At 55.2% G+C, this 56,801-nt stretch carries 55 protein-coding genes (2 of these 55 running past the window's edge); 19 read left to right on the top strand and 36 right to left on the bottom strand.

What is annotated here, in order from left to right; genetic code table 11:
- The 4 genes from QMG93_RS08540 to QMG93_RS08525 form a co-directional block, all read left to right on the top strand.
- Positions 1-906, top strand: the 3' end of a protein-coding gene (locus tag QMG93_RS08540; RefSeq protein WP_281935387.1) for a helix-turn-helix domain-containing protein. Its footprint begins 1,377 nt before the window's first position; the window shows 906 of its 2,283 coding nt (coding positions 1,378-2,283); its start codon lies off the left edge, out of view; it ends in the stop codon at positions 904-906.
- 281 nt (positions 907-1,187) lie between these two features.
- On the top strand, positions 1,188-2,168 hold the full coding sequence (locus QMG93_RS08535; RefSeq protein ID WP_413789275.1) for an ABC transporter permease: 981 nt from the start codon (positions 1,188-1,190) through the stop codon (positions 2,166-2,168).
- A 29-nt stretch (positions 2,169-2,197) separates the two neighbouring features.
- Positions 2,198-3,073 carry a carbohydrate ABC transporter permease gene (locus QMG93_RS08530; RefSeq protein WP_281935386.1) on the top strand — a complete coding sequence of 292 codons (876 nt, stop codon included), beginning with the start codon at positions 2,198-2,200 and terminating at the stop codon, positions 3,071-3,073.
- Between the two features lie 81 nt (positions 3,074-3,154).
- Positions 3,155-4,741: an extracellular solute-binding protein gene (locus tag QMG93_RS08525; RefSeq protein WP_281935384.1), complete on the top strand. Its 1,587-nt coding sequence runs from the start codon at positions 3,155-3,157 to the stop codon at positions 4,739-4,741.
- Positions 4,742-4,797: 56 nt separating this feature from the next.
- Here QMG93_RS08525 and QMG93_RS08520 read toward each other — a convergent pair whose 3' ends face one another.
- From QMG93_RS08520 to QMG93_RS08480, 9 genes are all read right to left on the bottom strand, one after another.
- Positions 4,798-5,949: a cation:proton antiporter gene (locus QMG93_RS08520; protein WP_281935382.1), complete on the bottom strand. Its 1,152-nt coding sequence runs from the start codon at positions 5,947-5,949 to the stop codon at positions 4,798-4,800.
- Between the two features lie 351 nt (positions 5,950-6,300).
- Positions 6,301-7,101 (bottom strand): Gfo/Idh/MocA family oxidoreductase, encoded by an 801-nt coding sequence (locus QMG93_RS08515; RefSeq protein WP_413789274.1) that lies wholly within the window; start codon positions 7,099-7,101, stop codon positions 6,301-6,303.
- Positions 7,102-7,104: 3 nt separating this feature from the next.
- Entirely contained in the window at positions 7,105-7,989 is an 885-nt protein-coding gene (locus QMG93_RS08510; RefSeq protein WP_281935380.1) for a sugar phosphate isomerase/epimerase family protein, read from the bottom strand.
- 15 nt (positions 7,990-8,004) lie between these two features.
- Positions 8,005-9,063 (bottom strand): Gfo/Idh/MocA family protein, encoded by a 1,059-nt coding sequence (locus tag QMG93_RS08505; protein ID WP_281935378.1) that lies wholly within the window; start codon positions 9,061-9,063, stop codon positions 8,005-8,007.
- Positions 9,064-9,103: 40 nt separating this feature from the next.
- Positions 9,104-9,973, bottom strand: coding sequence for a sugar phosphate isomerase/epimerase family protein (locus QMG93_RS08500; RefSeq protein WP_281935376.1), 870 nt, complete (start codon positions 9,971-9,973; stop codon positions 9,104-9,106).
- A 48-nt stretch (positions 9,974-10,021) separates the two neighbouring features.
- Positions 10,022-11,374 carry a hypothetical protein gene (locus QMG93_RS08495; RefSeq protein WP_281935374.1) on the bottom strand — a complete coding sequence of 451 codons (1,353 nt, stop codon included), beginning with the start codon at positions 11,372-11,374 and terminating at the stop codon, positions 10,022-10,024.
- Between the two features lie 105 nt (positions 11,375-11,479).
- Positions 11,480-12,682: a M20 metallopeptidase family protein gene (locus QMG93_RS08490; RefSeq protein WP_281935372.1), complete on the bottom strand. Its 1,203-nt coding sequence runs from the start codon at positions 12,680-12,682 to the stop codon at positions 11,480-11,482.
- A 24-nt stretch (positions 12,683-12,706) separates the two neighbouring features.
- Positions 12,707-13,774 (bottom strand): dihydrodipicolinate synthase family protein, encoded by a 1,068-nt coding sequence (locus tag QMG93_RS08485; protein ID WP_281935370.1) that lies wholly within the window; start codon positions 13,772-13,774, stop codon positions 12,707-12,709.
- A gap of 3 nt (positions 13,775-13,777) precedes the next feature.
- Positions 13,778-14,794 (bottom strand): NAD-dependent epimerase/dehydratase family protein, encoded by a 1,017-nt coding sequence (locus tag QMG93_RS08480; RefSeq protein WP_281935368.1) that lies wholly within the window; start codon positions 14,792-14,794, stop codon positions 13,778-13,780.
- A 229-nt stretch (positions 14,795-15,023) separates the two neighbouring features.
- On the opposite strand from QMG93_RS08480, the gene QMG93_RS08475 reads away from it, so the two are divergent.
- On the top strand, positions 15,024-15,662 hold the full coding sequence (locus tag QMG93_RS08475) for a hypothetical protein (protein WP_281935365.1): 639 nt from the start codon (positions 15,024-15,026) through the stop codon (positions 15,660-15,662).
- A 111-nt stretch (positions 15,663-15,773) separates the two neighbouring features.
- Here the strand turns inward: QMG93_RS08475 and QMG93_RS08470 are convergent, their stop codons facing one another.
- The 4 genes from QMG93_RS08470 to QMG93_RS08455 all read right to left on the bottom strand — a co-directional run bounded on the left by QMG93_RS08470 (position 15,774) and on the right by QMG93_RS08455 (position 19,120).
- Positions 15,774-16,220 (bottom strand): hypothetical protein, encoded by a 447-nt coding sequence (locus QMG93_RS08470; RefSeq protein WP_281935363.1) that lies wholly within the window; start codon positions 16,218-16,220, stop codon positions 15,774-15,776.
- A 41-nt stretch (positions 16,221-16,261) separates the two neighbouring features.
- The gene (locus tag QMG93_RS08465) at positions 16,262-17,098 is read right to left on the bottom strand and encodes a putative protein N(5)-glutamine methyltransferase (protein ID WP_281935361.1); all 837 of its coding nucleotides are present in this window, start codon (positions 17,096-17,098) and stop codon (positions 16,262-16,264) included.
- Positions 17,099-17,199: 101 nt separating this feature from the next.
- Entirely contained in the window at positions 17,200-18,051 is an 852-nt protein-coding gene (locus QMG93_RS08460) for a nucleotidyltransferase family protein (RefSeq protein ID WP_281935359.1), read from the bottom strand.
- A 196-nt stretch (positions 18,052-18,247) separates the two neighbouring features.
- Positions 18,248-19,120: an MBL fold metallo-hydrolase gene (locus QMG93_RS08455; protein ID WP_281935357.1), complete on the bottom strand. Its 873-nt coding sequence runs from the start codon at positions 19,118-19,120 to the stop codon at positions 18,248-18,250.
- Positions 19,121-19,269: 149 nt separating this feature from the next.
- On the opposite strand from QMG93_RS08455, the gene QMG93_RS08450 reads away from it, so the two are divergent.
- Positions 19,270-19,722, top strand: a complete 453-nt coding sequence (locus QMG93_RS08450; protein ID WP_281935354.1) for a GNAT family N-acetyltransferase — start codon at positions 19,270-19,272, stop codon at positions 19,720-19,722.
- A 271-nt stretch (positions 19,723-19,993) separates the two neighbouring features.
- On the opposite strand, the gene QMG93_RS08445 is transcribed toward QMG93_RS08450, so the two are convergent.
- The gene (locus QMG93_RS08445; protein ID WP_281935352.1) at positions 19,994-21,313 is read right to left on the bottom strand and encodes a Na+/H+ antiporter NhaC family protein; all 1,320 of its coding nucleotides are present in this window, start codon (positions 21,311-21,313) and stop codon (positions 19,994-19,996) included.
- 160 nt (positions 21,314-21,473) lie between these two features.
- Between QMG93_RS08445 and QMG93_RS08440 the strand changes: the two genes are divergently transcribed.
- Complete coding sequence (locus tag QMG93_RS08440; protein ID WP_281935350.1) at positions 21,474-22,706, top strand: PucR family transcriptional regulator; 1,233 nt, start codon at positions 21,474-21,476, stop codon at positions 22,704-22,706.
- A gap of 19 nt (positions 22,707-22,725) precedes the next feature.
- Here QMG93_RS08440 and QMG93_RS08435 read toward each other — a convergent pair whose 3' ends face one another.
- On the bottom strand, positions 22,726-24,138 hold the full coding sequence (locus QMG93_RS08435; RefSeq protein ID WP_331488638.1) for an amino acid permease: 1,413 nt from the start codon (positions 24,136-24,138) through the stop codon (positions 22,726-22,728).
- Positions 24,139-24,588: 450 nt separating this feature from the next.
- On the opposite strand from QMG93_RS08435, the gene ald reads away from it, so the two are divergent.
- Both ald and alr read left to right on the top strand, forming a co-directional pair.
- The gene (gene ald / locus QMG93_RS08430) at positions 24,589-25,719 is read left to right on the top strand and encodes an alanine dehydrogenase (protein WP_281935349.1); all 1,131 of its coding nucleotides are present in this window, start codon (positions 24,589-24,591) and stop codon (positions 25,717-25,719) included.
- A gap of 190 nt (positions 25,720-25,909) precedes the next feature.
- The gene (alr, locus tag QMG93_RS08425; protein ID WP_281935348.1) at positions 25,910-27,154 is read left to right on the top strand and encodes an alanine racemase; all 1,245 of its coding nucleotides are present in this window, start codon (positions 25,910-25,912) and stop codon (positions 27,152-27,154) included.
- 63 nt (positions 27,155-27,217) lie between these two features.
- Here alr and QMG93_RS08420 read toward each other — a convergent pair whose 3' ends face one another.
- From QMG93_RS08420 to QMG93_RS08400, 5 genes are all read right to left on the bottom strand, one after another.
- Positions 27,218-27,652, bottom strand: a complete 435-nt coding sequence (locus tag QMG93_RS08420) for a hypothetical protein (protein ID WP_281935347.1) — start codon at positions 27,650-27,652, stop codon at positions 27,218-27,220.
- Between the two features lie 168 nt (positions 27,653-27,820).
- Positions 27,821-29,023 carry an MFS transporter gene (locus QMG93_RS08415; protein WP_281935346.1) on the bottom strand — a complete coding sequence of 401 codons (1,203 nt, stop codon included), beginning with the start codon at positions 29,021-29,023 and terminating at the stop codon, positions 27,821-27,823.
- A gap of 18 nt (positions 29,024-29,041) precedes the next feature.
- The gene (locus tag QMG93_RS08410; protein WP_281935343.1) at positions 29,042-30,211 is read right to left on the bottom strand and encodes an iron-containing alcohol dehydrogenase; all 1,170 of its coding nucleotides are present in this window, start codon (positions 30,209-30,211) and stop codon (positions 29,042-29,044) included.
- A gap of 183 nt (positions 30,212-30,394) precedes the next feature.
- The gene (locus QMG93_RS08405; protein ID WP_281935342.1) at positions 30,395-30,787 is read right to left on the bottom strand and encodes a hypothetical protein; all 393 of its coding nucleotides are present in this window, start codon (positions 30,785-30,787) and stop codon (positions 30,395-30,397) included.
- 130 nt (positions 30,788-30,917) lie between these two features.
- Positions 30,918-31,733 carry an SDR family oxidoreductase gene (locus tag QMG93_RS08400; protein WP_281935340.1) on the bottom strand — a complete coding sequence of 272 codons (816 nt, stop codon included), beginning with the start codon at positions 31,731-31,733 and terminating at the stop codon, positions 30,918-30,920.
- 165 nt (positions 31,734-31,898) lie between these two features.
- Here QMG93_RS08400 and udk point away from each other — a divergent pair, with 165 nt between their 5' ends.
- Positions 31,899-32,513 carry a uridine kinase gene (udk, locus tag QMG93_RS08395; protein ID WP_281935338.1) on the top strand — a complete coding sequence of 205 codons (615 nt, stop codon included), beginning with the start codon at positions 31,899-31,901 and terminating at the stop codon, positions 32,511-32,513.
- Positions 32,514-32,523: 10 nt separating this feature from the next.
- Here udk and QMG93_RS08390 read toward each other — a convergent pair whose 3' ends face one another.
- From QMG93_RS08390 to QMG93_RS08370, 5 genes are all read right to left on the bottom strand, one after another.
- Positions 32,524-33,252, bottom strand: a complete 729-nt coding sequence (locus QMG93_RS08390; protein WP_281935337.1) for a response regulator — start codon at positions 33,250-33,252, stop codon at positions 32,524-32,526.
- On the bottom strand, positions 33,249-34,856 hold the full coding sequence (locus QMG93_RS08385) for a sensor histidine kinase (RefSeq protein WP_281935335.1): 1,608 nt from the start codon (positions 34,854-34,856) through the stop codon (positions 33,249-33,251). Before QMG93_RS08385 ends, QMG93_RS08390 begins: the two co-directional genes overlap by 4 nt.
- 113 nt (positions 34,857-34,969) lie before the next feature.
- On the bottom strand, positions 34,970-36,496 hold the full coding sequence (locus tag QMG93_RS08380) for a tripartite tricarboxylate transporter permease (protein WP_281935333.1): 1,527 nt from the start codon (positions 36,494-36,496) through the stop codon (positions 34,970-34,972).
- Positions 36,497-36,549: 53 nt separating this feature from the next.
- Complete coding sequence (locus QMG93_RS08375) at positions 36,550-37,017, bottom strand: tripartite tricarboxylate transporter TctB family protein (RefSeq protein ID WP_281935332.1); 468 nt, start codon at positions 37,015-37,017, stop codon at positions 36,550-36,552.
- A gap of 19 nt (positions 37,018-37,036) precedes the next feature.
- Positions 37,037-38,095: a Bug family tripartite tricarboxylate transporter substrate binding protein gene (locus QMG93_RS08370; protein ID WP_281935331.1), complete on the bottom strand. Its 1,059-nt coding sequence runs from the start codon at positions 38,093-38,095 to the stop codon at positions 37,037-37,039.
- A 257-nt stretch (positions 38,096-38,352) separates the two neighbouring features.
- Here QMG93_RS08370 and QMG93_RS08365 point away from each other — a divergent pair, with 257 nt between their 5' ends.
- A complete protein-coding gene (locus QMG93_RS08365; protein WP_281935330.1) occupies positions 38,353-38,949 on the top strand; it encodes a TetR/AcrR family transcriptional regulator in 597 nt (198 codons plus the stop codon).
- Positions 38,950-39,018: 69 nt separating this feature from the next.
- A complete protein-coding gene (locus tag QMG93_RS08360; RefSeq protein WP_281935328.1) occupies positions 39,019-40,302 on the top strand; it encodes an MFS transporter in 1,284 nt (427 codons plus the stop codon).
- Positions 40,303-40,387: 85 nt separating this feature from the next.
- Here the strand turns inward: QMG93_RS08360 and abc-f are convergent, their stop codons facing one another.
- The 6 genes from abc-f to fucU form a co-directional block, all read right to left on the bottom strand.
- Positions 40,388-42,211: a ribosomal protection-like ABC-F family protein gene (gene abc-f / locus QMG93_RS08355; RefSeq protein ID WP_281935326.1), complete on the bottom strand. Its 1,824-nt coding sequence runs from the start codon at positions 42,209-42,211 to the stop codon at positions 40,388-40,390.
- A gap of 354 nt (positions 42,212-42,565) precedes the next feature.
- A complete protein-coding gene (locus QMG93_RS08350) occupies positions 42,566-43,960 on the bottom strand; it encodes an MATE family efflux transporter (protein WP_281935324.1) in 1,395 nt (464 codons plus the stop codon).
- A gap of 130 nt (positions 43,961-44,090) precedes the next feature.
- Positions 44,091-45,626, bottom strand: a complete 1,536-nt coding sequence (locus QMG93_RS08345; RefSeq protein WP_281935323.1) for a flotillin family protein — start codon at positions 45,624-45,626, stop codon at positions 44,091-44,093.
- A 24-nt stretch (positions 45,627-45,650) separates the two neighbouring features.
- On the bottom strand, positions 45,651-46,184 hold the full coding sequence (locus QMG93_RS08340; protein ID WP_025849531.1) for a hypothetical protein: 534 nt from the start codon (positions 46,182-46,184) through the stop codon (positions 45,651-45,653).
- Between the two features lie 250 nt (positions 46,185-46,434).
- Positions 46,435-47,244: a hypothetical protein gene (locus tag QMG93_RS08335; protein ID WP_281935320.1), complete on the bottom strand. Its 810-nt coding sequence runs from the start codon at positions 47,242-47,244 to the stop codon at positions 46,435-46,437.
- 84 nt (positions 47,245-47,328) lie between these two features.
- Positions 47,329-47,760 (bottom strand): L-fucose mutarotase, encoded by a 432-nt coding sequence (gene fucU, locus QMG93_RS08330; protein WP_281935318.1) that lies wholly within the window; start codon positions 47,758-47,760, stop codon positions 47,329-47,331.
- 174 nt (positions 47,761-47,934) lie between these two features.
- Here fucU and QMG93_RS08325 point away from each other — a divergent pair, with 174 nt between their 5' ends.
- Positions 47,935-49,167 carry an NAD(P)/FAD-dependent oxidoreductase gene (locus QMG93_RS08325; protein WP_281935316.1) on the top strand — a complete coding sequence of 411 codons (1,233 nt, stop codon included), beginning with the start codon at positions 47,935-47,937 and terminating at the stop codon, positions 49,165-49,167.
- Between the two features lie 103 nt (positions 49,168-49,270).
- Positions 49,271-50,257, top strand: coding sequence for a YpdA family putative bacillithiol disulfide reductase (locus QMG93_RS08320; RefSeq protein WP_281935314.1), 987 nt, complete (start codon positions 49,271-49,273; stop codon positions 50,255-50,257).
- Positions 50,258-50,322: 65 nt separating this feature from the next.
- Here the strand turns inward: QMG93_RS08320 and QMG93_RS08315 are convergent, their stop codons facing one another.
- Positions 50,323-51,051 (bottom strand): phosphonate ABC transporter ATP-binding protein, encoded by a 729-nt coding sequence (locus tag QMG93_RS08315; protein WP_281935312.1) that lies wholly within the window; start codon positions 51,049-51,051, stop codon positions 50,323-50,325.
- A 149-nt stretch (positions 51,052-51,200) separates the two neighbouring features.
- Here QMG93_RS08315 and QMG93_RS08310 point away from each other — a divergent pair, with 149 nt between their 5' ends.
- Positions 51,201-51,371 (top strand): hypothetical protein, encoded by a 171-nt coding sequence (locus QMG93_RS08310; protein ID WP_281935309.1) that lies wholly within the window; start codon positions 51,201-51,203, stop codon positions 51,369-51,371.
- A 94-nt stretch (positions 51,372-51,465) separates the two neighbouring features.
- Here the strand turns inward: QMG93_RS08310 and QMG93_RS08305 are convergent, their stop codons facing one another.
- Positions 51,466-51,612: a hypothetical protein gene (locus QMG93_RS08305; protein ID WP_281935307.1), complete on the bottom strand. Its 147-nt coding sequence runs from the start codon at positions 51,610-51,612 to the stop codon at positions 51,466-51,468.
- A gap of 189 nt (positions 51,613-51,801) precedes the next feature.
- Between QMG93_RS08305 and QMG93_RS08300 the strand changes: the two genes are divergently transcribed.
- From QMG93_RS08300 to QMG93_RS08290, 3 genes are all read left to right on the top strand, one after another.
- Positions 51,802-51,972 carry an aspartyl-phosphate phosphatase Spo0E family protein gene (locus QMG93_RS08300; RefSeq protein ID WP_281935304.1) on the top strand — a complete coding sequence of 57 codons (171 nt, stop codon included), beginning with the start codon at positions 51,802-51,804 and terminating at the stop codon, positions 51,970-51,972.
- 171 nt (positions 51,973-52,143) lie between these two features.
- Positions 52,144-52,326, top strand: a complete 183-nt coding sequence (locus tag QMG93_RS08295; RefSeq protein WP_163856323.1) for a hypothetical protein — start codon at positions 52,144-52,146, stop codon at positions 52,324-52,326.
- 128 nt (positions 52,327-52,454) lie between these two features.
- Positions 52,455-53,630 (top strand): M20 family metallopeptidase, encoded by a 1,176-nt coding sequence (locus QMG93_RS08290; RefSeq protein ID WP_281935300.1) that lies wholly within the window; start codon positions 52,455-52,457, stop codon positions 53,628-53,630.
- Between the two features lie 76 nt (positions 53,631-53,706).
- Here the strand turns inward: QMG93_RS08290 and QMG93_RS08285 are convergent, their stop codons facing one another.
- From QMG93_RS08285 to QMG93_RS08275, 3 genes are all read right to left on the bottom strand, one after another.
- Positions 53,707-54,429: an amino acid ABC transporter ATP-binding protein gene (locus QMG93_RS08285; protein ID WP_281935471.1), complete on the bottom strand. Its 723-nt coding sequence runs from the start codon at positions 54,427-54,429 to the stop codon at positions 53,707-53,709.
- Positions 54,422-55,102 (bottom strand): amino acid ABC transporter permease, encoded by a 681-nt coding sequence (locus QMG93_RS08280; protein WP_063180672.1) that lies wholly within the window; start codon positions 55,100-55,102, stop codon positions 54,422-54,424. Before QMG93_RS08280 ends, QMG93_RS08285 begins: the two co-directional genes overlap by 8 nt.
- A 115-nt stretch (positions 55,103-55,217) precedes the next feature.
- Entirely contained in the window at positions 55,218-56,081 is an 864-nt protein-coding gene (locus QMG93_RS08275; RefSeq protein ID WP_127461032.1) for a transporter substrate-binding domain-containing protein, read from the bottom strand.
- 263 nt (positions 56,082-56,344) lie between these two features.
- Between QMG93_RS08275 and QMG93_RS08270 the strand changes: the two genes are divergently transcribed.
- A protein-coding gene (locus QMG93_RS08270; RefSeq protein ID WP_413789276.1) for an MFS transporter crosses the window boundary here: on the top strand, positions 56,345-56,801 show its 5' portion. 719 nt of this gene lie beyond the right edge of the window; the window shows 457 of its 1,176 coding nt (coding positions 1-457); it begins with the start codon at positions 56,345-56,347; the stop codon falls past the right edge of the window.

Below are 56,801 nucleotides of genomic sequence, written 5' to 3'. Positions count from 1 at the left end.
CTGATCGTCGGACTCGAAAAAGGTGACACCGCATTGGAAACCCTGCTGCTTGCCGTACAGAAGCTCCTCGATACTTCCGCCAAATATTTTCAATTCACTGTCACGATCGCCTGCTCTCATCCCGTCCTGACGTATCGCGATATCAACGACGCCTACCGGGAGGCGCGGGATCTGCTCGGTTATAGGCTGCTGTACGGTCCTGGCAAGCTGCTGACGCCGCAGCAGGTCGTTCCGGCCGAAAACCAGCTTGCAAGTGATATAATCAAACGGGAGAAGCGGATCATTACCGCCGTTATGCAGGGAAAAGCGGACGAAGGCGCAGAGCTGCTGCAAGAATGGGTTCGGGACATGCCACAATTCGTCCGGCATTTCCATGCGGCGCTCGGCTTGTTCGCCCACTTGATCGGCGAGTTGGTTCTCTACATGCAGGAACTGGAGCTGGCCCCGCACGAGGTGTTCGGGGAAGATCCTTACAAGCGGCTGTACGAAATGACGACAATGAACGAAGTGGCGGAATGGCTGGCGGGCACGGTATTCCCCTCCATCGCCGAACGGCTGGAGCTGGCGCATACAGGCAAACAACAGCGCATGACCACCGAGGTCATCCGGTTTATTCATAACCACTTCGATACGGATTTGTCGCTTCAGCAATTGGCCGACGGGCTTCGCGTATCTCCTTCCCAGCTCAGCCGCATGTTCAAGGAAGAGACGGGAATGAACTTTATCGATTATCTCATCCGGTTCCGAATGGACAAGGCCAAAGAATGGCTGGCGCACACGGAAATGCCGATCAAAGATATTGCAGAGAGACTCAGCTACACCTCTGTTCAAAATTTTACCCGCGTGTTCAAGCAGCACGAACAGCTTCCGCCGGGCGAATACCGCAAGCGGTTTCGGGGCGATTGAAGCTCTTCCGTTTCCGCTGTTTTCCTTCAAACGCCGATGCTTCGGGCCCTTCCGAACCGGCGTTTTTTCATTATCCTCACCGTTACCCCATAGCGATAAACCCCGTCATGACGCGCTTCCGCGGCTTTTTCCTTTTTTGCGGATCTTTATCCTTTTTTGTCATACCCAGGAAAAATGGAACATTGCCGTGACTTGTCCCTTCCCGGATAATCGGGTCAACAACAACGATTCGCAACCGTCGGAATGTAAACGCCTCCGGTTCGTTGCGGCCCCAAGGAGGAATGTGCTTGAGCACCTTGTCCCCCCACCCCCACTCCTCACCCGCTATTCGTAAGACCGCTTCCACGAGCCGTCTCGGACGTTTGCGGGCCCGGCTATGGAAGGACCGGTACTTGCTGCTGCTCGGCTTGCCCGGCATCGCCTATTTCCTGATTTACCGCTATGTCCCCATGGCGGGGCTGTACATGGCCTTTATCGATTACAGCCCGTTTCAAGGGATTGCGGGCAGCGAGTGGGCGGGCTCGAAGCATTTTGCCCGGATCTTCGAAGATCCGGAAATTGTGCAGGTGTTGTGGAACACCTTGTCGATCTCGTTTCTGCAAATCGTATTCGCCTTCCCGGTTCCGATCGTACTGGCCCTGATGCTGAACGAGCTGCGCAACCAAACTTATAAGCGCATCGTCCAGTCAGTGATTTATCTCCCCCACTTCCTGTCATGGGTCGTCGTCATCGGAATCTGTACGATCTTTTTGAAAGGAAACGGCGTCGTCAACGATCTTCTCAAGCAAGGGTTCGGCCTTGCGCAGCCGGTTCCGTTCTTGACCGATCCGAGCTACTTTAAGCCGATCGTCATCCTTCAGGTGATCTGGAAAGAAGCAGGCTGGGGAACGATTCTGTTCCTTGCGGCGCTCGCCGGCGTCAGCCCGCAGCTCTACGAAGCGGCTACCATGGACGGCGCGGGACGGTTTCGCCAAATGTGGCATATCACGCTCCCGGCCATTCGCAATACGATCGTCATCCTGCTCATCCTGCGGCTTGGACATGTCATGGATGCCGGATACGAACAAATCTTCCTTCTGCTGAATCCGTTCAATATGGAAATCGGCAACATCCTTGATACATACGTGTTCTTCAAGGGAATCGGACAGTCGGACTACAGCTTCGCGACAGCGGTCGGGTTGTTCAAAGGAGCTGTTGGGCTCGTGCTCGTCCTGTCGGCCAACTATATAGCCAAAAAACTCGGCGACGACGGCGTATTCTAGACTGCGTCCGCTTCGGAAGGAGGATCCGTATGCATCATCGAACCCTGGGAGACCGGTTCATCGATATCGTCAACGTCCTGCTGCTCGGCCTCATCGCCTTGATGATGCTGACGCCGTTCTGGTACGTGCTGGCCGTCTCTTTCGCCTCGTACAAAGAGTTTTTGCAGCGTGACATCATCTGGTTTCCGAAGGAATGGGTGCTCAGCGCCTATGAATATATTTTCGCTTCGGAATCGTTCGTCCGTTCGGTCGGCGTGACCGTGCTTGTGACTATGATCGGTACGGCGGTTAACCTGGCGTTTACGTCCACCTTCGCTTATACGCTGGCCCGCCCGGTCATTGGCCAACGGATCATGCTGGTGCTTGTCCTCTTCACGCTGCTGTTCAGCGCAGGCATGATTCCGACATACCTGATCGTGAAGGAAACGCACCTTTTGAACTCGATCTGGGCGCTCATCCTGCCGATCGCCATCAATCCGTTCAACCTGATCGTCATGCGGCAGTTTTTCGTCGGCATCCCGAACGAGCTGCACGAAGCGGCGGTCATCGACGGCGCCAACGACCTGAAGGTGTTCCGGAACATCATACTGCCTTTATCCAAGCCCTCGCTGGCCGCCTTCGCCCTGTTCTATGCGGTGATGCACTGGAACAATTATTTCACAGGCATCCTGTACTTGAACGAACCGGAAAAATGGCCGATTCAAGTCATTTTGCGGCAAATGGTCGTCGTCGGAGAAGCGCAGGCGGCGCTTGGCAGCGGTCAGATTTTGCTCGAACACGCTCCGCCGGCGGATACGATCCAAATGGCAGCGATCATCGTCGCGACCGTTCCGATTCTCGTGGTGTATCCGTTCCTGCAAAAGCATTTTGCCAAGGGGGTGATGCTAGGGTCCGTTAAAGGCTGACTTGGGGCATCCCGTCAGACATACGAACTTGTATAAACAAAAATTTCAGAGTATGATCCAAACATGGGGAGGGGCTTGTAAATGATTTACAGAGGAAAAACATGGACGGCCGCCGCGCTCGTCGGAGCCATAACCTTAACGTCCGCCTGCAGCGGCAGCGACACAAAGACCGATCTACCAAACGCCGGAGGCGCCGGAGCCGCAACGGATAGCCAGAAAAAACAGACGATCACGATGATCGACTACCGTTACGGGGCGTTTCCTCCAACCGGAGGCAAGGGCCTGGAAATGATCAACGAGAAATTCAACGTCGATTTCAAGCCGCAATACGTGGTCCGCTCCGATTACGACCAGAAGCTGAGCGCCATCGTCGCTTCGGGCGAAATTCCCGACATCATCGTCATGGAAGGAGCGGATTCGAATTTCTATAAATGGGCAAAACAGGGAGCCTTTTTGCCGCTCGACGATCTGCTTGACAAGTATCCGACGATGAAGCAGATTCCTGATAAAGTCCGAAAAGCGGTAACGGTGAACGGCAAAATATACGCGGTCCAAAAATACTTAACCGAGAACTACCAGCTAACCCCGATCATCCGCAAAGATTGGCTGGACAAGCTGGGGCTGGAGGTTCCGAAAAACTACGACGAGCTGAAAAAAGTGGCGATCGCCTTCACCAAAAACGACCCTGACGGTAACGGCAAGAACGATACGTACGGACTGGCCATGTCCGCGAACATTAACCCGAGCTTCGGGATGAGCGCTTATTGGGATCTCGATGCCTGGTACCATAAAAACGCCGATGGACAAGTCATCCCGGGCATTATCTCCGAAGCGCGAAAAGAGCACATCGGCTGGCTGGCCGACCTGTACAAGGAAGGCGCGATTACAAAAGACTTTGCCCTGCTCAACTGGACGCAGACGAACAAGGAGTTCTATTCCGGCAAAGCGGGCATCTTCATCGGCACACCGCGCGGCATGAGCTCGACCTCTATGCAAGGCCTGGTTGACGTAAGCCCGAACGCCAAAATCGTGCCGGTCCCCCCGTTCCAAGCGCCGGACGGTTCGCAAGGGTTCACCTCCTCCCCCGGCTACTACGGCATCGTGATGCTGAATGCGAAGCTGGCGAAGGAGCCGGACAAAGTGAACAAAATTTTGGAGATGCTCGACTACGGCCGGAAATTTGTGCCGCTGGAGCAGCGCAACGCGGGCAATATCGACTTTGACTGGCTGAACGGCAAAGAAGGCCAAGGCTACAATATCGAGAATGGCAGCGTGCGCCGCGAGGCCGAGGAAAAAGGTCTCGCACCGATCAACTATTTGCCGGACAAAACGATGTGGGCCCCTAATGACACGTCCAACGGTTATTCGACGGAATATACCGTCCCGCTATTGCGCGAACTGGCGGCCAGCCTGGAGAAAATGCATGGCGAGACGAAACATCTCGTCAATCCGGTTAACTCGGTGGTCTCCGAGACGAAGGCCTCAAAGGATACTGAGCTGTCCAAGTTCCTGTACACGGAACAAACGAAAATGATTTTCGGCGAAAAGCCGCTGTCCGATTGGGATAAAATGGTCAAGGAATGGTCCGACAAAGGCGGCGCCCAGATCATCAAGGAAGTGAACGAGGGCCTCAAGGCGAATGGCTACTCCGGCCCGCAGTGGAAGTAATGCAAGTTTAGACACAAAGAGTCCCAGATCGTTGTCCGGGACTCTTTTTCCAATTTTCACTTTTCCATGGATGGAGAAGTCCTTGGCTCCTTGAAAAACCATTTCATCATCGGCGGCGTCACGAGGGTCGTCACCAAGACGACGACAATGAGGACGGCGAACATCTCTTTGCTCAGCAAACCGGCGTCCAGCCCCATGGCGGCGATGATCAGCGCGACTTCGCCCCGCGATACCATGGCTGCCCCGATCCCCAAGGAAGGTCTCCAGGCAAAGCCGGCGAATTTCGCTCCCAGCGCCGAGCCGACCAGTTTGGTGAGAATCGCCAGAACGCTTAGTACGACGATTAAGCCAAGATTGCCGGCAATTCCCGTGAACTCCGCCGTCACGCCGATGGAAGTAAAGAACACCGGAACGAAGATCGAATAGCCGATCGTTTCGACCTTTTCGAACACCTCATGCTTGTATTTCGTTACGCTGATCGCGACACCGGCGATATAAGCTCCGATGATCGCGGCAACCCCCGCATATTCGGCCAAATAGGCGTAAGCAAAGCAGATGATAAGAGCGGCGGATATGACCGCTTCGGTCACACGGAGAGGCGCGAACTTTTTCAATACCCATGGAACGACCTTCCATGCAACGAGAATCGCTCCAGCGAAAAAGACTACTTTTTTCAGGACAACGACTCCTAGATTCACGTCTCCCCCTGCAAAGCTCATCACAAACGCCAGTGCGATGATGACCAATACGTCATCGATGACCGCGGCCCCCAGAATCGTAGCCCCAGCCCGAGACTTTAGCTTTCCCATTTCCTTCAGCGCCTGCACCGAAATACTGACGCTGGTGGCCGACAGCAGCAATCCGAGGAACACGGCCTGGATCGCCGGCAGCCCCATCACTTGCCCAGCCAAAAAGCCTGCGGTCAGCGGCACGATAATTCCCGCAACCCCTACAAAAGCGGAAGGCTTCCCTGTATGCTTGAATTCCTCGACATCGGTTTCCAGTCCGGCAATGAACATCAGCAGAATGACGCCGATTTGGCTGATTTCCGTTAAAATATCGGTATTCGTGACGAGTCCGAGCACCGTCGGTCCCAAGACGATCCCGATCAGCAGCTTCCCGAGCACGGAAGGCTGTCCTAATTTAACGCTGAGGTCCCCCGCAATTTTGGAAGCAAGCAAAATGATAGCCAGTTGAAAAATAAGCATAATGACCGACCGCCCCTCTGTTGTTATCGTGCTTATCCTGTGGATATTCAGGCAAAAACATACAAAAAGAAGCCCATCGACCATAGCTGCTAAAATAAACATAGCAATGCTAAGGTGACAGGCTCCTCCGGGTATTTCCTATTTGATTTTCCAAGGATAGCTAACGTTACGATACTTATACGCAAGGATGCGATTTCGGTTTCAACAATGCCGCAAGAAATATGGCTTGGGGCGATAATACGGCCTCCCGCCGGTTACAGCTTAACCTGCTGTCCTGTCGCCCGGCTTTCGTTGGCCGCTTCGAGGAAACGGATGATCTCCAGCGTCTCCGTCAGCGGAATGCCCGGCTCTCTATTCCTGAACATCTTCATGACCTCGACCAGCAAGCTGGCATAAAACGGTCTGCCGTCCTTGGACACGTCGACCAGGCGCGGTCCTCCGCCAGTGTGCAGCGTGGCGCCGAAGCCTTGACCGGGTCGCCGGCTCCCCCGTACCGATCCGCCCGTCCTGCCAGATACCGGTAATGACGTCGAAATCGTCGTTTGCCGTCACGGTCACTTCCCTGCATCCTGTGCCCATGGCGCGATACAGCAGCTCGGCCGTATGAATTCCGTACCAGTAGTATCCCGGCTGCGTAGGTTCGAAATGCATCGGTCCGAAGGCATCGGCTCCCGTAATGGCTCCGTCAGCTTCCGCCAGAGCGTGGACAAGACCTTCGGAATACCGCAGCGCGGAAGTGCTCATGACCGGAATGTCGTATTGCTGCGCAAGCTCGGCGATTTCATGCGCCTCCCGCGAGCTCAACGCGAGCGGCTTGTCGATAAATACCGGCTTGCCGTATGGTGCGATGGCGCGAAACTGCTCCAAATGTACCCTTCCGTCGGCCGATTCGAGGAGCAGCGCATCGACCGATTCCGCTACGGCTGCCGGCGTTTCCATGATGGACACGCCATATTGCTCCCGCAGCTCTTGCGTAAAGTCGCCTACCCGGCCAATGCTGAGCGGGAAGTCTGCGGAACCGCCCGGATAAGCCGCGATCACCCGTCCTCCCGGCACATGGTTGGCATCCGACGGATCGTTCAGCAGCTTCGTAAACGCTGTTACATGCGACGTATCGAGCCCGATGATGCCTATGCGCAGCGCCGCATCCATACCTTAGCCCCGCTTCCGGTACGCTTCGATAAACTGAATCGCTTTGCGGATATCCTCCTCGGGTTGATCGCCGACCTCGCGCTCGATCGTCAAATAGCCTGTATACCCGATGTCTTGCAGCGCTTGGAAATACGCGTCGAAATCGACGGCGCCCTCGCCGGGAGGCAGTTCCCGGAAAAACTCGCCTGCGCTCACCATCCGCGCGATCTCCTCGTGATCCATCGGCTTGTACCCGAGGGAGCCGTAGATGGCGCGAGGGTCCGCTTCACGCAGCCGCAGTCCGTCCTTCACGTGCGTATGGACGATATAGTCCTTCAGCGTATGAACGCCTTTGGCCGGGTCGTCGCCCGTCACCATGACCATATTGGCCGGATCGAAGTTGACCGCCATCCCTTTGGAGCCGAGGCTGTCCAGGAAGCTTTTCAGATGTACGGCGGTCTCGGGACCGGTCTCGATGGCAAAATAACCGCCGACAGACGAGGCATAACGGGCCAGTTGGCCGCAAGCGTCCTGCATCTCGGCATAGATCGGATCGGCCGGGTCCTCCGGCACCAGACCGATATGCGTCGTCACGATATTCGTACCCAAGTCAAGCGCCAGATCGAGAATTCGCTTCGATGTTTCGATTTTGGCCGGGTTCGCCTCCTTGTCTTGGAAGCCGTGTCCGCCCAAATCGCCGCACAAAGCGGAAATTTCCAGCCCGATCGAATTGAGATAAGCCTTGAGGTCTTTCCGAGCGTCAACGTTTAGATTCGCGGGGTCCATTTCCCCTTTGGTCGCCCAAATCTGCACGCCGTCGGCGCCGAGCTCCTTGGACTTCAGCAGACTCTCGCGCAGCGGCAGCTTGAAGCTGTCCGAAATAACTCCGATCTTGTTCGTCAATGCCATAACCTCCGCTCCTCCTTAGAGCTCGATTTCGCGACCTTGGGCGGCCGATTCGTAAATGGCGCACAGCATTTTCATCACTTCGACGCCGTCTTCCACCGGGCTCCGGGTTTCCGTTCGTCCGAGCGAGCTGTCGATAAAATAGTTGATCTCCTGTTGGAATGCAGCAATAAAATCAAACGAAGGATGGTCTACCTGCGGCGCGACGTTCAGAATCGTATCGTACTTCTCTGCGATAATCGCAAGCTCCGGCTCCAGTTCCGCGCCGCCCTTGTCTCCATACAGCTTGATGGATATCTCATCCTTCTTCGCATGCAGCGTGAAGCTGACATCGACCATGAGGCTTGCCCCGTTCTGGAAGCGGATGAGCGCATTAGCAACGTCCTCGACCGTATTGAATGCCGCATTGTAATCGGCTGCTTTGTAAAAAGACAGGTGTTCCACGTTCGAGCGGTTGCCGAGGCGATTGTACGTATTGGCCGAAACCGACTTGACCTTCGGCTTGCCCATCAGGTACCAGCAAATGTCGATAATATGCACGCCCAGATCGATCACCGGCCCACCGCCGGAGCGCTTGATATCCGAGAACCAGCCGCCCGGGTTGCCGAGACGACGGAGACAAGAGGCCTTCGCGTAATAAATCTCGCCCAGATCGCCCGCATCGATAAATTTTTTCAAAATTTCCGTATTGCTGCCGTACCGGCGTACAAAGCCGACCTGCAGCAGTTTGCCCGTCCGCCGCACCGTTTCTTCCACCTTCAAGGCTTCGGCCACCGTCTGGCATAGCGGTTTCTCCACGAGCACGTGCTTGCCCGCTTCGAGCGCCGCGATGCTGATCTCGGCATGGGTGTTGTTCCAAGTGCAGATGCTGACGCCGTGAATGTCCGGCAGCGCCAGCAGGTCACGGTAATTGGTGAATACTTTGGATGCGCCGTACGCTTCGGCCTTCGCTTTTGCCCGTTCCTCGTTCAAATCGCAAACGGCATAAATTTCCACTTCAGGATGATGGCTGTAGGCTCTGAAATGCTGCTCCGAAATGGAGCCCGCTCCGATTATTCCGATTTTGATTTTGCTCATCGTTCCCCTGTTCCTCCTGCTTCTCCTGTTGTTTTTCGGATTACACTACGGCTTCCTGCCACAACCGACGTACGTTGTCCATAGCGATTCTCGAACCGGTCCTCGGGTCTTCCATGCCTTCGAATTCAACGGACAAGTACTCGTCATACCCCGAAGCCTTCAGCACCCGGACAACCTCTGGCATATCGATGTCGCCTTGTCCGACAATGGCGCCCCGCAGGAAATTGCCGTGGGTCGACTTAAACCAGCCTTCGCCCGGATTGCGGTACGACGGACGGCGGTAAAAGTCTTTTAAATGCACCATGGACGCAAACGGAATGTTATTCGAAACGGCGCTGACCGGGTCCTCATCCACGCACAGAAAATTGCCGATATCCAGCGTCGTCTTGAAGTTGGCGCGATCTACCTCGTGCACGAGCCGGAGCACCCGGTCGCTCGCTTGTAAGTAGAAGCCGTGGTTTTCCACGCTTGTGACGATATCGAACTGCGCTGCGTAGTCAGCGATACGGCGGCACGCCTCGACGAGCTTGGGCAAATCTGCTTCGAACTGGCGGATCGACGTTTCGGGGATCGGGCGTGACGCGACGTCGTGACGCATCCGCTTTACTCCTAGGTCGCGGGCGATATCAACCTGGCGCATCGTCTTCTCAATCTCCTGCTCGTATGCTTCCGGAGTGGCCTGCACGAAATTTGCGCCGACCGCGTAGCCGGAAATATCAAGTCCCGCTTGGTCAGCAGTCTTGCGGATATCTTCAATCAGCCCTGGATTGTCCGTCAAGTCGTACCCGATCGGCACAATCTCCACATGCTCGCCTCCATTGTCGGCAATCCAGCGGATGGCTTCCGTTACGGTTAATTCCTTCTTATCGATAGCCCGGTATAAACTATAGGTGCTCAATCCCAATTTCATGCGTACATCCTCCTCAGCGAAGTCCGATATAAACGACAAGCATGCTTTTTAACGGCGCAGCAGGTCGTCCAGGAAGGAAAAGCGGTAAATCTGCTTCGGCCTGCCCTTCGCTCTGCCCCGTTCCTCTCCGGCCACCTTGACCAGTCCTGCGTCCATCCACTGCGTCAGCAGCCGGTGGGTGCTGCGGACGGTCACGCCGAGAACCGACGCCAGCTCGTGGACGTTGTAGTCCGTCTTGCCCGTACGGGTGAGCTGGGCGACTACCCGGCTCATATACGTTTGGGTCAAGCCGGCCTCCTCCGCTTTCCGTATCAAGGCAGCGTCCAGCAGCGACAGGCCGGCGCTGAGCGGCTCGGCCATTTCCAGCGGACCGATGACGCTCTCGTCCTCGCGGACGATGAAGCTGATGCTGCCGCCCGCGTCTTTGGCCCGCCGCAGCGCCATCCGGGCATGCGAGCCCGCCTCATGGGCGGACCGGCCGAAGCCGATGCCGATGCTCAGCGAAAGGGTGAAGGTGTCCTGCGCCATTTTGGCCAGCGGGATATATTTGTACCCCCCCGTATGGCGCTCGAACGTTCCCCGCGTCGTGACGAACAAAAATTCGTCGCCGCCGAGCGGGGTCAAGTGGCCTTCGAGCGTTTCGGCATACTCGAGCATCATCCGGTGAATGTCCAGCTTCAGCCGCTGCACGTCATGCTCCGACTTCCGGAGATCGGCCGCTTTGCGGAACCCGTCCACGTCGATCAAGCCCACCACAATTTGCGATTCCTTGCTGCGGCGGGATTCGGTCGACAACAGCGCCCGTTCAAGCGCGACGATGATATCCTGCTCGGTCGGCAGCACCCATTCGTTCGGCACGCCGAGCTCGCTTAGCTTCAACGACACGGAACGGAGCGCGGTTAAGGCAATCGCCGTGTTTCCCTGAGCATATTGCTCGGCATGAAAACGGACCATCGCTTCCGCATCCACAGGGTCTCGGCCTGCATAGAACGCCAGTTCAGGCAGCGATTGGCCCAGCTCGCGGAACGTCTTCACGAACGGCTGACGGGTCAGCGTATCGACGGACATGGCACCGAGCCGCCCCATCCGCTCCGCCCGAAACAACGACCGGTACAGTCCCGAGCCGTTCAACGGAACAAAATGAGCGGGTACGCGCAGTTGGAGACGGTCGTGGCATACCTGATATGGAAGCGGTCCCGAATATAAGATCACTTCGACGCGGTCCATCAGGTCCCGGGTCCGTTGGACCGCTTCCTCCAGATTCGCGTACGCCCCGGTGACAGGGACGAAAGACGGAAACGATTTCATCGCTTGCAGCATGACGGGAATCATCGGCTCCGGTCCGATCAGCGCTATCGGAATTCCTTTTTCTTCAGTGGACGGACGATAAGTCCCGAACATGACAACACCGCCTTACCCATGCTTGTGTTCAATCTATCTCCATTATACCTGACAGGAGGAATCTGCCAATTGCAAAAAGGTGACGTTTTCAAAGAAGAGCTTCATTTATGCCTGCCCCGCCGCCAGACGCTCCAAAGCAATGGCGGCGAGCGCCGACGCCCCGACCGGGAGGCACGCTTCGTTAAGCGTAAACCGGGGATGATGCAGCCCGAAAGCCTGCTCCGCTCCTGTCTCGGGACCTGAGCCAAGCCAAAAAAAGCATCCCGGCACCCGCTGCAAATAGACGGAAAAGTCCTCGCCCGCCATCGTCGGCTCCGCCTGTACGCGCCGTTCGCGCCCCAGACGCCTGTCCATGGCGCTCTCTGCGAGGGCCAGGCAGTCGTCGTGATTGACCAGCACCGGGGTCTGCGGAATGTACCGCAGCTCGGCTCGGCAGCGATAGCCTTCGGCGATCCGCGTCACGAGCCGTTCCAGCCGCTCCGGCATGCCGCTTTGCACCTCCGGCGCAAACGTCCGCACCGTCCCGGTCAGACGAGCCCGGTGCGGGATGACGTTGTTCGCTTCCCCGGCCTGCAGGCTGCCGACGGTCACGACGGCGGGCGCGAACGGCGAAAGCTCGCGGCTTACGGCGGTTTGCAGCGATAGAACGACGGCCGAAGCCGCCACGATCGGATCGATGCATTGATCGGGGATGGCCCCGTGCCCTCCTTTCCCCTCGATGTCGATCTCGATGCGGTCGACGGAGCCCATGAGCGTCCCGGCGCGAGTCGCTATTTTGCCTGCCGGAAGTGTCGGCAAATTGTGCAGCCCGTAAATTTCCGAGACGCCGTCCAGCGCGCCGTCCGCGATCATCGCTTTGGCCCCTGCGTTGATCTCCTCCGCCGCTTGGAACAGGAACCGTACGCTGCCGTTCAACCGCTCCCTCCGCTCCGTAAGCAGCCGCGCCGCGCCGAGCAAAATCGCCGTATGCCCGTCATGGCCGCAGGCGTGCATGACGCCCGGACGGCGCGAGGCGAACGGCAGGCCGGTCTCTTCCGTCACCGGCAGCGCATCCATGTCAGCGCGCAGCGCAATGACGGGCCCGGGTCCGCTGCCGCGAAGCTCGGCCGTCACGCCGTAGCCGCCGACGCCGGTCCGCACCTCAAGCCCGAGTCCGGTCAACTGCTCCGCCACCTTGCGGGACGTTTCCCGCTCGTCCAAGCTCAACTCGGGCTCGGCGTGCAGGTCACGGCGAAACGCCACCAGCGAGTCCGCAAGCCGTTCCGCCGACGCCAGCAGCCCTTGATTTTCCTCATGGTTCAGATTCATTGGTTAACCCCTTTCCCCGGGAACTCAAGCCATCCAGGATGCCAAATGCTCGCGGATGAACTCATCATCGTTCAATTCCGGGTAATCCCTGTACACCCGGTCGATCTCGTCCGCCTGTCCCGGGGACAGCGTTTCGTGAGGATTCAGGCACCAAACGCCTTTCATCAATCCTTGACGGCGGAGTACCTCATGGATGCCCGGAATGCAGCCGGCAAACCCGTGCGCCGGATCGAAAAACGCCGCGTTCGCATCCGTCACCGCTACGTTGCGGGTCAGCCACACGCTGCCGATTGTCTCCGATTGCCGCACTTGCTTGATTTCCTCCAGCAGTTCGACCGCTTTGCGCGTCCACACCGCCCAATGCCCGAGCAGCCCGCCGACGACCCGTTTTTCTACGGGCTTGCCGTCCACCATAAAGCGGTATACGGTCAGCAGATCGCTCACGATGTTATCATCGTTGCCGGTGTACAGCGCAATCTCGTCGCGCCGCGGCGAATAGCAGACGGCCCGCGCCACGTCGATCGTTTGGTACCGGTTAAACGGCGCCATTTTGATCGCCACAATGCCGGGAATCGTGGCGAACTCCTTCCAAAAGTCGAAGCTGAATACTTTCCCGCCTACTGATGGTTGCAAATAAAAGCCGACAATCGGTATCTTTTCGGCGACCCGCGCCGTACGTTCGAGGATTTGTGCCTCGCTCAAGCTTTGCAGCCCGCCCATGCTCAGCAGTCCAGCGTCATATCCGAGTCCGACCGCCGTATCCGCTTCGCTTAGCGCCTGCTCGGTCGGGCCACAAATTCCGGCGATTTTCAGGAACGGACGCGCGATGTTTGCCCGGTCGACCTCCTCAGACGCCATCCGCAGCACTTTTTCGAATAGATTGAACTGCGGCTCGCGGATTTCAAACTGCGTCGAATGTACGCCCACCGCGACGCCTCCGGCGCCGGATGCGATATAATAGCGGGTTAAAGCGCGCTGGCTGCGCTCGTCGAGCCGCCGATGTTCGTCCAGTGCCAGCGGGTGAGCGGGAATGACCAGCCCTTCGTGTAGCGCCCGGGATTGTTCCGGTGACAACGGTTTTCTGCCGCCCATACGTTAAAATTTCCCCTCTCTTTCCTGAAAGTGCGTCGGCTTATTGATCGTCTTGCCTTCGTGCAGCACCCATTCGGCCACCCAATCGATCATTTGCAAAAGCGATACCCGCGGATACCCGAACAACTGCATGCATTTCGACGCGTTACTGAGCAGCGCCGTGTCTGCCTCCTGTCCGGTGAACCTCGCTTCCGTACCAAGCCGCTTGGCGAGCTCCGCGGCCGCATACCGGATCGAAGCCGTCTCCGGGCCGGTCACGTTCAGCACTTCCGCCCCTTGCTTGCAGCGCAGCAGCGAACGAAGCGCAATCTCGTTGGCATCGCCCTGCCAGATACAGTTAAAATGCCCCATGGACACGTTGATCGGGTGGCCTTCCTTCAACGATTTTGCAATTTCGAGCAGCACCCCGTACCGCAGATCGATCGCATAATTGAGACGGTAGATCAACACCGGCGTTCCGTATTGATGGGAAAAATGCTCAAACACCCTCTCCCGCCCGAGACACGACTGCCCATACTCGCCGACCGGCGACGGAGCTGTCGATTCGCTCGCTCCGCCCTGGAGGACAGGAGTCAACGGATAGACGTTGCCGGTAGAGAATACCACGATCCGAGAATTGCGGAATTTCTCCGCCACGCGTCCAGGCAAATAAGCGTTCATCGCCCATGTAAAATACTCTCTGCCCGTGGTGCCGAATTTCGTCCCGGCCATATAAACGACGTTTTTCACGTCGGGCAGCTTTTGAAGCTGCTCATCGTTCAGCAGATCGCACGCGATCGTTTCGACGCCAAAGCTCTCCAACTCTTCCTTCAGCCCTTGTTCGGAAAATCTCGACACTCCGTATACTTTGCGGCTGACCCCCGATTCCCGGATCGCGTTGATCGCCAGCTTGGCGAGACTCGGCCCCATTTTGCCGCCGACGCCGAGCAGCATGATGTCCCCATCCAGCGACTTCATCTCCTGCACCAAAGCAAGCGATGGCTCGGCAAGCTTATGCTCCAGTTCCTCCACGGTTTTCATCGATCGAAACAGCTCCCTTCGTCACGTTGATAGCGATTTCAATATCATCATAGCGCCAGCGGGTATTTAGAGACAAATCTTTAATTTGTCTTTAAATTAAGTTGGCAAAGCCCAAACGTTTGCGCGCAGGATGGGCGACTACGGAGTCCCAATTGGCACAAAAATCCAATATATGGTATGTTAATGCTGAAACGTTCCGTTGCACGAATACGTTTGGAGGTCTTATCAGATGAAACTAAAAGTTTTTCTCGCCTGTTTGTTCGCGCTTGCCTTCGCGGCCGGGATCTGGAATGACGCACCGAAGAAGCACCTTGCGAAGCCGGTCAATTCAAACGCGAGCTCAAGCGCATCTCCGGATGAAAAAGCAAATGCGATAATCTATGTTCCGATAACGGATGACGAATACGCCTCCATCCGAAGCGCCTCAGGCGCGGACAGTTTATTCATCTATAAGTTTCAAACAGATGATGAGAATATCGCCTGGATCGATTGCTGGATGGAGCATTACGTGAACGGATCGTATAGGGAGACTCTGGCATCGATGGGGACGAGTATGAGGTCCAAGCGGGAAAATAAGCTGTATTGGAGCCTGACCAGCGTAAACGATAAGGAGCAAATGTGGATTGTTTCGGTGCGGAACGGAGGCAGCTTCTCTTCCAGCAAGGGAACCATAGCTAAAGAAGCTTTTGCTTCCTCTCAAGCGGGTCCGATTATTAACAGCCAAAAGATCGTACCAGAGGAGCCCATTACTTTAGGTGCGATCGTACGCAAAAAGGAGCAGGGTCCGACGAGTTTCAGACCGGATCCTGACGAATTAATCAAATCGTACGATGAAGTTTATCTGCTGAAATGCCGTTTTAAATCCTAATTCAGTTGCGTATCCCGAGCCCGAGCCTGAGCCGTACCCTTTCAGTTGCAGGAATTGCGCCTCGCCCCGGGCAAGCTCTACGGCAAAATATCATTGCCGGACATCAACGGGTTACCCTTCCTCTACAAGTTTCGGCTCCCGGAATGCGCCGTAGCTTTCCAAGTATTCGAAAAAGGCCTCGTCCCCGTTGCCTTCCAACAAATTCAGGAACGCATACGAAATCATGTCGATCCACCCCTCCAAGCGGTGAACGTCCTCTTCCGCGATCAACCGGTTAGAACGGAGCATGCCGTCCGGATGAACGCCCCACGCCCGGCTTAAGTGGCACATCCCCCATACGGCGGTGACAATATCCCGGTCCAGATGCGGAACGTCCGGCCCAAGCCTCTTTTGCAGGATATACAGAGCGTATATGACCTCGTGCAAGTTTTCTTCGATCAAGCCGCGATACGGACGAAGCGACATCAGAAATCCGGTTTGACCCTTCGGATGATCGATCGCCTCGTCACTTGAGAAACTGTGCAGCATCAGCAGCCGCTTTGCCTCTTCTTCCGTCATGGTCTCCCTCCCACTTTCCTTTCTGTCAGTGAACCGCTTATTTAACTTCTTCGTGGAGAGAAAGAATTCCTTTCCAGAACCCCCTCATCTGTCCGGCTCCCGATGATAACATTGGCGTCATGTTCTTCGGAACGAACCCAATTTGGAATCAATCCATATTGGGCAAAAAGTTCGGCCGTCAACGGCGCTTGCTTCTCGCTCGTTTCGACTAGTAGATAGCCTCCCTTTGCAAGCCAGAGATGAGCTTCGGCTACTATTCTTCGTTGGACGTCAAGTCCATCGGCTCCTCCATCAAGCGCAATGCGTGCCTCGTGGACGCGGGCTTCCGTCGGCATGAATTTTATTGCCTCGGTAGGTACGTATGGGGCATTAGCTATAATAACATTGACGCGGTTATAAAGTTGAACAGGGATCGGATCGTAGAGATCCCCTTCATACACAAAGCCTTTGTCCAAATGAATATTACGACGGGCACACCGTACTGCAGCAGGGTCGATATCAATCGCATGCAATTCAATACGTTCCGTTAAAGCGACTAATGCCGCGCCCAAAGCTCCGGAACCGCAGCACATGTCTACTACTACATCTCCTGGTCTAGTGAGGGCCGCAGCCTGTCGGACTAAAAACTCGGTCCGTTGCCGGGGCACGAAGACGCCGGGCTCCAACTTCATCCGCAAACCACAGAAATCCGTCCACCCGATAATGTGTTCAAGAGGAAAACCAGCAATTCTGCGATCCACCAGTTTGGCGAGCTCACTAAAATTCTTCGAAGAAGACATAAGCAACCGGGCCTCCTCCTCTGCAAAAATACAACCGGCATCGCGAAGCTTCCTAACGATCGTTTGCCAAATGGTACTTCCATCTTCACGATAATCCACGTATCATCCTACTTTGACATGAATTTTGTATCAACACCAGTCTACATGCTATCGCTGTTTCTCAAAATGTAGAATACTCTTATATTTAAACTATCCCGCTCCTAGTTCAACAAACCTTTACTATTCGCTAGATTGTCTGTTTCATGAATCAGATCGCGTAACAAGCCTTGAGCCTTCTCCAAACCGGCCTGATCTTCTGTGACCAAGGTCCAGATGTTATTAATTCTATTGGAGTATTGGCTTGGCACCATGCTGAATGAATCGGCGATGGCAGCAGCTCCTTTTTCGTTCATCCAATAAGTTTCGTTAAGCGCAAACAAAACCTGATTCAAGCATGAGACTGACCTAAACCAACATCCGGCAATGTAAGATAAATCTTTTTTATAGAAACCTTTTGTCCCAATCTCAAGGGAGAAATTCGCTTCCCATAGAAATTTTCGAATGATCGATTTTTGTAAATCGTGCGGGTACGGATTTGTTCTGAACTTCATTTCCCCCACAACACCTGATGGGTCCCATAACACCTTACACAACGCGATTTCAGCGAAATAGATCGAATTAATAAATCCGTGAGGATGCCCCGGTTGATAGTCGATTGTGATATCTCCCACGCCGCATTGGTCCATTACTTTTGACACTTGATTAAGATCACGATATAAAAAATCGACCGGTATTTGATTCACTCTCAGCCAGCCGCCACCATTAATCCATGGTCCCCAGCCGCCGATTTCTGTTGTTAAGTTGTCCCTATTATCATCATCCAAGATGGAGGCTACCCGACGCAGTTGGGCAATGTCTAACCCGCTCTTGCCGTTATAATAAATGCCAATATCAATATCGGAGTCGGGATTTTCAGTCCCTCTGGCTCTAGAACCGCCTAGAACCAGAGCTTGCACACCGTTAATTTGCTTAAGACGATCAATAATGTTGGAAATAATATATTGCACATCCACCCCGCTCACTCCTTTCCGTATATAGCTTATTTAAATAATAATCAAATTCAATGCTTACCGAGTATGGAAAAAATTCGTTTTAACCAATCTGCCCGCCAGCTTAAAGATGTATCAGCCCAATGATGAAAAGTAAAATAAACCCATCGCCATAAGGGGATGGGCTCTCTTTGATCCGTCTGCAGCCACAACGATACATTCAATGTATCCGGTCAACATAGCGTCCGTAATCCGGAACAGCCACACGATCAAATTGCCCGGACAGCCTCGCGAGCCCTCTGGCAAGCTCGTCGCCGAATACCGGCACTCCGTGTCCCGTCACAGCGGCAGCGGGCTTCAACGCTTCCAGTCTCTGCACGGATTCCTTGGCCGCCTTCCAATCCGTCGTAAAATAACGGGGCGGGCCGCAAATCTCTTCAAATTGCAAAATAACCTTAAACAGGGAATCCTGCCGTACCGTGACGAAGGCGTCACCAGCGATCAGCGTGCGGTCAGCTTCCCGGAACAGCGATACATGGCCCGGCGAATGACCGGGCGTCGGTATCCAGCACCACTCCGGTAGTCCAGGAATGGTACCGTCGGAGGGAAGCGCCCGGACATGCTTGCCCAAGTTGACCGGCTCATTCGGAAACAAGGGTGATAGCTTCGCGAGCAGTCCGCCTTCGACGGACGCGTCGGGGTCCGGGTAGCTTTGCCGCCCGGTTACATACAGCAGCTCCAGCTCGTGGGCGTATACCGGAACCTGCCAAGCCTCCGCCAGCTCGACAACGGCGCCCACATGGTCAAAATGACCATGGGTCAGCACGATCGCCTTCGGTTTGCTGTGTTCTCCGAACTGCTCCCGAACCACGTGTTGGATCGTATCGGCGGAATGCGGCATTCCGGCGTCTACGAGCACCCATCCGTCGGCCGGTTCGCGATTGCCGATAAAGCATACGTTAACCACCTGGACGGTCAGGCAGCATACCCGCTCCGCCACCGTCTGCAACGCTCCGCTTTTGACGGAAGTGATCGGGATGTACCGGTCGTCCGCTGTATTTTCAATGTCTCGATCCGTATTCGGTTCCTTCATAGGTTCTCCTTTTGCTTTATGAGCCTTTTTTATACAGTTAGTATGCGGAGGCTTTCAACCAATTATGAGCAAAAAGAAGGAACTGGACCGAGGCTTACCGAATGTTATGTAAAGAAACTTCTATTTTTTAACTTTCAAGGAGTGATCGTATGGAAATTACAAAATTAACATCCCATGAACAGCCTCCAATGGACTTGCTGTTATTAGCAGACCCTTCCCCGAGTCTGGTTGAAGAATATATTCAAAGAGGCCAGTGCTATGTCGCCAAAGCGGAAGAGCTTATTCTCGGTGTGTACGTTCTTCTGCCCACCCGACCCGAAACCGTCGAAATCGTCAATGTCGCCGTTGATGAGCGCCATCAAGGCCAAGGCATTGGCAAAAAGCTGGTCAACCACGCGATCGAAACCGCGAGGCAGCTTGGGTATAAAACGATTGAAATCGGCACCGGCAATTCAAGTATCGGTCAGCTCGCTCTGTATCAGAAATGCGGCTTCCGCATGGCCTGGATCGACAGAGACTTTTTCATCCGGCATTACGAGGAGCCGATTTACGAGAACGGGCTGCAGGTGATCGATATGGTGCGTCTCTCGCAAGATTTATAAGAAAAGCCTCTTAACAATTATTAACAAAAAAGCCTGATAACTCAGGCCAGTCTGTTGAGAAAGTGGCTTTGACTGAAATAGAGAAACATACGGAGGTGGGGTATCCACTGGAGAAGCGATAGCGGCCGCCTTTGTCTTCGGGAAATGTCCGCTACTAAGCGGCTTCCAATCAAATTTCCCGAGGACAACAGCGGTCGGAAGTGGATACCCCACCCCATCGTAACCTCTATTACCTCAATTCACCACTTTCTCAACAAGCTCGCCTGATCACTCAGGCTTTTACACTTACTTTCGCACGATCCAGATAAGCGGAATATAAATAAGTGCAAAGCGGCAGGCTCCACAAAAAAATCGCAAAGGGCAAATACTGCTCCACCGGCACGCCGACAAACGTGCTGCACAGCACGGCCAGCAAATTCCACGGTACGGCCGCGGCCAGAACTGCGCTTGTATCGGCGATGACGCGCGAGAGGTGCGCGGAGCTGAACCGGCGGTTCCATAGCGGCAAAATGTTACGGCCGGACATGATGATCGGCAGCGTCTGTGTGCAGGAGATCAGACAAAGGACCAAGCCAAACGCCCCCGTACGCCATGTGGCGGAAGCGAGCGAAGGCATCTCCCCCATCATCCGCTCGATGTAAGCGCCGATCAGGTTCGACCGTTCCAGAATGCCGTTGAACGCCCCCGCCAGCATAATAAGCGAGACGAGGCTTACCATGCTCAGCAATCCCTTGCCTTCGACAATCGAATGCTCCGCCCCGCTCCACATCGCTTTCAGCCAAGCGGCCGGCCCTACCCCTTTTTGCAGGCTTCCTACAATAATAGCGGCGGCAATCGATAACAGACATCCGTATTTTGTCTTCAACCGCAGTACGATCGAGCCGAGAAGAACGAAGATGGGTATCAGCAGCACGAGCGATTCACCGAGATCGGAAGGAATGAGGCTGGCCGATTGCTCCACCGGACCCTTTGCCGTCCGCAGATCGAGCCATCCGTAGAAGGCCAGCGAAGCAAGCACGGCAAGCGCCGAGGTCGGAGCCATCGCCCGCCACTGCCGCGGGATGGACGTTTCCGTCGAAGCCGCGATCAACTGGTGCGCACTGGAAAAAGGCGACGTACGGTCGCCGACAAAGATGCCGGAGACGACGGCCCCAGCCACGTACGGCAGCGGAACGCCCACATGGATTGCCATCCCGATGAGCGGAACGCCGACCGCACTGAGCGTCCCAGTCGAAGTCCCGAGAATCATCGACACGGACGCGCAGATCAGAAACGAAAAGGTCAGCGCATACTGCGGCTGCACGACGGCAAGCGCCCATCGAACCAGCTCGTCCACCGTCCCGCTGACCGCCCAGCAAGGAAGAATCATGCCGACGAGCAGCAGAAGCCAGACGACTTCCTTGGTGCGGCGAACGCCTTCCCATATTCCCGCGCCAAGCTCTTTTCCTCGGATTCCGCTGCGGAACGAAATTAGAATAAGGGCCAGCAGCCCTGCCGAAAAGCCGAAGACGACCGGAATTTGGGCCATATAGGCGGTAGCGATGCCAAGCACGGTAATTCCTACAATGGTTACAAGCTGACGAAACGACATGGAAAATCCCTTTCTATTTCTATGAGAATGTGTGTTCGTCCATTATATCACGATACAGTCAAATTTTGATCCCACTTGGGGGATTCCCATGACAAAAAAATTTGTTTATAGTTAAAATGGCACCGCTGCCACCCGAAACTTTAAAAAGGAGAAATGAAGCATGACCGCCGAAAAAGGGCCCTTCGATCAGCATTTCGACAGTCTGGAAACGTTAGCCGAAACCATTAGCGAGGTGCTTCGCTGTCCGGTTACGATTGAAGACGCCAATCATCGGCTTGTCGCTTACAGTGCGCACGACCGCCAGACGGACGAAGCCCGCATCGCGACCATCATTGGCCGACGGGTGCCCGAGAAGGTCGTGCAAAGCTTGTGGAGACAAGGGGTTATTCCGCAGCTCATGAAGACCGACGAGCCGGTCCGGATCGCGTCCATTACGGATATCGGTCTCGGAGACCGCGTCGCCGTCGCCATTCGCAAAGACGAGGAAGTTCTTGGATATATTTGGGCGCTTGAAGTGGAGAAGCCCATCGACGATAACGGCATACAGCAATTAAAAAAGGCCGCGCAAACGGCCAAACAAAAGCTCCTGCAGATTCAAACGCGCAAACGCAAGCAGGAGGAAGGCTATCAGGAGTTTTTCTGGCAGCTGCTTACGGGGCATCTGACCACCGAAGCGGCGGTCCGAGACAAAGCGGCTCAAATCCATTTGACGCTGCCCCCCGCTTTTTACGTCATGGTGTTCGAATTTCCCGAATCGATCGATGATCATCGGCTCCAGCAAATCCGCTATCTGATGTCGGTGACGCAGCGCATCTCCGTCGTATGCCATGCAGCGGATCACCATCACTTCATTCTGCTCGCTTCCCCTTCCGAATCAACGTCTTGGAAAGAGCATGCCGGCAGCTTTATTAATCATTTTGGCAAGCAAATGCAGGACCGGTATCGCGTGTCTGCCATGGCCTCCGCCTGCGGCTCTCTGTACGAGGATTACGGCAAGGTCGAGACGAGCTACCGCGAAGCGCTCACGCTGCTGCGCCTGAAGAAGCTGTTCCCGAATCAAACGAAAATTCACCACTACGAAGACTTGGGCTTTTACCGGTTCCTGCCCCCCATTTTCGAATACAAGCAGTCCCACCGGATGGTGAACCGCCATTTGCAGCGGCTTAAAGAATACGATCGGGACCATCATACGAATCTGCTGGACACGCTGGAGACGTTTCTGATGCACGACAGCAATGCCAAGGAGGCAGCTGCCGCGCTCCATATCCACACGAATACGATGAACTATCGTCTGTCCCGGATTGCCGAAATCGGCGAGATCGATTTAAAAAGCATGGACCAGAAGGTAGCGCTTTACATCGATCTGAAGACCAATAAGCTCATGTCCTCCTGATCCATTCCGTTCGATTAGACTATACCTGCGTCGCGCCGTCATCTACGCGTCCTTCCATGCCGTTCGTTCCGGCCGGGGAGGCGCTTTTTTTCTTTTTCACGTAATAAACCACGAGCAGAATCGCATACCATATCGGACCGACTACCAGTGCAATCCGGGTATCCGGGGAGTAAGCCATAATCCCGACCACGAATACAAGGAATGCAAGCACGAGGTAAGAGCTGTACGGCGCAAACGGCATTTTGTAAATCAGCTTGGCGGCTTGATCGGCCGAAAGCTTCTTGCGGAAGCGGATTTGCGAAATCAGAATGACCCCCCATACCCAAATGACCGCAAATGTAGCGATACTGGTAACCATGGTAAACGCTTTTTCCGGAACGATGTAATTGAGCACGACGCCGATCAACAGGAAGAATGCGGATACAACAATCGCACGAGCCGGAACGCCGGAACGGGATACCTTCTCAAAGCTTGCAGGCGCCTCTCCCTGCTGCGCCAAATTGTACAGCATGCGGCCGTTGCTGAAAATGCCGCTGTTGCAGGACGAAAGCGCGGCAGTCAGCACGACGAAGTTGATGATGCCTGCGGCGTATGGAATGCCCAGCTTCTCGAAGGTCATGACGAACGGGCTGCCCTTGAGACCGATTTCCGTCCACGGATAAATCGACATGATGACGAACAGCGCGCCGACGTAGAAGATGAGAATGCGCCAGAACACGTTATCAATCGCTCTTGTGAGCGCTTTCGCAGGGTCCTTGACTTCACCGGCCGTCACCCCGATCATTTCGATTCCCAGATAAGCGAACATGATCATCTGCATAGCCAGCAGTACACCCGACCAGCCATTCGCAAAAAAGCCTCCGTGACTCCACAAGTTGCTGATTCCGACAGCGTTGCCGCCATTCCCCAGGCCGAATACGATCATGCCCACGCCGACGACGATCATGAAGATAATGGTGATGATTTTGATCAAAGCGAACCAAAACTCCAGCTCGCCGTAGACTTTAACGGCAATCAGGTTGACCAGGCTCATGATGATCAGCGCCGCCAGCGCCCAAATCCATCTGGGCACTCCCGGGAACCAATACTCCATATAGATCCCGACGGCGGTAATTTCGGCCATACACGTCACGACCCAAATAAACCAATAGTTCCATCCCGTCAAAAAGCCAAATACAGGACTCATATATTCCCGGGCATAACGGCTGAACGAACCGGCCACCGGCTTCTGAACGGCCATCTCCCCCAGCGCCCGCATAATGAAGAACATCGCCAGTCCGCCGATCATGTAGCCGATCAGTATCGCAGGCCCGGCTACCTTGATTGCCGATGCGGACCCCAGAAACAAGCCGACGCCGATTGCCGCGCCAAGCGACATTAGAGTAATGTGCTTTTGCTCCAGTCCCCTTTTCAATTCATTGTTGTTTTTCACAAAAAATCTCCTCCAATAGTTAATTTCCAGGCTTGTACTTGCATTATTCGTGCCTCAAAGGATAGAGACTTGCTTCTGTTCTGGTTGGTTCCCTCCTTATGAATCTGCCGCGAGCCTATACGCCCGGGGAAAAGACTATGCTTATTATTTTACCAAAAACTTACGCTGGAACAACAGTATGCGCTTACATTCGTTTTTGTGACGAATTGATGTCTAAATCGTAGCACACTCGTTCCCGTCTGCATTTGTCTTGTTACTCAAAAATAATCGGACCAATTTGTGATATTACACAAAATGGCCCGTCCCATCTGCGAAAACGCTTTCGTTTTGTGAAAAAACACAAAAGCATCCAATTCTTTTCAGCTCGTTTCACGAAGAAAACCGCCGGATTTGTTCGATATACTCAGCTTACCAAACGATCCAACCACATTATCGAGGGAGATGGCAATAATGATTATCGGCGTGCCGAAAGAAATTAAAAACAATGAAAACCGCGTGGCCATTACGCCTGCCGGCGTATCCACGGTTGTACAGTCGGGACATAGCGTGTATATTGAAAAAGGAGCAGGTCTCGGCAGCGGATTTACGGACGAGCAATATGCGGCGGCCGGAGCCTTGATGGCCGATGCCGCGCAAGAGGTTTGGGAAAAATCCCAAATGATTATGAAGGTCAAAGAACCGCTTCCTTCCGAATACGGATATTTCCGGGAAGGCTTGATCTTGTTCACCTATCTGCACTTGGCAGCCGATGCGGAATTGGCCGCGGCCTTGACGAAATCGGGTGTCGTTTCCATTGCATACGAAACGGTTGAAGTCAACCGTACGCTCCCGCTTTTGACCCCGATGAGCGAGGTTGCCGGACGGATGGCGACGCAAATCGGAGCGCAGTTTCTGGAGAAGCCGTATGGCGGCAAAGGCGTGCTGCTCGCTGGCGTGCCCGGAGTACAGCGGGCGAAAGTCACGGTCATCGGCGGCGGCGTAGTCGGCACGAATGCGGCGAAAATCGCAGTCGGCTTAGGCGCGGATGTAACGGTCATCGATTTGAGCGCAGACCGCCTTCGTCAGCTTGACGATCAGTTCGGTCCGCAAATTCAGACGCTCATGTCCAATCCTTATAACATCGCCCAAGCGGTCCGTCAATCCGATCTCGTCATCGGAGCGGTGCTCATTCCGGGAGCCAAAGCGCCTAAGCTGGTTAGCGAAGATATGGTGAGTAGCATGTCGCCAGGCTCCGTTGTTGTCGACGTTGCCATCGATCAGGGCGGAATTTTCGCTACAGTTGACCGGATCACGACCCACGATGCGCCTACGTATGTCAAGCACGGCGTAGTCCACTATGCGGTAGCCAATATGCCGGGTGCGGTTCCGAATACCTCCACCATCGCCCTGACGAACGTGACGATTCCATACGCGCTGCAAATCGCGAACAAAGGCGTGAAGCAAGCGATCGCCGACAGCCCGGCTTTGGCCAAAGGTCTTACAACGGCAGGCGGCGCCATCACGTACGAAGCGGTAGCAAAAGATCTGAATTACGACTATGTGCCTGCACAGAAGGCGCTGGAAACCGTATCCAGCCGATAAAAAAGCAAAACTCCCCCGCCCTCGGGGGAGATTATTATTTATTCAGTAAATCATAAGAAAAGCTTCTTATCGAAGCCTTTTCGAGGAAGAAACATTCGTGTTTTAGTGGAAACTTTACTTGCGATATAGAATTCATCAACTCCGCTGATAACTTATAAATTCTATATCTACCACGAAGGAGCAGCACACCATGCACACAAGGAACGATAGGATTGTGAAACCGCACGAAGAGCTCCCCCGTTCGATTATGCCCGAGCCGGACTACGCCGATTGGGACGGCAGTTTTAGCCACCGTCCGACGCTGGCGGAAATCTCGCTTGATGCCATCGCCACGAACGCGGCGTACTTCAAGTCGCTTCTCCAGCCCGGCTGCCAGTGGATGGCGGTGGTCAAGGCGAACGGGTACGGCCACGGCGCGGTGGAAACCGCCAGGACGGCACTGAGCGCAGGTGCGGACCGCCTCGGAGTCGCTTTTCTGGATGAGGCGCTCCGCCTGCGGTCGGCCGGCATTGCCGCCCCGATCCTTGTGCTCGGTCACACGCCTCCGGAAGCGATCCGGGAGGCCGTGGCGGCCGATGTGACGCTGACGGTGTTTAGCGGCGAGGCGCTCGAAACGGTGATGCGCGAAGCGGAAAGCTTGAGCCGGGCAGCCCGGATTCACCTCAAGATCGAGACCGGGATGAACCGGCTCGGGATTACGGCACCAGATGCTGCACTGCAGCTCGCCCGGCGTGTGAACGAGAGCCCTTATGTGACGCTGGAGGGTATATTTACGCATTTTGCCAATGCGGACCATCCGAGTCCGGCATACACGGAGCTGCAATTTGCGAGGTTTCGCGAATTTCGCGGCGCTTTTGAGGAAGCCGGTATCTCCGTTCCTCTCTGGCACTGCTGCAACACCGCCGCAACCATTGCTTATCTGCATATGCACTTGGACATGGTGCGTGTCGGAATCGGCTTATACGGCTTGAAGCCGTCGGTAAGAGGCGTTATCGCAGGCGCTCCACTCAAACCGGCCATGCGGCTCCTATCGCGAATCGTATCGCTCAAGGACGTTCCGGCGTTGGAGCCGGTCAGCTACGGGTGCACGTTTGCCTCCGATCAAGATACCAGAATCGCCACGGTGCCCATCGGATACGCGGACGGTATGCCGCGGGCGCTCTCCAACAAGGGAACCGCGACGGTACGCGGGCAGTCTGCGCCGATCGCTGGAACGATCTGCATGGATCAGTTGATGCTTGACGTTACCGCGATTCCGGACGCGAAGCCCGGCGACGAAGTTTTGCTTTTCGGCGCGCCGGAAGACAAAGTGACCGCCGCCGATGTCGCAAGCCATGCGCATACGATCCATTATGAGATCGTATGCGGCATTGGCGCCCGGGTTCCCCGGGTTTATGTGAAGGAAGGCCGGACAATATCCACGCGTTTTATATGACAAGACGGCACGACAAACGGGCAGGGTCTCCCCTGCCCGTTTCGTTGTATTCTCAAGCTCGTTCTAAGTCAGGCAAAAACCGTCGACCCGTTGTCCGTTAATGACCCGGAGCTTTCTGGTTTGCGAGCAAGATGACACGACTTTGAACACGCATTTCCGTTCGGACAACGGTTTGATGCAGCGGTTCTGAACTTTGGCCGCCAGCACGAAGTCGGCCAGAGAGGTTGCATCTACGGTAACCAACTCTTGAATAACCTTAACGATACGCGCTTTGCCGCGGAACACCTTGGGAATCGAGAACGTAATAAGGGGGCTGCTCGTACATGGAGTGCATTTGGAGTTGAAGATGACTTCAAACGTAAGCAGATTTCCTTTTTTGCTCCGGAATCTGAGCCCCGCATTATGGACTTTACAAGGACAAGAACTCGATTGAGTGGTTGCCCGCTTCGCCGCCTTCGCTTTCCCTTTTCGTACTGAACGAGTACAAGCACAAGCCATAGAATCACCTCTTCTGGAAGTTTCGCATTATTAGTAGATGCGCAGCTTGCATAAGAAGTGTGGTTACTCGTCCAGATGCGATAGCATATTTATAAAAGACGCTTGGAACTCTTTTTCATTAAAAAAATGACTGTCGAAAATTTCTCGACAGTCTGGTTTGTATACGCGCTATCTGCTAAGCGACGGCTGCGAGGCGTCCGAACGCTGACGGCGGGGCCTGAACCAGAACAAGGTCAAGCCCACGGCGCTCATCCCGAGCACCCCGGCCAAATAAAAGCCGCTCTTGAGTCCCGCCCACTCGTTTAAGCCGCCGGCCAAAAACGGCCCCGCAAACATGCCGATTGCGTACACCGCTTGGTACAGTCCCATCGCCGTAGCCCGCTTTTGTTCCGGAATGTGCTGTATCGAGAGCCCCAGGAGCAGCGGGAAATGCAGCCCTTGGAAAAATCCGTTTATCGCCTGCGTCAGCAGCAGCAGCCCGAAGCCGGGCACCAGCGACGTTGCCGCTGAGCACACGGCACTGACCGCAAAGCCGAGCAGCACGACGTTCCACGCTCCGAAGCGAGGTGCAAATACTTTGCCGGTCATAAACGAGCTAACCGCGTGCGGAATCATGAATGCAAATACAAGCAGCGTCAGCCCGGCCTCGTCCGCCCCCAGCGATAAGGCGTACGAAGGCGTAAAACCGAACATCGTAATAAACAAGACGCTGTGCGCCAAAATGGACAACGAAGAAACCTTGAGCAGCAGTCTATCCTTCATGACCGGCGCGAGGTCGGCGAAACGCATGGACGAACGATCGCCGCTTTCCTTCGGTTCCTTCAGCAGAAAGGCCAGCGCCAGTCCGGCCAGTCCGATGACCGCCCCGGTCCAGAATGCGGCGTTCCACCCGCCGAATTTGACCAAGTAGCCGCTCATGCTCATGCCGAAAAGCTGCCCGGCGACGGTGAGCAGGCTGATCGTGCCCATCGCCCGGGTCGCTTGTTCGCCGCGGTATAATCCGGCATACATGACGGTAAAAGCAACCCAGGTCGAGGCACCTACTCCCGACAGCACACGGCCAGCGAACGCCCAGCCAAGCTGCTCGCCCAAGGCGAAGCATAGGCAACTGGCCGCGGTGCACAGCATGCCGAGCAAGATGAACGGCTTCCGGCTCTTGAAACGGTCGGACGTGATCCCGAGCGGCAGACGCAGCACGATCTGCGTCAAACCGTAGCTGCCGAGCACGATCCCGGCCATCGTGTAGGAGGCGCCCAGATGATCGAGGTATGGCGACAGAATCGGCACGTAAACATAGAGCGAGCACCAATATAGCAAAGTGACCAGCACAAAGATAGTATGGTTCATTCGCTCTGCGGTTGTCGAATTCATGATGAGTTTTCTTCCCTCTTATAAGCTTAGCTGCAGAATGGCCTTCACATCGTCCTCATGCAGCACTTTGAACGATCCGATCGGGCCGAACTTAACGGCTTCCTTCGCCATTCGACCGATTTCGCTGTCCCCGATACCGAGATCGGCCAGACGGGCATGCGCGCCGATGCGCGTAAAATAATCTCTTGTGGCCTGAATGCCGGCCAACGCGATTTCTTCTTCACTTTTGCCTGCGGGATCGATGTTCCACACCCTGACGGCAAACTGCACGAACCGGTCCGGACGGCTGCGGTATACATACTTCATCCAGTTCGGGAATAAAACGGAAAGTCCCGCCGCATGCGCAATATCATAGATCGCGCTCACCTCGTGCTCGATAGCATGCGTCGCCCAGTCGGTCTGCACGCCGACGCTGATCATGCCGCCGTTCAGCGCATAGGTGCCGCACAGCATCAGGTTCGCGCGAGCCTCGTAATGCTGCGGCTCCGCGAGAGCCCGTTCGCCGTTCTCGATGATCGTTTGCAGGATCGATTCGCAAAGCCGCTCTTGCAGAGGCGTATCCGGCGTGAGGCTAAAATATTGCTCGAAGACGTGCGACATCATGTCCACGATCCCGTTCACCGTTTGATCCGCGGGCACCGAGTACGTCAGCGTCGGGTCCAGAATGGAAAATTTGGGATAAGCGTAAATGCTGGCGAACGATTTCTTCAGCTTTTCTTCCCAGTTGGTGATGACGGCGTTGCCGTTCATTTCGGAGCCCGTTGCCGATAAGGTCAACACCGTGCCAAGCGGCAGCGCCGCCGTAATTTTCGCTTTCCGCATCAGAAAATCCCAGACGTCTCCCTCATACGGAACGCCGACGGCCACGGCTTTAGCTGCATCGATCACGCTGCCCCCGCCTACGGCCAGAATCAAATCGACGCCTTCCGCGCGGCACAGCTCGATTCCCTTGCGCACCGTCGTGACCCGGGGATTCGGCTCGACGCCGGGCAGTTCGACGGTTCGAACACCCGCATTGGTAAGCTGAGAGAGCACGCGATCGTACAGCCCGGTCTTTTTGATGCTTCCGCCGCCATAAACGAGCAGCACCGTTTTGCTGCCGCAGGCCGCAACTTGCTCGCCGAGCCGCTCCAGCTTGCCCTCACCGAACAAGATTTTGGTAGGATTATGAAAATCAAACGAATTCATCGTCATTTCCTCCTTCGTTATTCATGCATTCTATATATTATACTAGGTACCGAACTGCAGTACTAGCATACGAAATTCGACATTCTTTTCACAAGACATGCCCGCAACCGTTTCGCAATTTTCGCCGCAAAAAAAGCCCTACGGCCAGCATCGCGCTGCACAGGGCTAGATATGGAAAAGCTGTCAAGTGATGCTTTTGAGGCCGCCGTACTGAGAAATCGCGAGCAGCAAATCGCGCAATATCGGCAATACGAACTGCGCACCGTCAAGGCGAAATATGCCGCTGCGGTTATGCACCGTCGCTTCTTTCACGTACAGACGGTAATGCGGCATTCCGGATTGCATGCTGACGGTCTCGCTTCCGGAGGAGCCATTTTTTCGGAACGTAATCGGACGGGCGCCGGACGGCGGTTCGTAAGGCAAGATGCTGATAATATCTTCAAGCTTGATATGATAATTGGTATGCGGCTTTTGGAAAACGAGCTCTTTGGTCGAGACCGTTAGTCCGAAATCCCTCTTTTTATGAGAAATTTTCAGTTCTCCCTCCAGCCCCTTGATCTTGATAAATTCGTTCATGCTCTCTCCCCCTCCCAGAGCCGTAGGCAGCTGTTCGGCGGATTGCCTCGAACGTTCCGATCCGAACGGAGCTTAGACCTTGAAGCGAGCATACCATAAAAGGCTTCCCCGCGCTACACGTCCCGTTCGGTTAGATCAACGACTCCGCCCCGTCGATGAAGATTTCCGTTCCGGTAATGTGGCTCGAAGCGTCGGACGCGAGAAAAGCGACCAGATCGGCCACCTGCCCCGGCTGTCCGGGACCGTGCTCCAGAGGCTGATTGCCCTCCGGATATTCCACCTTGATCTTGACTTTCTCCAGCTCCGGCGACGGATGCGTGCTTTGATTGATGTGGGTTTTGATCGAACCCGGGCAGACGGCGTTCACCCGAATTTTATAACGGGCAAGCTCAAGCGCCGCCATCTTCGCAAAAGCGATCTGACCCGCCTTGGACGTGCTGTACGCCGACATTCCGAAGTTCGAGAAGACGCGGCTGCCGTTGATCGAGCTGGTAACGATGATGCTCCCGCCCTTTTGCTTCATATGAGGAATCGCATATTTCACGCACAGAAACGTCCCTTTCAGATTGACGAACAGCGTATGGTCCCAATCTTCCGGCTTCATATCCTCGATCGGCGCCAGCACGCCGTTGATCCCCGCATTGGCAAAGACGACGTCAAGCCGTCCCCACGTTCCCGCTGCCGTATCGATCGCCTGCTTCACCCGCAGCGGGTCGGACACGTCCACGTCCACCGTGATCGTCTGGGCCTGCATGGCCGTCAGCTCCTGCTTGACCTGCTCGGTGCGATCGTTCAGCAGGTCGAGCAGACATACCTTCGCTCCCTGCTTCGCCAAGGCCATGGCGGCGGCGCGGCCGATCCCCGAACCGGCGCCGGTGACGACCGCGACTTTGTCTTTCAGCCCCGGAAGCGTCATGTTAGGTTGTTGCAGCGTCTGTACGCTCATCCGTTCTCGCCCCTTTGTCTTATAATGTTCGGCAATAGCGTTATTTTGCCAAAAGCTCCGAAGAATATGTGACAAGGTCCGACCGGACTCGTGTTCCGGGGGCATTTGTGCTACAATACTAAAATTGAAGTTTGATCTTACGCGGCAGGAGGCATTTTCCCCTTTATGTTAATCATCGGTATCGCAGGAGGCACAGGTTCGGGCAAAACGACGGTCGCACGCTCCGTTATCGACCGGCTCGGATCCGACAAAGTGACGTTTATTTCGCAGGACAACTACTACAAGGATCACTCGCATATATCCCTAACGGAACGGGAATCGATCAATTACGATCATCCGTTCGCCTTCGATAACGAATTGCTGCTGGTGCATTTGAAGCAGCTCAAGAACCACGAGGTCGTGACCGCACCCGTCTACGATTTTTCCAAGCATGCGCGCTCAACCACCCATACCGTCGAACTGAAGCCGAACAAAATCGTCATGATCGAGGGGCTCCACGTGTTGTCGGACGAGCAGCTTCGCGGCATTTTGGATATCAAGGTGTTCGTTGACACCGACCCGGACGTACGGATTCTCCGCAGAGTGCTGCGCGATATCGAGGAACGCGGCCGGTCGATCCAATCCGTGTACGACCAATATTTGACGACGGTCAAGCCGATGCACGAAGCCTTCATCGAGCCGTCCAAAAAATATGCCGACCTCATCATTCCCGAGGGCGGGCACAATGAAGTCGGCATCCAGTTGCTGTCGATTTTGACGGAAAAATATTTAACGGAATAAACAATTTACCTCATTTATTTTTTCGAAAGTACACCCGCTCCGGGCGGCCGACGTCCCCGTAAGACAAATCGGCGCGAAGCTTGCCGTCTTCCGCCAAATGCTCCAAGTAGCGCCTTGCCGTAGAGCGGCTGACGCCGACTCGCTTCGCCGTTTCTTCCGCGGTGAGCGGCGCGTTCGCCTCGGAGATCGCCTGGACGATTTTATCCAGCGTCAGCTTGTCGATGCCTTTGGGCAGGGAAGCTCCCGGACCGGGGGCTTCTTTTTTTGCGCTGCCCTGTAGCAGTCGGTCGATCTCGTCCTGGCCGATCGAGGCGTTCTCCTGACGCAGCTGCTTGATCGTCCGATGAAACGATTCGTACCGCTGCAGCGTCTCCTGCATTCTGTTGAAGAGCACCGGCTTAATAATATAATCGAAGACGCCGCCGCGGATCGCTTCGCGGACGGCTTCGACCTCCTTGGCCGCGGTAATCATGATGACATCCGCCTGCCGGTGCTGCTGGCCGATGGTACGAAGCAGCTCAAGCCCGCTGGTTTCCGGAAAATAAATGTCGAGCAGCACCAGATCCGGCTCCAGCACGCTCAGCAGCTCAAGCGCCTGCGGCTCGTCGGTCGCTATGCCGACGACGCCGAACCCTGGCACTTTCTCGACGAAGCGCCGGTTAATCTCCGCGATGCGCTCATCGTCTTCGACGATCAGTACGCGGATCGGCGGGGTCGCATTCGCAGCGTCAGCCTTCAAGTTCCTTCCCCTTTCTTCGGTTCGACCCGTTTCGGAATGACAACCGAGAACACGGTGCCGCCCTCCCCTGACGGTTCGTGCAAGATCCGGCCGCCGAGCTTATCCACGGCATGCTTGACGAGCGCAAGGCCGATGCCCCGATGCTCGCCCTCTTTGCTCGATACGCCTTTCTGGAAAATATTCTCCGCCCATTCGCCCGGAATGCCCGGACCGTTGTCCTCGCATTCGATCATCAGGTCTTCGCCGTAATCGCTCAGAAACAAGGTCACCTTCTTCTCTTCGGCGGCATAATAATCGAGCAGCGCTTCCATGGCGTTGTCCGTTAAATTACCGATGATCGTCACGAGCAGATCCCGGTCGACCCGGGCGGGCACATCCTTGAACGAGGTTTCGGGATCGATCTCAAACTTGATTTTCAGCTCGTGGGCGCGGTTGTATTTGCCGATTAACAATCCTCCGATTACCGGGTCGGGAATTTCCCGCATAATAAACTGAATGAAATTTTGGTGCACATCCGTTTCCTTGGAAATCATCTCAACGGCCTCTTGATACGATTCGAGCTGGATGAGACCGGAGATGACGTACAGCTTATTGGAATATTCGTGGGTTTGCGCCCGCAGCCCCTCGGCGAACCTCTTGACCTGGGACAGCTCCTCCGCGAGCCGATACACCTCCGACTTGCTGCGGAAGCTGACTACGGCGCCGATAACTTCGTTTTGCCTATTGAACACCGGCACCCGGTTCGCAACGACCTCTTGACCGTGCATAATCATCTCGACGTCGAATTCGGACTGGCCGGTGCGAGCCACCGTGAGCAGCCGGGATTTCGGAACGATTTCCCGGATCGGCTTGCCGATCAGCTTGGTATCGTCGGGAAGCCCCAGGATGCGCAGCGTCTGCTGATTCGCCAAGGTGATCAAGCCGTTGCGGTCCACCGCGAGTATCGCTTCGCGGATCGATTCGAGAATCGCTTTCTTCTCCATATAAAGCGTTCCGATTTCTTCTGGTTCCAGACCGTGAATCGAACGCCGGACGCCTTTCGCAATCACGACGGCTCCGGCCATCGCTACGGCTAAAGCGGCAAGGGAAATAAGCAAAATCCGCCGCTGATACACATCATCCCATCGGTTAATATCGTCCAGGAGGAAGCCCACTGATACGATGCCGATCACGTCCCCGTCCTCGCCCCGGATCGGCACTTTCCCGCGCAGCGAAGGCCCCATAGAGCCTTCCGCCTTGGAGATGATCGATTTGCCTTCGAGCACCGGACCGTTGTCGCCGCCGACCATTTCTTTGCCGATCCGCTCAGGCACCGGATGGGAGTACCGTATGCCTTCGCGGTTGCCGATGACCAAGTACAAGGCCCCCGTCTTTTCGCGAATTTGCTCGGCAAGCGGCTGAATGACGGACGACGGCTCCGCAAGCTTGAACGCTTGGCGAATTTCGGGAATTTCCGCCACCGTCTCCGCCACCTTGAGCGCCCGGGTTCCGATCTGGTCTTCCATCATGGAAGTCACCATATATTCGACAACCCCCGCCGCTACCGTAAGCACGGAGAAAAGGAGTGTGCATATGAGCAAAATCAGCTTCGTTTGTAAGCGCATAAACTCCCCCTTCTTCCTATGATACCACATCCGGCCTCAACCGACACAAAGCCCCGGGAGCCCAATAAGCTGGACCTGCCCGGGGATGGTTTCGGAACGGGATTCGTCCCGCTTTACACTTCTTCGTTGACGATCACTTTTTTGCCGCGCAGCTTCATCACAAACGGAATGGCGAGCCACAGCACGGCGATGATCAGGAAGATCAGGGACACCGGCTTCATGACGAAGATGGAAAAGTCGCCACTGGATATGGTCAGCGCCCGCCGCATGTTGTTTTCGATCATTGGTCCGAGGACCAACCCGAGAACGAGGGGCGCGATCGGGTAGTCGTTCTTCGAAAGAAAATAGCCGGCAACCCCGCACGCTAGCAGCAGCAATAAATGAAAGACGGACATCTGCACGGCGTATACGCCGAAGATGGAGATCGTCACGATAATCGGAATCAAGTATTTCGCCGGCGTTTCGATAATTTTGGCAAACACCTTCACCAATGGCATGTTGAGCAGCAGCAGCATGACATTTCCGATAAACATACTGGCGATAAGACCCCAAGCGATGCTAGGGTGCTCCTCGAACAGCAGCGGACCCGGCTGCACGTTGTACATGATAAGCGCCCCCATGAGCACGGCAGTCGTGCCCGTCCCGGGAATGCCAAGCATCAGCAGCGGAATCATCGCGCCGCCCGATGCGGCGTTGTTGGCCGATTCCGGACCGGCGACGCCTTCGATGGCGCCTTTGCCGAATTTCTCCGGATGCTTGCTGATTTTTTTCTCGAGCAGGTACGAGAGGAACGAGGCCAAGGTCGCCCCGGATCCGGGGACGATGCCTTTGAAGAAGCCGACGAGCGAGCCGCGCACAATCGGCATCGCACTGTCCTTCAAATCCTGCTTCGTCGGCAGGATGCGGTTGATTTTCGCAATTTCGCCGGTGTCCGCATCCTTCTCGAGGATGGTTTTGAACACTTCCCCAAGGGCGAACATCCCGACGGCGACGGTCAAGAACTCGATGCCCTGATACAGCTCGGGAATGTCAAACGTAAAGCGCGCCACGCCCGACACCGCGTCAATTCCGATCGTCGCCAGCGCCAAGCCGAATGCCGTCATCAGCAGCGCTTTCGTGATCGATTTCCCGGCCAGTCCGCTTAACGCGCACAGTCCAAGCACCATGAGCGAAAATTCTTCGGCGGGACCCATTTTGAGCGCCACGTTCGACAACGGCTCGGCCAGAAGCACCAGCCCGATCAAGGAAATTAAGCCTGCGACGAAAGAACCAATGGCCGCAATCGAGAGCGCCGCCCCTGCCCGGCCCTGCTTCGCCATCGGGTAACCGTCCAGGGCGGTAACGACGGAGGACGATTCCCCCGGCGTATTGAGCAGGATCGAGGTGGTCGAGCCGCCGTACATCGCTCCGTAATAAACGCCGGCCAGCAGGATGATCGAGCTGGTCGCGGCAGCTTCCGGCGGCAGTCCGCTTGTAAGCGAGGTAGTGACCGGGATCAGCAGAGCGACCCCGCTGATAGGCCCGATCCCCGGAAGAACACCGACCATCGTCCCGATCAATACGCCGGCAAAGGCAAACAGCAAGTTGTACCAGATCAGCGCCGTAGCAAACCCGCTGAGCAAATATTGTAACGTATCCATGAAGCCCTTCCCTCCCTAGCAATCCGAACGATTGCCGTCTCGCAAGCATTCGCTCAGAGGCCCAGCCAAGAAGGCAAGCCCGGCAAAGTGCCCTTCAGCAATTCGACATAGACGTAATAGACGCCGATGGAAAAGCCTGCGGAAATCATGGCCGAGTACAGCCATTTTCCCCGTTCCATCGTTTGAAAGCCGATCATCAGAAAAATAAACGTACTGATCACATAGCCGATTTCTTCAAGCAGCATAATATAGCCGATCGCGGAAGACAAAATGACGAGAAACCGCTTATAGTCCAGCCTCGCTACGCGGCCTTCCCCTTTAGGAGCGGCCGGGTATTTCAATGTTTCGTAGAACAGCCTCAAGCTGATCAGCATCAGCAGAATGCCAAGGCCGAGCGGAAAGATGTTCGGCCCCACATGGCTTCCGTAGGCGCTGCTGGAAATCGATAAACTGCCGTAAGCGAATGCCGTTCCGACCGCGAGAAAAACGATCGACATCGTGCGGTCAAATGCTTTGCTCATCGGACCAACCTCCTTGTCCTTACTTCGCCATGCCGAGCGCCGTCAGCATGTCCTTCACCTGCGATTCCTGTTGGGCGAGGAACGTTTTGAAGTCGGCCGCGTTCTTGTAATCTTTCTCCCATACGTTCGCCTGAAGCTCTTTTTTCCAGCCTTCGGAATCGGACATTTCTTTCAGCTTGGCATCCCAGAAGGCAAGCTCGTCCTTGCCCATTTCCTTCGGACCGAAGATGCCGCGCCAAATGTTAAATTCGGCGTCGATGCCCTGCTCCTTAAGCGTCGGGACGTCTTTCAACTCGCCGGAGAGCCGGTTCGGTGCCGTCACGGCCAGCACGCGCACCTTGCCCGCTTTGACATATTCGCCTACGCTGGAAGCGTCGGTCGCAATCACATCCGCGTTGCCGCCAAGCAGTGAGGTCATCGCTTCGCCGCCGCCATCGTACGAAACGTACTTTACTTTCTTCGGATCGATCCCCGACTTGTAGGCCGGAAGCACGGCAATCAGATGATCCATCGAGCCCGGCGCCGAGCCTCCCGCAACCGTTACCTTCGTCGGATCGGTCTTCAGCGCTTCGATCACCGATTTCATATCTTTAAACTTCGAGTTCGCGCTAACGACAAGCGCGCCGTAGTCCTTCGTAAGCTGCGCCAGCGGCGTCGTATCCTTGTGCCCGTACGGGCTGTTGCCTTCCTTCTTCAAGTTGTTGATCAGAATTGGCGGCGAGCTGACGAACAGCTTGTAATTGTCTTTCTTGTCCTTCGTCGCATATTCGGCCATGAAGACCGCTCCGCCGCCGCCCGGCTTATTTTCCACAGTGATGGGCTGACCGACCGCCTTGCTCTCGCCAAGCGTCTTGGCGACGGACCGCGCCGTCTTGTCCCAGCCGCCGCCTGCGCCAGACGGAGCGACGATGACGATAGGCTTCTCGGGGTACGAGGACGATTTGCCGGAGGCGGCCGGCTTGGCTCCGTCATTTGATTGTGGAGCGCCCCCGCCCGCACCGCATGCCGTTAAACTGAGCGCCAGCGCGCCGGTGAGCGCGATTTTCCAAGATTTGTTGGATAGCGTTTTCAATATCATAAGTGAGGACCTCCATTTTTGGTTTTGTCTTTACTTGATAGCGCTTTCTTTTTGATTGCTTCGTCATTGTAGCATTAAGCGCTTTCATGAGCCTAGCTTCTGATCATAAGTTGAATAATTCGCATTGTGCGCATTTTGCTCATTCTGTTCACGAAATGTTCAAAGATGTTTTTGCGTTCGAGCGACTTGCAATTTCGCTCCGCTTCCTTTATTCTAACAATTAGACCGGACGGTCAGATTAATAGTTGAGGTGCACGATGGCACGCAAACGTCCCGAAGAAGCGGAACAGACCCGCAAACACATACTCGCCACCGCCAAGGAGCTGTTTGTCCAAAAAGGATACAGTGCCACGTCGATTGACGATATTCGCGTGAACTCCGGCATGAGCAAAGGCAGCATCTACTATCACTTCAAAAGCAAAGAAGCTCTGTTCCTGAAATTGCTGGACGAGAACATGCAGGAATGGATTGAGCAATGGACGAAGCTGTCGTCTTCCTTGACGAGCGAAACCGAACGGCTATACGCGCTGGCCGATCATTTTGCGCTCGATCTTCAAAATCCTCTCATGAAAGCGGCAGAGGAATTTTCCGGCAGTCAAACCGCCGATCCCGACATCCTGAACTATTTGCTGACGCTTGCCAAGACGCCCCACCAGCATGTAAAGAACGTGCTGCAGGCCGGCATGGATAAGGGAGAATTCAAAAAAGACGACCCCGAGCAATTAACTTTCATTGTCATGGGAACGCTTGGCGGCTTGGGCGCCACTTATTATGAAAATTATTCGATGGACCAATTGATTGCCATTCATCGCAAGGCGATCGACACGATTCTGAACGGAATTCGGCCTGACTGAGCGGTTTTCCGTCTTTTTTCGAGCCTTATTAAACCGGACGGTCAGTTTATTATGAAGGAGGATTTATTTATGAGTCATTCGCCTATCCCCAACATTCATCCACCCTTATGGCGAAACCGCGTATTCCAAATCGTAGCTTTCGCCGACCTGCTGCAGCAGCTTGCGATATGGACGCGCAATATCGCCCTGCTCTTTTATGTCATGGAGATGACCAATAACGATCCGGTTGCCGTCTCTCTGCTCACGATGTTCGAATATTTGCCGATCTTTATTTTCTCGTTCATCGGCGGCACCTTCGCGGATCGTTGGAACCCGAAGAAAACGGTTATCGCTGGAGATACCTTGAGCGCGATCTCGATCGGAATCATTGCGCTGTGTATGATGTCCGGCCTGTGGCAGGCCGTCTTCGTAGCGACGATCGTATCCGCGGTAGTCAGCCAATTCTCGCAGCCGTCCTCCTCCATCCTGTTCAAAAAGCACGTTCCCGAGGAACAGGTCGGCTTGGCCGTCAGCATTACTCAAGGCTTGATGTCGATCTTCGTTATTGTCGGACCGATGATCGGCACGGCGATTTACACGACGCTGGGCATCCAGTATTCGTTGTTCGTGCTGATCGGATTATTTTTGCTTGCGGCGATCATTCAAATCGGGCTCCCATCATCGGAGCGTTCTACGGAATCGGCTCACAGCACGATCATGCAGGACATGGCCGAGGGCTTTCGCTACGTCAAGCAGAACCGGAACTTGGTCGTTATCGCCGCTATCTTCACTTTGATCGGTCTCGCTGTCGGGATCATTCAACCGCTCGACGTCTATATTCTGATCGAACGGCTCGGCCTCCACAAAGAAAATTTACAGTGGTTCTATGCCGTTTCCGGGATCGGGATGCTTCTTGGAGGGCTGCTTGCCGCAGCGCTTTCCTCCCGCGTTCAACGGTTCGCCAAGACGGTCATGTTTCTCGGCCTGCTGATCTTGGCTGCTTCGATCGCTTGCGAAGTGCTGTCCCGGTGGGTCCTCGTAACGGCCTCCATGCGCTTTTTCGTCGGGATTACGGAAGCTTTCCTGCAAATCGTGCTCAGCACGTTCATGATTAAACTGGTGCATGCCGACTACATCGGACGAACGAACGGTATTCTGGCTCCGCTCATGACCGGAGGCGTCTTGATCGGCTCGGGAGCTGCCGGGCTGTTGATGAGCTCGACCTCGTTGATGACAACGTTCTTCATCTCTGCAGCGCTTGTCGCTGCCGCCGCCTGCATCAGCCTGCAATTGTCGTTCCCTTCCGGCCAGATGACGAACGAGCCAGAGACGAAGGCGGGCATGGCCAAGAAAGAGTCGCTGCCAACTTTATAGTTTCAAGTGATCCGTCAGCTGTAATGAAAGATGCCTTTCAGGAAGGGTTTATTCCGTCCCGAAAGGCATCTGCTTTTTGTCGTGCTTACGATTGCTTCAAGCTTATAAGCAGCGCGCTCAGCCTCTTAATGTCGGCCATCAACCGCTGCCGGTCCGCATCAAGCTCCGGCTCCGGCTCTGCCATCAACTGGGTCAGCCTAAGCTCCAACCGGCCGATTTCGTTCTCCTGCCGCTGGTTTTCCGCCGAGGTATCGGCATCTCTTCGCTTGGTCGTATATTCGTCATACGTTCCCGGGAAAGCCGCTGCCCCCGTACCGTTCAAGATTAGCAGCCGGTTGGCGATGTTTCGCAGCAGATACCGGTCATGCGAAACAAGGACAAGCGCCCCTTGGTATTCGAGCAGCGCCTCCTCGACTTTCTCCCGCGTGTGGATGTCCAAATAATTCGTCGGCTCATCCAGTACAAGCAGATTGAACCCGCCAAAATACAGATGGAGAAACGCGACCCGGCATTTCTCGCCCATACTCAAGTCGCCGATCCGTTTAAACGCCTCGTCCCCGCTGAACAGGAAGCAGCCCAGAATGGTCCGTGCGTGGGACTGGGTCATATCCGGCAGCCGCAGCAGGCTATCCAGAATCGTCTCGTCCAGGTCCAACTGGTCGAGTTCCTGCGCGAAGTAACCGATTTTCGTCTGCGGATGAAGCTTGACTTTGCCCGAGGCCGGGGTTAAGCTCCCGGTCATGAGCCGCAGCAGCGTCGTTTTGCCTGCTCCGTTCGGTCCGATGACTGCGACCCGGTCCCCCCGATTAACGCTCGCGCTCAGCGCCTGAAAGATTTGTCTGCCGTCATCGTAGGCAAAGCGAACATTCTCGATCCGCAGCAGTGTCCCGGCCGCAAACGGCCGGTCCTGAAGCTGCATATGCAGGCTTCCTTCCTCACGGGGCTTCCGCACCCGGTCCCGGTCAAGCCGTTCGAGCGCCGCTTCCTTCGCCTTGAGCCGGGAAACGTTCTTTTTCGCCTTCGAGCGCAAAAAATCGTTTTGCCCCGCAGCTTGGTGCGCTTGGTTAAACCACTGCTGGTATCGCCGGATGCTCTCCAGAAGCTTCTCGCGGGCCTGCTCCTGCTTTTTATACAACGCTTCTTGCGACTTCAATTCAATATCCTTCTGCTTGCGGTAATCCGAATAACCTCCTGGGTACATCCGGCCGCCCTGTCCGGTCAGCTCGTAAATCGCCGACGCCGTTCGGTCCAGAAAATACCGGTCGTGCGAAACAAACAGCACAGTGCCTGCGTACTGCCGCAGCCACTGCTCCAGCCAGCTTAACGTTTCTTCGTCGAGATGGTTGGTCGGTTCGTCGAGCACAATGAATTTCGGCTCCCGAACCATCAGCCTCGCAAGCTGCGCCCTCGTTTTCTGTCCCCCGCTCAAACAGTGAAAAGGCTGCTGCCATAAGCTTGGATCAAGCTTCACCCGGTGCAAGCATTTGTCCGCTTGAAGCTCCCAACCATAGCCGCCCTGCTGCATATAGCGTTCGTGCAGCTCTCCGTACCGATCCAGCAGCTCCGCCGTTTCCTCCTGACTCATCCGCCGCTGCAAATCCTCCAGCCGAAGCCTCAGCGCATAGCGGCTCTCCGAGCCGGACAGCACGAAGTCCAGCACCGTCTTCTCCCGGACTCCGGCAGGATGCTGCTCCAGCCACCCCCACTCCTCCAAAGGCAAATGCCGATGCACGCTTCCGTGATCGAACGCCGTTTGACCCAGCAGTCCTTTTAGAAGCGTCGTTTTGCCCGTACCGTTCCGTCCGAAGATCGCGATCCGCTGCCCTTCGGCAATCTCTAGGGACACGTTCTCGAACAAGACCGTGCCGTCCCATTCCTTGCGTAAATCCGTTGCTTTTACGATTAGCATTGTGACATTCCTCCATTTCATGACAACAAAAAAACCGCAGCCCGGGGCTTACGGTCATATGCATGCATAAGAGAGGACAAGCAGCGCAGGCGCATACGGAAAAAACCGTCCGGCCCGGCAGCTTGCTAACCGTTCGTCGTTCGATCGAATGGACTCTCGTGGGCACACGTATCCCGTACGCTTTTCCCCGGGGAAAAACGTTTGCATTCCTGCAATTTGTTCCTAGGATAACGTGTTATCATATCATCGCCGCACAAGTCCTCCGGTTTCACAAGGATAAGTTGAATTCACTTTACCATAACGTTCCTTCGTAATCCAAGGGAGGAATTCGTTATACGAAAACTTTCATCACCGCTACCCCGCCTGACCCGGCTCCGGAGTCAGCATCTTGGCGCTGCGCCAATTCCCCCACACGTAATAAGCAACGGATATCACAATGCTGATGCAAAAGCCGATGGGAAAGCTCCACCAGAGCGCTTCGAGCCCGAACGTATTACCCAGGTAGTAGGCCAGCGGTACACGGATGCACCAGAGCGCCAGGAAGGCGGTAAGCAGCGGCACCATGACCGCGCCGGTCGAACGAACGACGCCAGAGACGACGAACGTAATCCCGAAGAGTACGAACGCCCACAGCGTAATATGATTGATGTTCATTCCGATGGCGATGGCCGCCTCGTCCTGCAGAAACAATTGCAGCGCTTGCTGGTTGAACACATAGATCAATCCGACGACTGCGCCCGTCATCACGAAGTTGAATGCAATCCCAAGCAGCGTCGTCTTATGCACCCGGTCCCATTTGCCCGCTCCGACGTTCTGCGCAGCCAGCGTCGACACGGCGCCGCCGATCGCCATCGCCGGCATTTGGACATAGCTCGAAAGCTGCATCGCTGCACCGAATGCTGCGGTTGCCATCGAGCCGAAGCTGTTCACCAGACTGACGATGGCAATGACGCTGGTCGAGACGACCATCATTTGCAAGCCCATCGGCAGCCCTTTTTTGACAAGCGAGACGATAATTTGCCGGTCCAGCCGAATATATCTCCGATCCGCACGGGTCAGGCGCAAAAAATAGCGCGTCCGGTACAAATAGACGATCAGGCCGACCAGACTTACCAGCTGTGCGATGACCGTGGCTACGGCCGCGCCGGCCGTTTCGAGCCGGGGAATCGGCCCCCACCCGAAGATAAATACGGGATTCAGCACGATATCGATCACGGTTGACAGCAGCAAAAAGTAGAACGGCGTCTTGGAATCCCCCGCGCCCCGCATGATCATCATCACGAAATTGTAAAAGAACATGAACGGCACGCCGACAAAAATAATGCGCAAATACGCGATGGCATAAGGCATTGCATCTTTGGGCGTCTGCATCCATTCCAGAATCGTTGACGAGAAAATAAAACCGATCACGGTGATGATCACCGCCAGGGTAATAAAAAACAGCGCGCTCGTACCGACCACGCGCTTGGCTTGCTCCTCATTTTGAGCGCCAATGCTTTGTCCGATCAAAATTGTGGAAGCCATCCCGATGCCGAATACAAGGCTAAGCAGGAAAAACATAATATTGTTTGCGTTGGAAGTGGCGGCGAAAGCGCTCTCACCAAGATAATTGCCAACCCAGATCGAGTTGATCGTTCCATTCAACGATTGGAGCACGTTGCCCATCAGCACCGGCAGAGCGAACAGCAGCAGCTTCTTGGCGATAGGACCTTCCGTCAAATTGACGCTTGCAGCGTTTGTTTTAGGCATTGTAATCCCTCCGGAGAAAAGAAAAGCGGCCCGGGAGGCCGCCCTTGATGCGCACACGCGGTAACGTGCCGCTTTCTCCATTATAATCCAGAACAGTCCGCGCGTAAATCGACCGCCTGCCTAACCCCGCTTACGCTTCCGGCTTTGCAGCCGAATCGGCGGCGGGAGCCGGGACGAGAGCCGGTTGATTCGCCACGGAATTCTGCTGACTCGTGCGATTCGTCAAGCTTTTGACCAGCTTCTCCACGTCCAGTCCGCTGACGCTCTTCAGCATTTCCGGGGCCGTCGCCATCAACTGCGTCACATAGTTGCTGACCCGCGCCGCGCCTTCGCCATGACCGGTATCGACGACCGTAAGCTTGTCGATCGATTTGATCGGCTCGGCCACCTTGCCCGCCAGCTCCGGCAGCATCTTGACGATGATGTCGAGAACGGCCGCCTCGCCGAACTTCTCGAACGCCTCCGCGAGCTTCTGCTTCGCTTCCGCTTCGGCCAAGCCGCGCAGCCGAATCACCTCCGCCTCCGCCGTCCCTTTGGCCCGCTCGGCATCCGCGATCGCCAGACCTTCAAGCCGCTTCTGCTCCGCCTGCGCTTTCGCTTCCGCTTCGATGCGGTACTGCATGGCGTCCGCTTGCGTGATCTGCTTCGCCTTCTCCGCTTCCGCCGCCTGAACGACCGCATACCGGTCGGCGTCCGCCTTCTTCTTCACCTCGGCGTCATACTGCTTCTCGCGGCGAAGAATCTCCTTCGCTTCGAGGTCGATTTCGCGTTCCTTCCGCACGAGCTCGACGCGCATTTGCTCCTCGACCACGCTTTGCTTCGAACGCGCCTCCTGGATGTGGTACGCCTGATCCGCTTCCGCGCGGGCCATATCCTGATCCTTCTTGAAGGCGGCTACCTTCAGCTCCTTCTCCTTCGAAGCCTCGGCGATGTTCGTGTCCCGCAGCAGCTCGGCCTTCTGCCCTTCCTCCTCGGCGCGCGCCTTCTGAATCCGCGAATCGCGGAGCGCTTCCGCTTCGGCGATTTCCGCATCCCGCTTCACGGCGGCAATTCTCGGCTTCCCGAGCGCCTCCAGATAACCCTGCTTGTCGCGGACGTCCTTAATCGTAAAGGAAACGATTTGCAGCCCCATTTTCTTCAAATCCTTGGCTGCGACGCCCTGCACCTCCTGCGCGAAGCGGTCCCGGTTCCGGTACACCTCCTCCACCGTCATCGAGCCGAGAATGGCCCGCAGGTGGCCTTCCAGCACTTCCTGCGCCTCTCCTTTAAGCGCTTCCGTCGGCTTGCCCATAAACTGCTCCGCCGCGGTAGCAACATCCTCGACGGACCCGCCGATCTTGATGATCGCCACGCCGTCGGCAAGCACCGGCACCCCTTGCTCCGTATATACTTCGGGAGTCGAGACATCGAGCTTGTGCGACAAGAGCGACAAAAACTCGGCCCGCTGGAACACGGGAAGAATGAACGAACCGCCGCCGCGTACGATTTTGATTTTGCGTCCGCTGTCGTCCGTCAAGACATTTTTGCTGCCCAGAAACGAACCGGTCACGATCATCGCTTCGTCCGGGCTGACCGTTTTGTACCGCGCCCAGAACGCCAGGCCTAACACGACGATGACGGCAACGACAATTATGGGTACCAACAAGGCATCGCTTATTCCATCCATCTGCATCGCTCCTTCGATAAGTAATTAATGATTGGAGTCCAGACAAGACACAAGCAGTGCGCCGTCCTTCACTTCCACCGTCACAACCTTGAGACCTGCCGCAATCTCCGTCCCGTCGAAGCTTTCCGCAATTTGATTCGTCACGCCGCCGCCGATCCGCATCACGACCTCGCCGCTGCCCCGCGCGGGGATGGGCACGGTCACCTCGCCGATGCGGCCGACCAAGTCCTGCATCGAGAAGGCGACCGAATTTTCGGTTCTCTCCATCGGCTTCACGTAGACAAAATAAATCAGCACGGCAGATGCAGCAGCGGCCAGCAGGGATAGGACAAAGACCGCCCCAGCCACCAAAGACGTATAGCCCGTCAGCAGCACCCCGGCCCCGCCGAGCACTGTAATTGCGCTGAAGAGCACCATCGGCTGCAGCCAGTGAAGCACGTCGCCGGACATGAAATCGAACATCCCGTCCAGTGCGTTGCTGAGCAAGTCGCCGAGCAGCACCGTCACCAAGGCGAATAGGACGCCGGTAATCAGCAGCCCCCAATACACTCCAAGCATGTCCTTCCCTCCCGACCGTCTAGGGTTATGTACTCCATTCGTAATACGCATCATACGCGTAAAAGTTTCGTTTTTTTTACCTCTATTTTCCTTATATATTTAAAATCAGGAAGTGACGCGGCACGCATTGATCACTTAACATTTCGTTTCGTTTACAATCCGTAGGCTATACGTATATAAAGCCGACTCCTTTATGTTAAGGGTCGGCTTTTATCGCGTATTATTTCGGAAGTCATTCCCACGGTCGCGTTTACTTCGACTTAAGCGCTAACATCTGATAAACCTCCCGGGAGTCTCCCTTAAGACGGACTTGTCCGTTCTGCATCTGCGAGGAGCCGTCGCCGTCCAGAAAAATGCCGTCGACCAGCCGTCCCGGCGAAATCGTCTCAAGCACCGCCCGGCGAAATTGTTCGACGGTGCACGGCTTGTCCGATACGAGCAGCCACAGGTTCTGCTGCCGGTCGAACACGGCTCCCGAGCGCAGCCTCGGATCGTCAAATGCCGGCATGTCCTCCTTTTTCGCCTGCTCGATCCAGCGCTCCTCCGCCCCAAGCGACATGCTGACCCCGCCTTGCGCCCAGTAGCGGTTCGGATCGGTCATTTTCAGCTCGCCGGCCTCGATCGCCACCTGCACGGAGAACGACCGCGTCACTTCGTCCCAGACGAGCGTCCCTTTCGGATAATCGATGTTGTACCATCCGGAACCGTAATCGTGGGGTTCGTCCTTCAGCGGCTTGCCGTTGACAACCGCTATACTGAGCAGGTCGCCGTTCCAGAAAAAGCCTCCGTTAATCCCGTAATCGGCCGTCGCAGTCACGTTGGTCACGATATGCTTCAGCTCGATATTGTCGGGAGCCGTCCGCATCGCATGCAGCTTCACTCCGTTCGCCGCCGCATACGTGGCGTATGTATAATGAACGGGAACCGGCTTTTCCCGAGGGGTTGTCCAATAGGCGGACAAAATGACGGCAATTAAATTGCCCAGCAAAAATCCCGCAAGCAAAAGCTGGAGCTGACGTTCGTTTCCGCGGGCCAGACGGTTTCTCAGAACAGCTATCATCGGCGCATCCCCATTTCATCGGAAATCATAGTCATAGATTCGTAGTCTTAATCTATGAGATTCAGGGACGGATTATGATCGGCGTTATGGCTTGACAACGCCTTTTTTGAGCACGATGTTCGCATACAACGCCCCCTCGCCCGTCGCAACGACGGCATACGCTTGCTTGGCTCGCTCATAGAACGCAAACCGCTCCACAAATGCCGGCTCTGCGGCTTCCGGCGCGTGCTTCTTGACAATCGTACGGTATTCGTCCCAGATGACCGGCTTCACCGGATCGCCGGGAACGACGCCCATTAAGGCGACCGAATGCTCCGCATACGAATCCAATGGAAAAAAGGTCAATATCGCATCGAGCAGCTCGGGTACCCCATGTCCGTCACAGCGGACCAGACGCTGCGCATGGCTTGCCGCCGGAAAATTGGCGTCGGCCAGTACCAATTCGTCGCCGTGCCCCATTTCCATCATAATTTTGAACAATTCGGGGGAAAGAATCGAAGGAATGCCTTTTAACATGTCCATACCTCCAAAGGGCTAGTCTCGTTCCGCCGTATCGCGGCGTTCAAGCTAATCCTAGGGCAGCAGACCAGTTTTTGTCAACGTCTTCGCTGGCGGGGTGGTCGATTAAAAAATAGCACCGTTTCCCATACTAATTTCATTCGATCCGCTTAAGACGAAGGAGCCATCCCTATGAATCTGACAACAGGCAAGCTGCTGTGGCCGGATACCCTGCCGGATTCGCCCGCCTATCCGAGGCTGGAAGATGATATCGAATGCGACTGTATCGTCATCGGCGGAGGCGAAGCTGGCGCAATTATTTCGTATACACTGCATAACCGGGGCGTAGATACGGTTGTCGTCGACAAACGGAGACTCGCTTCGGGCACCGTATCGGCCAGTACCGGTCTCCTGCAGTGGATGAACGATACGCCGCTGCTTTCCATGATTCATTCGTTCGGCGAAGAGAAGGCCGTTCGCTTCTATAAGCTGTGCGAGCAGGCCGTGCAGCAGATCGGGCTTGTCACGCGGCGGCTTGATTTCTCCCCGGATTTTATCCGCCGCGACAGCTTATGTTACGCTTCAAGCGCAGACGATGTGCCGAAGCTTAAGCAGGAATACGAAGTGCTGACAAAGCACGGATTTCCAGTACAGTATCTGGAAGCCGCATCGATCGCAGCACGGTACTCCTTTCGCAAGCCGGGCGCCATCCTGTCTCAGGCCGATGCCGAGCTGAACCCCTATAAATACGCAAACGCTTTAATCCGCACCGCCCATCGGCAAGGAATGCGCGTATTTCAAGAGACGGAAGTGCTTCGGCATCAGACCGGGAAGAACCACATCGTATTCTATACGAACGATAACCGTAGAATTAAAGCACGCACAGCCGTCTTTGCTACCGGCTTCGAAACCATGGAAATCATCCGGCATCCCAACACCGTATTCACCAGTTCGTATGTCATCGCCACCCAGCCGCTAGACGTCTTCCCCGGATGGCCGAACCGCTGTCTCATCTGGGAAACCGCCCGCCCTTACGTCTACATCCGTACGACCGCGGACAACCGGATCGTTGTCGGCGGCAAAGATGAGAACACGAGCGTCCCGGAGGAACGGAAGAGGCATTTGAGCTCGAAGAGCGATCAACTGCTTCAGGCCGTGCAGCAGCTGTTTCCGGAAGCCGGCAGCTTGCGGGCGGAATACGCCTGGTCCGCCGCCTATGGGCGAACCCGCGACGGATTGCCGATGATCGGCGCCATGGAACAATTCCCCCATTGCTACTTCGCGATGGTATACGGAGGGAACGGTACCGTCTACAGTATGATTGCAGCGCAAATTATAGCCGGCCTGCTTACCGAAGGCCGCCACCCTGACGCCGATCTTGTCCGCATAGACCGTCCGACGCACAGCCTATGGACTCCCGTGTAAACAAAGCGTTGGCATCCGCCGTCCCGATAAGGTACTATGGGTAGAGGATCAACAGGATCCTCTCTCTATTTTATATCTTCGAAAAAGCGGGTGAAGTATTCCAATGGAAGAAGTCGTCATTATCGGGGCCGGCCCTTGCGGCTTATCCGCGGCCCTGGAGCTGCAGAAGATCGGCATCGATCCTCTCATTATCGAAAAAGAGTGCGTTGTGCATTCGATATACTTATATCCGACGTACATGCAGTTTTTCAGCACGCCGGAGCTGCTTGAGATCGGCGGTTACCCGTTCTCGACGCCTAACGATAAGCCTTATCGGCTGGAGGCTTTGAATTATTACCGGAATGTGGCGGCCCGCAGCGGCGTGCGCATTCGTCCTTACCATACGGCAACCCAGTTGGCGGTACAGCCGGGCGGAACCTTCGAGCTGACGGTGCAGAATCGTTTCGGCGCAATTACAACGATAGCTGCGCGTCATGTCATTGTCGCCACCGGCTATTTCTCACAGCCGAATATGCTCGGCATTCCGGGAGAGGAATTAAGTAAGGTGACGCACTACTTCCGCGAAGCTCATCCGTATACCGGCACGAAGGTCGCGATCATCGGCGGAAGCAACTCCGCGATCGATGCCGCGATGGAGCTGCTGCGGGCGGGCGCCGAGGTGACCGTCGTTTACCGGGGCGAAACCTACTCGCCGGTCATTAAGCCGTGGGTTAAGCCGATCTTCGAAAGCATGGTCAATAAAGGCCGCATTCGGATGCTGTTTCAATCCCGGGTCGTCCGCATCACGGAAACGTCCGTCACCGTATCTCGCGAAGGACACGAAGAGGAATTTGATAACAACTTCGTTCTGGCGCTGACCGGCTTCCGTCCGGACCGCGGTCTGTTGGCGGGAGCCGGGGCCGTTGTATCAGAGCCGGAAGGGATTCCCCAATACGACCCGGCCACGATGGAAACGACCGTTCCCGGGCTGTTCGTCGCCGGAGTCATCGCTTCGGGCGCGAACGCCAACGAGGTATTTATCGAGACCGGCCGTTTGCACGGCGGATTGATTGCAAAACGGATCGCCACTTGCGATCCTGCAATTAACTAAAGAAAGGTCGACCTGGACATCAATGTCCGGGCCGACCTTTTTATTACGCGTATGTAATACTCCAATTAAAAAATAAGTTCCTTCTCCCGCTGCGTCAACCGCCGGCCCGCAATATCGACCACGAGCTTCCCGTCCGACAGTCCCCAGATGCGCGAGCCGAATTTTTCCGCGAGCTCCACCTGATGCAGACTGCAAAACACAAGAAGCTTATGCTTCTGGCAGATGGACTTAAAATCCTGCATGACGAGGCTCGCCGCCTCCGGGTCCAAGCCGGACACCGGTTCGTCCGCAAATATTACCTTGGCTCCCTTGATTAGCGCCTTGCAGATCGCTACGCGCTGCTTCTCCCCGCCGCTCAGCTTCTCCACCGGCTCGTGCGCTTTGTCGAGCAGTCCCACTTTATCGAGGTAATCCATCGCTTCCATATGGTCGTCTTCGGAAACGGTATTCGTCAGAAAGCGCCACCACGATTTCTTGAACAGCAGTGCGCCGAGCACATTTTTCAAAGCCGTCTTTTTCAAATTGAGGCTCGGCTTTTCCTCCAGGTAGGCCCACTGCTTGTTCAGTCGGAACTTCTCCCAGATGCTGGAACCCGAAATATCCTTTCCGTCGTAAATATACTGGCCCTCGTTCCATTTTTCCTTGAGCATCAAGCACCGGAAAAAGGTCGTTTTGCCGCTCCCGCTTGCGCCGAGCAGCGCCACCAGTTCCCCCTCGTCCGCTTGAAAGCTGATGCGGTCCAGAACGCGCTGCCCGGATGGGAACGATTTGGTTAGATTGCGTACGATGATCATCCGTCCGATGTCTCCTTTGTTCGAGCCAAGGCAATTGCAGGCTTGTTGTGTCTTGGTATAAATATAACATGTTCTGCCACATAAAAACCATAAAGGAGCACATCCTATTAGATGCTTATCCCGTATATCCCGAAGAGGAGGAACAACGCGTGAAGCACCAATTGGTCAAGCTCGTCTCCGAGCAAGCGGGCATTACCGAAGGGCAGGCGGACGCAGCAGTCGAAGCGGTCATCGGCTATTTCAAAACCCGTCTCCCGGACGAAATGAACGATGAAATCGCCAATCTGGCCATCGGGCACAATAACGACGCCGAAGCTTAGCAGATGCGGAAAAACGGTAAAACTGCCCGTTCCCGGGGTTTTACCGTTTTCGTTTTCACTTCTCTTGCACATCCCCGTCAGTGCCATTCTTCCGCTACTGAGGATTCGTCTCCTTCGGAATTTCATTCAAATTCGGAGGGCGGTCCGCCGCCTTCCCGGCATGCATCGCCGCTTCTTCTTCCGTAAATTTGTTCTCCTTGAAATTCGGATTGGTTCTCGTATTCGCCTTGACGCTATCCATGTTCGGCTCACCTCCAATCGACCGTAATATGCCGCTTCCGGGACAGAATTATACGGACCGCCGATTTTCCTTAAAGAAAACTTAATAATGGACTCGACAATCATTTACATATTTTACAACCCGGTTGAATTATAATAGACTGATCATAGACTTACTATTTTTACAGCGTTAGGATGGGGTCTGAAACCGATGGAAGAAGCGGAAATGACACGGCATTTGGAGCGAATGCAGATGCAGCTTTACTCACTCGTGGAAGAAAAAGGTAGCTTCGTCGATCCGCGGGTAGTAGAGCTCAGCCAAAAAATAGATCGTCTGATCTTGTCCATCCAACGTCTTCGGATGCAGGAACGGATAAAATAACCGGGGCTGGACGGGCCTCTTTTTTGTGCCCTGTACTTGCAATATGTTACATGGTATGTTATATTGAAACCAAGGAAAATCAAGGATTTTTCCGACAACTGCACTTAAGTCCCCTGCCAAATACAGCTTATTGATGCACTCTCAAACCCTAATGAGAAGGAGCGATGCACCATGAGTTACGAAGTACGCGAGCCGCAGGAGAAAAAAATTTCCGTCGAGCTGACCTTGAACGAAGCTTTGGCATTGACCGGCGTTCGATTCCGGCAAAACCACAAACTGGAAGTCGATGCGATGCAAAAAATTAAAAAGCAGCTCGAAGAGCAAATCATCGACAAGCGCCGCAACCTGCAATAACCAAACAGATTGTGAAACGACACCCGGACCCCGTTTCTGCAAGCCCTTGCAGCGGGGTCTTTATTTGTTTGCTCCGCTTTTTTCGTTATAATAAGGTCATGCTACAGAGAAGTAAAGGAGAACTGAAAATGAAACAAGAAATTGCCTCCACCATCGATCTGCACGCCCCGTCGTTCACGGAGATTTCCCGGTTTATCGGCGAGAACCCCGAGCTGGGCCACGAGGAATGGAAGGCGTCGGCACGCCTGATCGAAGCGTTGAAGGAGCACGGCTTCACCGTACAAGCCCCTTACGCCGGACTGCCGACGGCATTTCTCGGGACGTACGCCGCAAGCAAGCCGGGACCGACCATCGCCTTCTTGTGCGAGTACGATGCGCTGCCGGAGCTGGGACATGCTTGCGGACATCATCTGATCTGCGTCATGGGCCTTGCGGCGGCCGTCGGGCTGAAAGCGGTCATTGACCAGCTCGGCGGCACGATTCGGGTATACGGCACCCCGGCGGAGGAAACGAAAGGCGGGAAGGTCGATATGGCGGCCGCCGGCCTGTTCGACGACGTCGACGTCGCCTTGATGGCTCACCCGTACTATGCGTACGAGAAATCGGGAAGCTCGCTCGCCATGGATGCGCTGGAATTCGAGTTTTTCGGCAAGGCGGCTCATGCCGCGGCAAGCCCGTATGAAGGCGTCAACGCGCTGGACGCGGTGCTGCTTCTGTTCCAATCGATCGGCGCACTGAGGCAGCAGCTTCGCAGCCATGCGCGGATTCACGGCATTATCACCGAGGGCGGCAAAGCCCCGAACATTATTCCGGATTACGCAGCTGCGCAGTTTTATGTCCGATCCGCAAACCGTCCATATACGGACGAAACCGTGCAAAAGGTGATCCGCTGCGCAGAAGGCGCCGCGCTGCAAACCGGTTGTACGATGAAATGGTCTAATTACGAGTACTCTTATGACGAACTGATTACCAATGATCATTTGTCGGACACGTTTACCCGCAATCTCACCGGTCTGGGCATCCGGGAAGACGAGATCGAATACGGCAAGGACCACGGCTCGCTGGATCTTGGGAACGTATCGCGGCATTGCCCGTCGATCCACCCGTACGTCAAGGTCGTCGACGAAAAGCATTTGCTGCATACAAAGGAATTCCGCGATCTGGCCATGCTGCCCCGGGCCTTCGAAGGCATGCTGCTAGGCGCCAAAGCGCTGGCATTTACCGCCTACGATGTACTGGCCGACCCTGCCCTGCTGCAGTCGATCCGCGCCGAATTCGAACGCAGCGTGAACGCTGCCGAATAAACGAAACGCCAAAAAGCCGCGACCCGGTTTCGAACCGGATGTTCGCGGCTTTATTTTTTTATAAGAATACGGTTGCTTAGAGCACCTTGGCCAAAAACTCTTTCGTCCGCGGATGCTGAGGATTCGAGAAAATATCGGACGGATTGCCCTGCTCTACGATCTTTCCCCCGTCCATGAAGATGAGGCGCTTGCCCACTTCTCGGGCAAAGCCCATCTCGTGTGTGACGACGACCATCGTCATGCCTTCGGCAGCCAGCTCCTTCATGACATCGAGCACCTCGCCGACCATCTCCGGATCCAGCGCAGAGGTCGGCTCGTCGAACAGCATGACGGCCGGCGACATCGCGAGCGCCCTAGCGATCGCGATCCGCTGCTTCTGTCCGCCGGACAGCTGCGACGGGTAGCTGGACGCCTTGTCCGCCAACCCGATGCGCCGCAGAAGCTGCTGCGCAATCTTATCGGCCTCCGGCTTGCTGGCGTTTTTCAGCTTCTGGGGAGCCAGCGTAATGTTCTCTTGCACGGTCATATGCGGGAACAGGTTGAACTGCTGGAACACCATCCCCATCCGTTGCCGCAGCTGATTGATATCGTGCTTGCCGCGCAGCAGCGACACCCCGTCGAATTCGATGTCTCCCCCCGTCGGCTCTTCGAGGAGGTTCAGACAGCGCAGAAATGTGCTTTTGCCCGATCCGCTCGGTCCGATGACGACGACGACCTCGCCTTTCGCGATCTCGATATCGATTCCGGTCAATACATGGTTAGATCCGAACGACTTTTGTAAACCGGTTACTTTAATCAGAGGACTTCATCCTCCTTTCCGCGACGCCGAGCAGCTTGGTCAGCGTAAACGTCATGATGAAGTAAATGATCGCCGCCAGGATGAGCGGCTCAAACGGCTGGAACGTATTGCCCCGCACCGTGTCGGCTTTGTACATCAGCTCGCCGATCCCGATGACGGAGACGATGGATGTTTCCTTGATCACCACGATAAATTCGTTGCCGAGCGCCGGGAGAATGTTGCGCAGCGCCTGCGGCAAAATGATAAAGCGCATCGCCATCGCGTGCGGCATTCCGAGGGAACGAGCCGCTTCCATTTGTCCCTTGTCGATCGACTGGATGCCCGCGCGGAACGTCTCCGCCACGTATGCGGCGCTGTTGATGGACAACGCGATAATCGCCGCCATCATATCGGGAAACGATGAACCGATTCCCGGCACCTCGGGAAATTGAATGCCCAGTTTCGGCAGCCCGTAATAAAAAATATACAGCTGCACAAGCATCGGCGTCCCGCGGATGAACTCGATATAGGAAACCGCGAACGCTTTAAGCGGCCAAAAGCGGGACATGCGCATCAAGGCAATGACCATGCCGAGCAGCACCCCGAAAATGACGGTGAAGATGGACAAAATGAGCGTCATCTTCGCTCCGTCGATAAAAAACATGTAGTATTTGGATAAAAATGAAAAATCCATGCGTCCCCCCCCCTTTCTATCAAATAAGCGTTATAACCGAACAAAAACCCGCCGGAGAATTCCGCTCAGGTTTTTGTCGGAGTGCTGCAAGGAACGGACGGTCCCGCCCTCTTGCTTATTGCGTATCGACTTGCTCGTTCGCTTCAGCTACCATTTTATCGATGGACTTGGCGCCCATCAGGCGGTCCAACGTTTTGTTCATCGCTTCCACGAGATCAGAGCTACCTTTCTTCACAGCAATGGCCGATCCGCTGTCTTCCGTACTCAGCTTAATGTCCGCAAGCACCAAATCTTTGTTTTTGCTGAGGTAAGCTTCGGCTACCGGCTGCTCGACGACGAGAGCTTCGACTTTTTTGTTTTTCAGCTCCAGCATCAAGTCAGAAATTTTGCCGAGCGCCTTCAGCTCGGAACCTGGCATTTGCTCTTTAATGATTTTTTCTTGGGTCGCACCTTTTTGACCGGCGACTTTCTTGCCTTTCAGGTCATCGATGGACTTGTATTTATCTTTGTCCTCCGCGCGGACAGCCACGCGTTGGATAGCCGTGTAGTAGATTTTGGAGAAATCCACGTTCTTCTTGCGTTCTTCCGTCGGCGTCATACCGGCGAGAATGAAGTCGATGTTGCCGGAATCCAGAGCGGCAAGCAGACCTTCGTATTTCATATCTTTGATTTCGAGCGTAACACCGAGGTCTTTGGCAATCTCTTTGGCGATCTCGATATCAAAGCCGATGATTTCATCCTTTTTGTTGATTTCCTTGTGGAACTCGTACGGTGGATAGTCGGCGCTCGTGCCTAATACGATTTTGCCCGCTTTTTTAATTTGTTCAAGCTTGGAGTCCTTGGACGCCGGTGTCGTTGCGGCCGCATCTCCCCCGGTTGCCGGCTTGTCGGCGGTCGTTGCTGCAGGCTTCGTGCCGCATGCGGATACGATCAGCGTAAAGCAGAGGAGCATGAAGATGATGGCTTTGTTTTTAGTCACTGGTCAAATCTCCTTTCTCTTTAACTTGTACATTATATAATAGACGTTCGCCATTTACAATCCGTTTATGCATGTTCATGAATAAAGCATGGAATAGAACTAGGAAATATGGAACAAAATAACATTCGATATGTCGACCGGACCGCCGGAGGCTTACTCATTCATCCCAAAGACCTAACCCTCCCTCCTCGAAAGGTGGTTCGACAGGCTTGGAAGCGAAAAAAACTTGGGACCTGGAAGCCGTTTCCTCTATTCCGCTGATCATGACTTTGGGCAATTCCATGCTAATTCCCGTCTTACCCGCTTTAGAACGAACGCTGCATGTGACCTCTCTGCAAATCAGCCTGCTGATCACGGTATATTCCGTCGTCGCGATCGTACTGATTCCGATTGCGGGCTATTTATCGGACCGCTTCGGTCGTAAAAAAATCATTATTCCAAGCCTCCTGATCGCCGGAGCCGGCGGATTGCTCTGTGCCCTGGCGCCTTGGCTCAATCAAAATGCGGCCTACGCCCTCATTCTGGCAGGCCGGTTCATCCAAGGAATCGGCGCTGCGGGAGCCGCTCCGATCGTCATGCCGCTGGTGGGCGACATGTTCCAAAAAGAAAGCGACGTCAGCAGCGGGCTCGGCATGATCGAGACGTCGAATACGTTCGGCAAAGTGCTCAGTCCGATTTTAGGCTCGCTGCTTGCGTTGTGGACGTGGACCGCGGTTTTTT

The organism is Paenibacillus tyrphae, from assembly GCF_027925525.1.
In the GTDB taxonomy this organism is placed as follows: domain Bacteria; phylum Bacillota; class Bacilli; order Paenibacillales; family NBRC-103111; genus Paenibacillus_G; species Paenibacillus_G tyrfis_B.
This window is presented reverse-complemented; position numbering and strand designations above follow the sequence as displayed.

What these genes read in the sequence shown, in the direction of transcription:
- QMG93_RS08320 (WP_281935314.1), top strand. Translation starts at nt 49,271, where the DNA reads ATGGAAGAAGTCGTCATTATCGGGGCCGGCCCTTGCGGCTTATCCGCG.
- QMG93_RS08295 (WP_163856323.1), top strand. Translation starts at nt 52,144, where the DNA reads ATGAGTTACGAAGTACGCGAGCCGCAGGAGAAAAAAATTTCCGTCGAG.
- QMG93_RS08280 (WP_063180672.1), bottom strand. Translation starts at nt 55,102, where the DNA reads ATGGATTTTTCATTTTTATCCAAATACTACATGTTTTTTATCGACGGA.
- QMG93_RS08385 (WP_281935335.1), bottom strand. Translation starts at nt 34,856, where the DNA reads ATGCGCTTACAAACGAAGCTGATTTTGCTCATATGCACACTCCTTTTC.
- QMG93_RS08360 (WP_281935328.1), top strand. Translation starts at nt 39,019, where the DNA reads ATGAGTCATTCGCCTATCCCCAACATTCATCCACCCTTATGGCGAAAC.
- QMG93_RS08365 (WP_281935330.1), top strand. Translation starts at nt 38,353, where the DNA reads ATGGCACGCAAACGTCCCGAAGAAGCGGAACAGACCCGCAAACACATA.
- QMG93_RS08440 (WP_281935350.1), top strand. Translation starts at nt 21,474, where the DNA reads ATGACCGCCGAAAAAGGGCCCTTCGATCAGCATTTCGACAGTCTGGAA.
- QMG93_RS08340 (WP_025849531.1), bottom strand. Translation starts at nt 46,184, where the DNA reads ATGCTTGGAGTGTATTGGGGGCTGCTGATTACCGGCGTCCTATTCGCC.
- QMG93_RS08380 (WP_281935333.1), bottom strand. Translation starts at nt 36,496, where the DNA reads ATGGATACGTTACAATATTTGCTCAGCGGGTTTGCTACGGCGCTGATC.
- QMG93_RS08345 (WP_281935323.1), bottom strand. Translation starts at nt 45,626, where the DNA reads ATGGATGGAATAAGCGATGCCTTGTTGGTACCCATAATTGTCGTTGCC.
- QMG93_RS08445 (WP_281935352.1), bottom strand. Translation starts at nt 21,313, where the DNA reads ATGTCGTTTCGTCAGCTTGTAACCATTGTAGGAATTACCGTGCTTGGC.
- QMG93_RS08485 (WP_281935370.1), bottom strand. Translation starts at nt 13,774, where the DNA reads ATGGGCGGCAGAAAACCGTTGTCACCGGAACAATCCCGGGCGCTACAC.
- udk (WP_281935338.1), top strand. Translation starts at nt 31,899, where the DNA reads ATGTTAATCATCGGTATCGCAGGAGGCACAGGTTCGGGCAAAACGACG.
- QMG93_RS08305 (WP_281935307.1), bottom strand. Translation starts at nt 51,612, where the DNA reads ATGGATAGCGTCAAGGCGAATACGAGAACCAATCCGAATTTCAAGGAG.
- QMG93_RS08455 (WP_281935357.1), bottom strand. Translation starts at nt 19,120, where the DNA reads ATGAAGGAACCGAATACGGATCGAGACATTGAAAATACAGCGGACGAC.
- QMG93_RS08450 (WP_281935354.1), top strand. Translation starts at nt 19,270, where the DNA reads ATGGAAATTACAAAATTAACATCCCATGAACAGCCTCCAATGGACTTG.
- QMG93_RS08315 (WP_281935312.1), bottom strand. Translation starts at nt 51,051, where the DNA reads ATGATCATCGTACGCAATCTAACCAAATCGTTCCCATCCGGGCAGCGC.
- QMG93_RS08505 (WP_281935378.1), bottom strand. Translation starts at nt 9,063, where the DNA reads ATGAGCAAAATCAAAATCGGAATAATCGGAGCGGGCTCCATTTCGGAG.
- QMG93_RS08350 (WP_281935324.1), bottom strand. Translation starts at nt 43,960, where the DNA reads ATGCCTAAAACAAACGCTGCAAGCGTCAATTTGACGGAAGGTCCTATC.
- QMG93_RS08290 (WP_281935300.1), top strand. Translation starts at nt 52,455, where the DNA reads ATGAAACAAGAAATTGCCTCCACCATCGATCTGCACGCCCCGTCGTTC.
- QMG93_RS08515 (WP_413789274.1), bottom strand. Translation starts at nt 7,101, where the DNA reads ATGGATGCGGCGCTGCGCATAGGCATCATCGGGCTCGATACGTCGCAT.
- QMG93_RS08410 (WP_281935343.1), bottom strand. Translation starts at nt 30,211, where the DNA reads ATGAATTCGTTTGATTTTCATAATCCTACCAAAATCTTGTTCGGTGAG.
- fucU (WP_281935318.1), bottom strand. Translation starts at nt 47,760, where the DNA reads ATGTTAAAAGGCATTCCTTCGATTCTTTCCCCCGAATTGTTCAAAATT.
- QMG93_RS08510 (WP_281935380.1), bottom strand. Translation starts at nt 7,989, where the DNA reads ATGGCATTGACGAACAAGATCGGAGTTATTTCGGACAGCTTCAAGCTG.
- QMG93_RS08300 (WP_281935304.1), top strand. Translation starts at nt 51,802, where the DNA reads ATGGAAGAAGCGGAAATGACACGGCATTTGGAGCGAATGCAGATGCAG.
- QMG93_RS08490 (WP_281935372.1), bottom strand. Translation starts at nt 12,682, where the DNA reads ATGAATCTGAACCATGAGGAAAATCAAGGGCTGCTGGCGTCGGCGGAA.
- QMG93_RS08375 (WP_281935332.1), bottom strand. Translation starts at nt 37,017, where the DNA reads ATGAGCAAAGCATTTGACCGCACGATGTCGATCGTTTTTCTCGCGGTC.
- QMG93_RS08400 (WP_281935340.1), bottom strand. Translation starts at nt 31,733, where the DNA reads ATGAGCGTACAGACGCTGCAACAACCTAACATGACGCTTCCGGGGCTG.
- ald (WP_281935349.1), top strand. Translation starts at nt 24,589, where the DNA reads ATGATTATCGGCGTGCCGAAAGAAATTAAAAACAATGAAAACCGCGTG.
- alr (WP_281935348.1), top strand. Translation starts at nt 25,910, where the DNA reads ATGCACACAAGGAACGATAGGATTGTGAAACCGCACGAAGAGCTCCCC.
- QMG93_RS08475 (WP_281935365.1), top strand. Translation starts at nt 15,024, where the DNA reads ATGAAACTAAAAGTTTTTCTCGCCTGTTTGTTCGCGCTTGCCTTCGCG.
- QMG93_RS08470 (WP_281935363.1), bottom strand. Translation starts at nt 16,220, where the DNA reads ATGACGGAAGAAGAGGCAAAGCGGCTGCTGATGCTGCACAGTTTCTCA.
- QMG93_RS08535 (WP_413789275.1), top strand. Translation starts at nt 1,188, where the DNA reads ATGTGCTTGAGCACCTTGTCCCCCCACCCCCACTCCTCACCCGCTATT.
- QMG93_RS08520 (WP_281935382.1), bottom strand. Translation starts at nt 5,949, where the DNA reads ATGCTTATTTTTCAACTGGCTATCATTTTGCTTGCTTCCAAAATTGCG.
- QMG93_RS08500 (WP_281935376.1), bottom strand. Translation starts at nt 9,973, where the DNA reads ATGAAATTGGGATTGAGCACCTATAGTTTATACCGGGCTATCGATAAG.
- QMG93_RS08415 (WP_281935346.1), bottom strand. Translation starts at nt 29,023, where the DNA reads ATGAATTCGACAACCGCAGAGCGAATGAACCATACTATCTTTGTGCTG.
- QMG93_RS08525 (WP_281935384.1), top strand. Translation starts at nt 3,155, where the DNA reads ATGATTTACAGAGGAAAAACATGGACGGCCGCCGCGCTCGTCGGAGCC.
- QMG93_RS08495 (WP_281935374.1), bottom strand. Translation starts at nt 11,374, where the DNA reads ATGTTCGGGACTTATCGTCCGTCCACTGAAGAAAAAGGAATTCCGATA.
- QMG93_RS08420 (WP_281935347.1), bottom strand. Translation starts at nt 27,652, where the DNA reads ATGGCTTGTGCTTGTACTCGTTCAGTACGAAAAGGGAAAGCGAAGGCG.
- QMG93_RS08480 (WP_281935368.1), bottom strand. Translation starts at nt 14,794, where the DNA reads ATGAAAACCGTGGAGGAACTGGAGCATAAGCTTGCCGAGCCATCGCTT.
- QMG93_RS08405 (WP_281935342.1), bottom strand. Translation starts at nt 30,787, where the DNA reads ATGAACGAATTTATCAAGATCAAGGGGCTGGAGGGAGAACTGAAAATT.
- QMG93_RS08325 (WP_281935316.1), top strand. Translation starts at nt 47,935, where the DNA reads ATGAATCTGACAACAGGCAAGCTGCTGTGGCCGGATACCCTGCCGGAT.
- QMG93_RS08335 (WP_281935320.1), bottom strand. Translation starts at nt 47,244, where the DNA reads ATGATAGCTGTTCTGAGAAACCGTCTGGCCCGCGGAAACGAACGTCAG.
- abc-f (WP_281935326.1), bottom strand. Translation starts at nt 42,211, where the DNA reads ATGCTAATCGTAAAAGCAACGGATTTACGCAAGGAATGGGACGGCACG.
- QMG93_RS08530 (WP_281935386.1), top strand. Translation starts at nt 2,198, where the DNA reads ATGCATCATCGAACCCTGGGAGACCGGTTCATCGATATCGTCAACGTC.
- QMG93_RS08370 (WP_281935331.1), bottom strand. Translation starts at nt 38,095, where the DNA reads ATGATATTGAAAACGCTATCCAACAAATCTTGGAAAATCGCGCTCACC.